The 57671-nt window shown below is 62.1% G+C and carries 49 protein-coding genes (2 of these 49 running past the window's edge); 38 read left to right on the top strand and 11 right to left on the bottom strand.

Annotation, left to right across the window (positions count from 1 at the left end):
- Positions 1-300, bottom strand: partial view of a nucleotidyltransferase family protein gene (locus AC0L2D_RS16305; protein WP_013533115.1) — the 5' end (the start) only. The gene continues 423 nt to the left of window position 1, outside the view; 300 of the gene's 723 nt are visible here — the first part of the coding sequence; the start codon lies at positions 298-300; its stop codon lies beyond the left edge, outside the window.
- Between the two features lie 480 nt (positions 301-780).
- Between AC0L2D_RS16305 and AC0L2D_RS16300 the strand changes: the two genes are divergently transcribed.
- Positions 781-1455 carry a LuxR C-terminal-related transcriptional regulator gene (locus AC0L2D_RS16300; RefSeq protein WP_013533114.1) on the top strand — a complete coding sequence of 225 codons (675 nt, stop codon included), beginning with the start codon at positions 781-783 and terminating at the stop codon, positions 1453-1455.
- On the opposite strand, the gene AC0L2D_RS16295 is transcribed toward AC0L2D_RS16300, so the two are convergent.
- A complete protein-coding gene (locus AC0L2D_RS16295; RefSeq protein WP_024502428.1) occupies positions 1448-3190 on the bottom strand; it encodes a PAS domain-containing protein in 1743 nt (580 codons plus the stop codon). The genes AC0L2D_RS16300 and AC0L2D_RS16295 overlap by 8 nt on opposite strands.
- Before the next feature lie 213 nt (positions 3191-3403).
- On the opposite strand from AC0L2D_RS16295, the gene AC0L2D_RS16290 reads away from it, so the two are divergent.
- Positions 3404-4111: a helix-turn-helix transcriptional regulator gene (locus AC0L2D_RS16290; protein WP_024502429.1), complete on the top strand. Its 708-nt coding sequence runs from the start codon at positions 3404-3406 to the stop codon at positions 4109-4111.
- Between the two features lie 81 nt (positions 4112-4192).
- On the opposite strand, the gene AC0L2D_RS16285 is transcribed toward AC0L2D_RS16290, so the two are convergent.
- The 8 genes from AC0L2D_RS16285 to AC0L2D_RS16250 form a co-directional block, all read right to left on the bottom strand.
- A complete protein-coding gene (locus tag AC0L2D_RS16285) occupies positions 4193-5233 on the bottom strand; it encodes a glycosyltransferase family 2 protein (protein ID WP_024502430.1) in 1041 nt (346 codons plus the stop codon).
- On the bottom strand, positions 5230-6597 hold the full coding sequence (locus AC0L2D_RS16280; protein WP_013533110.1) for an oligosaccharide flippase family protein: 1368 nt from the start codon (positions 6595-6597) through the stop codon (positions 5230-5232). The genes AC0L2D_RS16285 and AC0L2D_RS16280 overlap by 4 nt, the downstream gene beginning before the upstream one ends.
- A 184-nt stretch (positions 6598-6781) precedes the next feature.
- Positions 6782-9013: a GumC family protein gene (locus tag AC0L2D_RS16275; protein ID WP_473541540.1), complete on the bottom strand. Its 2232-nt coding sequence runs from the start codon at positions 9011-9013 to the stop codon at positions 6782-6784.
- Position 9014: 1 nt separating this feature from the next.
- Complete coding sequence (asnB, locus tag AC0L2D_RS16270; protein ID WP_473541539.1) at positions 9015-11012, bottom strand: asparagine synthase (glutamine-hydrolyzing); 1998 nt, start codon at positions 11010-11012, stop codon at positions 9015-9017.
- On the bottom strand, positions 11013-12272 hold the full coding sequence (locus AC0L2D_RS16265; RefSeq protein ID WP_063167494.1) for an O-antigen ligase family protein: 1260 nt from the start codon (positions 12270-12272) through the stop codon (positions 11013-11015).
- On the bottom strand, positions 12269-13477 hold the full coding sequence (locus tag AC0L2D_RS16260) for a glycosyltransferase family 4 protein (protein WP_063167495.1): 1209 nt from the start codon (positions 13475-13477) through the stop codon (positions 12269-12271). The genes AC0L2D_RS16265 and AC0L2D_RS16260 overlap by 4 nt, the downstream gene beginning before the upstream one ends.
- A 415-nt stretch (positions 13478-13892) precedes the next feature.
- On the bottom strand, positions 13893-15662 hold the full coding sequence (locus AC0L2D_RS16255) for a calcium-binding protein (RefSeq protein WP_473541538.1): 1770 nt from the start codon (positions 15660-15662) through the stop codon (positions 13893-13895).
- A gap of 326 nt (positions 15663-15988) precedes the next feature.
- Positions 15989-16972 (bottom strand): ATP-grasp fold amidoligase family protein, encoded by a 984-nt coding sequence (locus tag AC0L2D_RS16250; protein WP_473541537.1) that lies wholly within the window; start codon positions 16970-16972, stop codon positions 15989-15991.
- Between the two features lie 713 nt (positions 16973-17685).
- Here AC0L2D_RS16250 and AC0L2D_RS16245 point away from each other — a divergent pair.
- Both AC0L2D_RS16245 and AC0L2D_RS16240 read left to right on the top strand, forming a co-directional pair.
- Positions 17686-19437: a type I secretion system permease/ATPase gene (locus AC0L2D_RS16245; protein ID WP_063167497.1), complete on the top strand. Its 1752-nt coding sequence runs from the start codon at positions 17686-17688 to the stop codon at positions 19435-19437.
- Complete coding sequence (locus tag AC0L2D_RS16240; RefSeq protein ID WP_473541536.1) at positions 19430-20806, top strand: HlyD family type I secretion periplasmic adaptor subunit; 1377 nt, start codon at positions 19430-19432, stop codon at positions 20804-20806. Before AC0L2D_RS16245 ends, AC0L2D_RS16240 begins: the two co-directional genes overlap by 8 nt.
- A gap of 175 nt (positions 20807-20981) precedes the next feature.
- On the opposite strand, the gene AC0L2D_RS16235 is transcribed toward AC0L2D_RS16240, so the two are convergent.
- Positions 20982-21932 (bottom strand): LysR family transcriptional regulator, encoded by a 951-nt coding sequence (locus AC0L2D_RS16235; protein ID WP_013533101.1) that lies wholly within the window; start codon positions 21930-21932, stop codon positions 20982-20984.
- A gap of 93 nt (positions 21933-22025) precedes the next feature.
- Here AC0L2D_RS16235 and AC0L2D_RS16230 point away from each other — a divergent pair, with 93 nt between their 5' ends.
- The 34 genes from AC0L2D_RS16230 to derI all read left to right on the top strand — a co-directional run.
- Positions 22026-22931, top strand: a complete 906-nt coding sequence (locus tag AC0L2D_RS16230) for a dioxygenase family protein (RefSeq protein ID WP_473541535.1) — start codon at positions 22026-22028, stop codon at positions 22929-22931.
- A gap of 3 nt (positions 22932-22934) precedes the next feature.
- A complete protein-coding gene (locus AC0L2D_RS16225) occupies positions 22935-23894 on the top strand; it encodes a VOC family protein (RefSeq protein WP_473541534.1) in 960 nt (319 codons plus the stop codon).
- The gene (locus tag AC0L2D_RS16220; RefSeq protein ID WP_064995005.1) at positions 23891-24550 is read left to right on the top strand and encodes an alpha/beta hydrolase; all 660 of its coding nucleotides are present in this window, start codon (positions 23891-23893) and stop codon (positions 24548-24550) included. Before AC0L2D_RS16225 ends, AC0L2D_RS16220 begins: the two co-directional genes overlap by 4 nt.
- Positions 24547-25611: a maleylacetate reductase gene (locus AC0L2D_RS16215; protein ID WP_473541533.1), complete on the top strand. Its 1065-nt coding sequence runs from the start codon at positions 24547-24549 to the stop codon at positions 25609-25611. Before AC0L2D_RS16220 ends, AC0L2D_RS16215 begins: the two co-directional genes overlap by 4 nt.
- Positions 25612-25638: 27 nt before the next feature.
- Positions 25639-26913, top strand: coding sequence for an ABC transporter substrate-binding protein (locus AC0L2D_RS16210; protein WP_473541532.1), 1275 nt, complete (start codon positions 25639-25641; stop codon positions 26911-26913).
- 59 nt (positions 26914-26972) lie between these two features.
- Positions 26973-27689 carry an ABC transporter ATP-binding protein gene (locus AC0L2D_RS16205; protein WP_473541531.1) on the top strand — a complete coding sequence of 239 codons (717 nt, stop codon included), beginning with the start codon at positions 26973-26975 and terminating at the stop codon, positions 27687-27689.
- Positions 27689-28390, top strand: a complete 702-nt coding sequence (locus AC0L2D_RS16200; protein ID WP_473541530.1) for an ABC transporter ATP-binding protein — start codon at positions 27689-27691, stop codon at positions 28388-28390. Before AC0L2D_RS16205 ends, AC0L2D_RS16200 begins: the two co-directional genes overlap by 1 nt.
- A gap of 67 nt (positions 28391-28457) precedes the next feature.
- Positions 28458-29321 (top strand): branched-chain amino acid ABC transporter permease, encoded by an 864-nt coding sequence (locus AC0L2D_RS16195; protein WP_473541529.1) that lies wholly within the window; start codon positions 28458-28460, stop codon positions 29319-29321.
- 10 nt (positions 29322-29331) lie between these two features.
- Complete coding sequence (locus tag AC0L2D_RS16190; protein ID WP_473541528.1) at positions 29332-30381, top strand: branched-chain amino acid ABC transporter permease; 1050 nt, start codon at positions 29332-29334, stop codon at positions 30379-30381.
- On the top strand, positions 30381-32135 hold the full coding sequence (locus AC0L2D_RS16185) for an FAD-dependent oxidoreductase (protein WP_473541527.1): 1755 nt from the start codon (positions 30381-30383) through the stop codon (positions 32133-32135). The genes AC0L2D_RS16190 and AC0L2D_RS16185 overlap by 1 nt, the downstream gene beginning before the upstream one ends.
- Positions 32136-32145: 10 nt before the next feature.
- On the top strand, positions 32146-33036 hold the full coding sequence (locus tag AC0L2D_RS16180; RefSeq protein WP_013533090.1) for an intradiol ring-cleavage dioxygenase: 891 nt from the start codon (positions 32146-32148) through the stop codon (positions 33034-33036).
- The gene (locus AC0L2D_RS16175) at positions 33036-33854 is read left to right on the top strand and encodes an SDR family NAD(P)-dependent oxidoreductase (protein ID WP_473541526.1); all 819 of its coding nucleotides are present in this window, start codon (positions 33036-33038) and stop codon (positions 33852-33854) included. Before AC0L2D_RS16180 ends, AC0L2D_RS16175 begins: the two co-directional genes overlap by 1 nt.
- 63 nt (positions 33855-33917) lie before the next feature.
- Positions 33918-35225: an ABC transporter substrate-binding protein gene (locus tag AC0L2D_RS16170; RefSeq protein ID WP_127365425.1), complete on the top strand. Its 1308-nt coding sequence runs from the start codon at positions 33918-33920 to the stop codon at positions 35223-35225.
- 25 nt (positions 35226-35250) lie between these two features.
- Positions 35251-35979 (top strand): ABC transporter ATP-binding protein, encoded by a 729-nt coding sequence (locus tag AC0L2D_RS16165; RefSeq protein ID WP_063171523.1) that lies wholly within the window; start codon positions 35251-35253, stop codon positions 35977-35979.
- Entirely contained in the window at positions 35976-36704 is a 729-nt protein-coding gene (locus AC0L2D_RS16160) for an ABC transporter ATP-binding protein (RefSeq protein WP_013533086.1), read from the top strand. Before AC0L2D_RS16165 ends, AC0L2D_RS16160 begins: the two co-directional genes overlap by 4 nt.
- Positions 36691-37554 (top strand): branched-chain amino acid ABC transporter permease, encoded by an 864-nt coding sequence (locus AC0L2D_RS16155; RefSeq protein WP_013533085.1) that lies wholly within the window; start codon positions 36691-36693, stop codon positions 37552-37554. Before AC0L2D_RS16160 ends, AC0L2D_RS16155 begins: the two co-directional genes overlap by 14 nt.
- Complete coding sequence (locus AC0L2D_RS16150; protein WP_013533084.1) at positions 37551-38597, top strand: branched-chain amino acid ABC transporter permease; 1047 nt, start codon at positions 37551-37553, stop codon at positions 38595-38597. The genes AC0L2D_RS16155 and AC0L2D_RS16150 overlap by 4 nt, the downstream gene beginning before the upstream one ends.
- Complete coding sequence (locus AC0L2D_RS16145; RefSeq protein WP_473541525.1) at positions 38594-39610, top strand: zinc-dependent alcohol dehydrogenase; 1017 nt, start codon at positions 38594-38596, stop codon at positions 39608-39610. Before AC0L2D_RS16150 ends, AC0L2D_RS16145 begins: the two co-directional genes overlap by 4 nt.
- A 12-nt stretch (positions 39611-39622) precedes the next feature.
- Positions 39623-40411: an alpha/beta fold hydrolase gene (locus tag AC0L2D_RS16140; RefSeq protein WP_473541524.1), complete on the top strand. Its 789-nt coding sequence runs from the start codon at positions 39623-39625 to the stop codon at positions 40409-40411.
- Between the two features lie 29 nt (positions 40412-40440).
- The gene (locus tag AC0L2D_RS16135) at positions 40441-41661 is read left to right on the top strand and encodes an acyl-CoA dehydrogenase family protein (protein WP_473541523.1); all 1221 of its coding nucleotides are present in this window, start codon (positions 40441-40443) and stop codon (positions 41659-41661) included.
- 61 nt (positions 41662-41722) lie between these two features.
- On the top strand, positions 41723-42271 hold the full coding sequence (locus AC0L2D_RS16130; RefSeq protein WP_013533080.1) for a flavin reductase family protein: 549 nt from the start codon (positions 41723-41725) through the stop codon (positions 42269-42271).
- 362 nt (positions 42272-42633) lie between these two features.
- Positions 42634-44169, top strand: coding sequence for an FGGY-family carbohydrate kinase (locus AC0L2D_RS16125; protein ID WP_473541522.1), 1536 nt, complete (start codon positions 42634-42636; stop codon positions 44167-44169).
- A complete protein-coding gene (locus AC0L2D_RS16120; RefSeq protein ID WP_224675639.1) occupies positions 44166-44942 on the top strand; it encodes a DeoR/GlpR family DNA-binding transcription regulator in 777 nt (258 codons plus the stop codon). The genes AC0L2D_RS16125 and AC0L2D_RS16120 overlap by 4 nt, the downstream gene beginning before the upstream one ends.
- Positions 44939-46651 carry a glycerol-3-phosphate dehydrogenase/oxidase gene (locus AC0L2D_RS16115; RefSeq protein ID WP_473541521.1) on the top strand — a complete coding sequence of 571 codons (1713 nt, stop codon included), beginning with the start codon at positions 44939-44941 and terminating at the stop codon, positions 46649-46651. Before AC0L2D_RS16120 ends, AC0L2D_RS16115 begins: the two co-directional genes overlap by 4 nt.
- Before the next feature lie 423 nt (positions 46652-47074).
- Complete coding sequence (locus tag AC0L2D_RS16110) at positions 47075-48085, top strand: sugar-binding transcriptional regulator (RefSeq protein WP_473541520.1); 1011 nt, start codon at positions 47075-47077, stop codon at positions 48083-48085.
- A gap of 33 nt (positions 48086-48118) precedes the next feature.
- Positions 48119-48775 carry a DUF2291 family protein gene (locus AC0L2D_RS16105; protein WP_024502445.1) on the top strand — a complete coding sequence of 219 codons (657 nt, stop codon included), beginning with the start codon at positions 48119-48121 and terminating at the stop codon, positions 48773-48775.
- Complete coding sequence (locus tag AC0L2D_RS16100; RefSeq protein WP_013533074.1) at positions 48772-50313, top strand: sugar ABC transporter ATP-binding protein; 1542 nt, start codon at positions 48772-48774, stop codon at positions 50311-50313. Before AC0L2D_RS16105 ends, AC0L2D_RS16100 begins: the two co-directional genes overlap by 4 nt.
- A 26-nt stretch (positions 50314-50339) precedes the next feature.
- Complete coding sequence (locus tag AC0L2D_RS16095; protein ID WP_013533073.1) at positions 50340-51470, top strand: ABC transporter permease; 1131 nt, start codon at positions 50340-50342, stop codon at positions 51468-51470.
- A gap of 37 nt (positions 51471-51507) precedes the next feature.
- A complete protein-coding gene (locus AC0L2D_RS16090; RefSeq protein ID WP_013533072.1) occupies positions 51508-52449 on the top strand; it encodes a D-ribose ABC transporter substrate-binding protein in 942 nt (313 codons plus the stop codon).
- 96 nt (positions 52450-52545) lie between these two features.
- Positions 52546-54105, top strand: a complete 1560-nt coding sequence (locus AC0L2D_RS16085) for an FGGY family carbohydrate kinase (protein ID WP_473541519.1) — start codon at positions 52546-52548, stop codon at positions 54103-54105.
- A complete protein-coding gene (locus AC0L2D_RS16080) occupies positions 54102-55619 on the top strand; it encodes a glycerol-3-phosphate dehydrogenase (RefSeq protein WP_024502448.1) in 1518 nt (505 codons plus the stop codon). The genes AC0L2D_RS16085 and AC0L2D_RS16080 overlap by 4 nt, the downstream gene beginning before the upstream one ends.
- Positions 55619-56557 carry a sugar phosphate isomerase/epimerase family protein gene (locus AC0L2D_RS16075; RefSeq protein WP_473541518.1) on the top strand — a complete coding sequence of 313 codons (939 nt, stop codon included), beginning with the start codon at positions 55619-55621 and terminating at the stop codon, positions 56555-56557. The genes AC0L2D_RS16080 and AC0L2D_RS16075 overlap by 1 nt, the downstream gene beginning before the upstream one ends.
- Before the next feature lie 57 nt (positions 56558-56614).
- A complete protein-coding gene (locus AC0L2D_RS16070; RefSeq protein WP_013533068.1) occupies positions 56615-57382 on the top strand; it encodes a triose-phosphate isomerase in 768 nt (255 codons plus the stop codon).
- Between the two features lie 95 nt (positions 57383-57477).
- Positions 57478-57671 carry the start of a D-erythrulose-4-phosphate isomerase gene (derI, locus tag AC0L2D_RS16065; RefSeq protein WP_024502451.1) on the top strand. It continues 244 nt past the right edge of the window, so only the first 194 of its 438 coding nucleotides appear in the window; it begins with the start codon at positions 57478-57480; the stop codon falls past the right edge of the window.

Below are 57671 nucleotides of genomic sequence, written 5' to 3'. Positions count from 1 at the left end.
GAACGGCTCGTCCAGTTCCTCCCTGATCAGGGAGAGCGGGCCAATGGTGCCGAGAGGTTCCAGTTCCTGGGTGTAGCGTATCCTTAGATTCCACTGGGATCCGTCCCCGCATACGGTGCGGATCAAGTGCCCCAGATAGCCGGTCGTGACGTAGACTTCCTGAATGCCGTTCCGCCGCAGCCACTTCAAAAGCAATTCAAGAACCGGTCGAGCACCGATCGGCATGAGAGGCTTGGGCAATATGGATGTGAAAGGCCGAAGGCGTGTTCCCATTCCACCGCACTGAATGACCGCTTTCATCTCGTCCTCCTATTGATACGACTGTCGCGGTGTGATGGGTCCAACCCACCCGGCCGGAAGGTACGCCAGTGTTGGTTTTGCCTCTCCGGAGTGCAGCGATGGTAAGTGGCGCTTGAGAAGGCGTCGTCGTGCATTTGAATGGCACTTTCCCGGCCTTTTGATTCAATATTCCAGTTGGCAGCGCATGGGCGCGGCAGGGCGATCAGAGCTGGGAACTGTCCACATGTCCGGCGCCGGCAACGACCTTCTCGGAAGGGCATCGCTACCGTTCGTACGAAAAAAACACTTCAACATCTGGCCCTGAAATGTGTGCGATTGTAAGCTATATTAGAAGGTTGAAATGTGCCGATGGGCGGCGGCGAGCGTCGACATACGGGGGATCAGCGGGCGGCTGATCTGTGTTGGGTCACCGTACAGTCCATCCAAAGGGAGGTTTCGGCAGCTAGGGACACATGCGGGCTGCCAAAAGGTGGGTGGTTCATGTATCGTATTATCATCGCCGATGATCACGGCTTGTATCGTCGTGGGCTGCGACTGGCTTTGATGGCCGGCATTCCAGACTTGGAAATATTCGAAGCGGCGTGTTTTGATACCGTCATAAGCTTGCTTGAAGATCAGGCGCCTGTTGATCTCGCCATCATCGACCTGAACATGCCGGGACTGTCCGGTCAGGACGACCTTCGCGACGTCTTACCGGCTCATCCCGACACACGGTTTGCAATTGTCTCAGGGACCGATTCACGCGCCGAGATTCTAACTGCCCTCTCGATTGGACTTCATGGCTATATCGTAAAGTCCCAAACGGACGAGGAGGTGGTCCTGGCGGTGAACGAAATCCTGGCTGGCCGCATTTACGTTCCGGCACTTCTTTCACAAAGGTCCAAGGAGTCGGTGCGCCTTCCATCCGAGGCTCCCACGCAAATGCCCCACAGGACCATCAGCGTCAACAATCTGGGCAGGCTTACGTCCAGACAGAAGGAAGTCCTCAGGTTGATGGCTGAAGGTTACTCGAACAAAGAGATTGCCCGTTCTCTTGAAATTGCAGAAGCGACGACGAAGATTCATGCGGCTGCCGTCCTGCGCGAACTTGGGGCACGAAACCGGACGGAAGCCGCGGTTTTGCTGAAGACATGGGCCGCCAGGGACATCAACTAGCGCCGATTGCTTTTGGCGGCAGCCGGACCGAATATTTCAGTCCGTGATCCAGCATCTCAAGCTTGGAAGAGTGGCCCACGATAGGCTCACCGTCGGCTCCGATAATCAACGACCCAAAACCACGCCGAGCCGAGGTGGAGACCCGGCGCTCTCCCGATTCCGACCATTCAAACACTATGTCGGCGCCGGGCTCCTGGGCCACGAATTGCCACACGACCTCGATCCGTCCTGCCGGAGTGCCGAGAGCCCCATGCTTCACGGAATTGGTCGTAAGCTCGTGAACGATCATTGCGAAGCTCTCAGCCGAACCCTCAGCCATTTTTATTTCGGGTCCACTGATCGAAATGTCATGCGTCCCCATATAGGGCTGCAATTCCTGAACGATGAGGTCACGCAGGGAAGCCGACAGGCTGCCATCGCGTGAAAGAAGCAGATGCGTCGCCTGGAGTGCGCCGATCTTTTCGATCAGTGTCTGCTTATAGCTGGCGATATCATTGTCGGGGGCACCAACCATATTCACAAGCGCCGTGATCACCGGAAACAGATTGTTGAGCCTATGGCGCTGTTCAAGCATGGCCCGCTCTCGCTTCTTCGCCGCAGCCCGCAGCAGAATGGTTATGCGCCGATCGGTGAGATCCGCGGCGACTCCTATTCGCTGTGCACGACCGTCGCGCAATTCGTCCCGTCCCCGAAGAGCAATCCAGCGGATATGTCCGCCAGTTCGCCTGATGCGGATCTCAGCGTCATAGTCGGCGCCTGATGCAAGCTCTCCCGGGGCCATCAGATTAGGCAAGTCGGCCGGGTGAACGACCGCAGTCAATTCCTGCAATGGACGGCTCGGCGCGGGTGCCAGCCCCATCATTTCCCAGAACGCGGCTGAGCCCTTCACGGACCCGCTCTCGAAATCTATGCGCCATGTTCCCAACCGGCTTGACGATAGCGCCAGGTCCAACCATTCCTTCTGAGCCCGGAGTGCCTCGCGGGCGGTTCGCTCTCCCGATATGTCGTCCACCACTACAAAAATGCTTTGAGGGAGAGCATCGGCTGGCACGGCCAAAGACAGGGCCAATCTTGTCCACAAAATCGTGCCGTCTCTTCTCAGGAGACGGATCTCCGAGCCGAACGAAGTCGTGTCTTTCAGGCGAGTCAACGCTTCCGCCAAGGTGTGGTTGTCGTCGGGGTGGACGAGTGCGCTGAGCGGCAGACTTGAAAGCTCCTCCTCGACATACCCTGTCATCTCACAAAGACGCTTGTTGGACCGTTGCAACTCTCCGTTCTCATTCATGTTGGCAAAGCCAATGGCGGCACGTTCGAATGCCCAGCGATACCTGTTTTCGGTTGCTTCCAAGGCCGCGAGTCTAGCCTCCGCAACCTGCAAAAGGGTGCGGTAGTCCTGCCTCTGCCGGTGGAAAGTCAGGGCGATCATCCCCCCTGCAACCAGCAGCAGAATGGCTTGAACCCAAAGGCCGACATCGATTGGATGGTGCAGGACATCCCGCGTCAACAAGCCGACGGCAACCATCACAAATGTTGCCGCAAGAGCGATCATGCGATCTTCGAGATATGAGATGGCAATAATGGCGGGAACAAACTCAAAAAAGCCGATGTCGTATGCCACAGAGGTCGGCAGCGCTGTCTCGACTGCAAGTGTCGCTATCAGGAGCGACATCGAGGCAAGGCGGGTCAGCAACTTGCCTGAGCTGTTCGGATGCAAACTGAGCGAATGCAAACGCATGTGCCAGACTATAACCTTCTGACTAGTCCGTCGAGATTAGACCGAAAAGCGTACAGACTAGTCCGACCGCAGGATTGTTCCCCGGGATTGTAGCGCGCATTTTGTCCGATGTCGGGGGCGGATCGGACCGCTACTCTCCAAGCGACCTGACTGACATGTTTAAGGCACCTCCTTTTGACTGGGAGGCGTTGCCGTTTTGCGGGAGGTAAGAAAATGGCACTGGTTGGTAGGCAAGATGATGGAATTCTTGGTCGCCAATATGGAAGTTTCGGGGGAAAGCCTGTCTCCGCCTTGAGAACGCAAGGTGACCATGCTTCCGCTTGGCATCAAGCACCACAACGGTTCGACAGCGTTGCTGTCGAGCCACGGCAGAGCAGCCTTGCATCTGTTGTGAGAATGCTTGATCGCATCGGTTGTGGCTACCTGATCCTGAACAGCGACAGGAAGGTCATGGAGTGGAATTCAGCCGCTCAAAACACCTTGGAGCGCGAAGGCGAGGCAGCCGATACGGCCAGCAAGGTATTTGCTGCGCTGAGACGGCTGATCGCAAACGTGCCGGGCAATTTTTCTCCTGGCACGCTTTCATGGGTGGTGATCCGAGGCATGGGCGACAGGCCCCTGATATTGAACGAGAAGGGCATAGCAACGCCTGACGCGACAAGCATCGTGGCGCTGCTGGATCGTGAAAACAGGTCCGGGCCAAATCCCCAGACGCTGCAAAGAATGTTTGGTCTGACGAGTGCCGAAACGCAGCTCGCACTGCGCTTGGCGCAGGGCGATGCCCCTTTGGAAATAGCCCGCAAGCGGCGCTTGAGCCGGACCACGATAAGGTCGCAGCTGGCGTCGCTGTTCGCCAAGACCGAAACACGGCGACAGGCGGAACTGGTAGCTCTTCTTGGGCGCATATGCGTTTTGCCGTGAGGCAAACGCCTTTACCATGCGCGCGCACAACAGGCTTGTGCGCGCAATCTGTCGCTGATGTGCTTGTCGGCCAGCCTCACCTTACCGCCGTCGCGTGCGCACCCGGCCCAATCTTGGGCGGATTGCAAACACGTGATTAAGCACGTGCCAGCCCGCCACCTTCATGACGGAAGGCCGGAAGATCTGAATCCCATCCAGGAACGTAGTCAACCAGGACTGCTGGTGGAACCGCATGGGAATACGAGCAACCCGCAGCGCCCGCAGCAATGTCTCGGGAGGCGGGAGATGGTTGCGGTCTTTGATGAGATTCCAGTTAAGCTGCTTGACGGCGAGAGTCACTTCGTCGACCTCGCGGAAACTCTTTGACGTGGTAATGCTTGGATGGCTCGTTGCATCATAAAAGGTAAGCGGATCGCTTATCGCCACCATGTCCCCATGGCTGGCTAGATCGACGAAGAACAGTTGATCCACTCCGGCCGGAATCTCTTTGTGCGTGCGCATCAAGCAGCCGGCACGAATGACGTCGCTGTTGATCAGCAATGTGGATGGAATGATCCCCAGGCAGCGTGTCGCGCGCACCAGATAGAGGTCCATCAGGCACTGCTGGCTGGAATAAAGGGAGATCGCTTCCTGCTCCTTGGGGACCTGGCGAAATCTCACTCGCTTGTCCTCGATTATGTTTGCGGCAGACGTCATGAAGGCGACCGACGGGTGCTGTTTGGCAACTTCGGCGAATGTCCTGAGTGCACCTGGCGCAAGCCAGTCATCGTCGTGCAGCAACTTGATCCACCGTCCAGAGCAAGCCAGCATAGCGTTGTTGGTGTTCTCCACCTGACCGCGACCTCGGCTGTTCTCGATGATGCGGATGCGAGGTTCGCTTCGTGCATAGTCGGTCACGATAGCCCAGGTCTCGCCCTCCGGTCCCTCGTCGTCGCTCACGACCAACTCCCAATCGGAGTAATCCTGACCCAGGACGCTGTCGATCGCCCTGCGGATCGTATCGGGCCGGCGAAAGGTTGGTATCCCGACAGAGATAAAAGGGCGTGACCATGAGACATCGGCACGGTCATGCTGGGTGACCGCAACTGCCGCTTGAAGATTGTCAACCGACGACGAATTCATGGTGTTTTTTCCTCGAGACATTCATGTTGGATGCACGTTGCAGCGCCTGCTGGTTGAGGGTCGTGGGTCAACAAATACAGCGATGCTGCCATTTTCAGAGCGAAACCCGACGCGCCGCCGGCGGCCATGAAATAGATGACGGTGACTGGCTGCCAGCCCGCCTGGGCGCCGGCGAGCAGCGGGCCAAACACGAGAACTGCTCGTGCGAGGTCGATGACCAGTCTTGTTCCTTGCCGCCGTAGCAGAGCGGGAACGTCGCTAAGCGGAGTCGACAACGCTTGTGCCGCGCCCATCAGCGCCAGTGCGGTCATGATTTCCGCAGTGGGCATCCAAGGCTCGCCCAGGAGCGGAACGACCACATAGGGCGCGGCGAGTCCAAGCAGCAATATCGGCACCGCGGTAAAGCCGGCAGCCAGCAGGAGAAGCCCGCGTGCCACGCCAAGCAGGTGTCCACGATTGTTGTTCTGGTTTGCTTCGGCGACAAAAACATTGCTGAGCGGTGAAGCGATCAGCGTCACTGGACCGGTAACCAGGCGCGTTGCCACGCCCAAATATCCGGCAAATGCGGTGCCGAACAGCCCACCGACAAGAACTGCCGGAAGATTGTTGATCGCTATGCTCGCGAGTGTTGCGGGGATATCGAACAGAGGAAATTTGTATTCCCGCCGGGCCTTTTCGAACACCGCACGCCAAGGTGCCCGGGCGATGCCGCGCAAATCCTCCCAGCTCGTCACCCGATAACCGATATACCCGATAAAGACGAACTGGCTCAAAATATGGGCATGGATCATCGCTTCGCCGCCAAGGTTGGCAATGCCGAAAACCAATTGCAGTGCAGCCATGCTCGCCGGCAGGATCAGCCGCCCAAGGGCAAAGTCGCGCAAAAGCCCAGCACGCAGGCTCCAGCAGTTCATGGCTTCGACCAGACCTGCGCCTCCCATTCCGATCGGAATGAGCCAGGCAAGCGAGCCGAGGCGGTTGGGAGCAAGGTTCGACAGCATCTGTCCGGCCGAAAAGGCCAGGACGGTGGTCACGAACACAGCCAAAAGGATAAGCTTGACCGTCACATAGGCCTGGGCGCTCCCCTTAACCCCATAGAGTGACGCCTCGAAGCGCAATGCTGCGACCCCGGCGAGTATGTTCACAATCGACAGATAAATCGTAAAGATGCCGAAATCCGCAGGCGAATAGAGCCGCGCCAAGACCGGAATCGCAGCAAGAAGGGTGAGTTGGCCGACAATTGCCATCGCCGACACTTCACCAGCTGCACGAATGATCGAACCGATCGTGCTCGGCCGAACAGCGATGATGGCTGTGTCGGCCGCGGGAACCATCTTGGGTCTCAGAAGGTCGCTCAGTGCCATCGGTTCGCGCTTCCGAGGGAGGCAAATATCGGGGATTGCCGCAGCCTACGATGCACACCGAACCTTGCCATCATTCACCTGAATGACGCGCTCTGCGGACAGGCTGCACCCTGAATCGTCCGGGCCGCTCCCTGGATAAACCGCCCCCGGATCGTCCGCGGCCCAAGGACGAGCCTGTGCTTGGTCATGCTATCTGCTCGCGCAAGAGGTCGGCGCTATCCTCGAGCCGATATCCGGCATGTTTTTTCAAGTTCACTTGCGTGAGGACGCTGCCGACGGGTACCGCAAGAGAACCGTTGCCCTGAAGGAGTTCCAGCACCCCGCGAGCGAGGGTACGTGGCGTTTTCCTCCATCGGACGGCAAAAAGCACCGCATCAGCCCATCCAGCCAGAAATTTGGCTTCCGGCCGCCCGAGCGCCGACGGCAGGTTTATGATGACGATGCGATAGGTCAAGTGCAGATCCGCCATCACTTTGCCCCCATCCTCGCAGGACAACACCGCCAGCAGATCGTCCGACGGAGCAGCGGTCATCACGTCGATGCCGATTTCATGCAGATTGGCCACGGCGTTTTCCAGGTTGCTGCGATTGCAGACATAGTCAGCGAAGGAATGGCGGCTCTTGCGCTCGCTGAACTGATGCAGGAACTCGAGCGTGAGTTGAACGCCCTTGCGTTCAAGATCGATCAAGAGAACGCGACCGCCCATCCGCGTGCCGGCCAGCGCCAGACTCCATGCGAGCTCGGTCCCCCCATCCTCCGGGACGCTGGAGGTGACAAGCGCCGTGTACGACGAACGAGCCCTCAGCGCATTGGGCGCCGCAGCAATCAGCAACGACGTCACGGCGCGGCTATAGGCGGAGCTGCGCTCGCCCAGGACAAGGGTTCGCAGTCGTTTGGCATGCACCCTGCCTGCTTCGGGAATCTGCCCCATACATGGAACATTGAGCACCGCTTCCGCCTCGGTCTCACCGCGGAAAGTCCGATCGAAGTGATTGCGCATCGTGACGAAAATCGCGCCCAGTATAGCGAACACAATCATCCCGGGTGGAACAAGGAAGATGGCGGGCAAGGTCTGCGGGATGGTCGGCGGCCATGCCGCCGATAGGATGGAAATTCCAGCCGAGGGAACTCCGATACGCCGCGTCAAATCCTGTTGCCGGCCAAGAAGTTCGTTGTATCGCTGGGTCAGCAAACTGACCTGCGGCTCGAGAACCCGCAACCCGGAAAGCCGGCTGGCGGTGTCGGCCATGACCGCATCCAAAATGGCCTTCCGGCTCTCAAGAGTGGCGATCTGGGCACGGAAAATGTTTGCGTCCGCAGCAATCTTGTCGATGCCTTGTTCGACCTTGCTTTCGGTCAGGTTTCTGAGTTCTTGGTCCGCAGGCGCGCGAGCCTGTCGAGCCGCGAGATCGGCAAGTTCAGGCCCGCCAATGGCTTCGGCCACGGAGACGAAAGAAGCCCCCTGCGCTCGAAGCTCCTGAACATGTCGCAGCCGAGTTTCCACAGCGGCGAGATCTGCGTTTGACATCGACAATTGCTGGCTGAGGTCGGCCCGTTCCCTGGCTGCATTGTCCGCCGAGCCTTGGTCGATGGCTCCGTGGCTCAACCGATATTTCTCAAGGCGGTCGGCCGCTGCCTGCAGATCGTTTTGCAGCCTGGGCAGGCTGGTGGTGATCGCATCGAGTTCTTGCTGGTCGGATGCCTGCCTTCTCCTTATCAGATTGTCGACATAGACCTGAGCGAATGTGTTGGCCACGAGCGCCGCCCGCGCGGGACTGTCATCGGCGAAAGCGACGGAGACTACTCTCGATCGCAGCTCCTGCCCGACCCGCATTCCTTGCCGCAAGGCTCTCAATTCGGAGGCATCCTCGGCCTGTGAATCGCTGATTGTTTTGTCCGCTCCTGGCCACAGTCGGTCCAGTAGACCACCGGCAAGCGAGCGTGTCCTCGGGGGAGGGATGGCAGACGGCTCAAGCCGGGAATTCCCGCTAGCGGAATTGTCCTGTCCGATTTCAGCCGCACCTGTCTTGCGCAGTGCCGCCATGACGCGGCGCAGATGGTCTTGCGACGATAGCATCGTGATGTGGTCATCTATGCTTGAATCGACGAGGTCCTGCGAAGACGGGGCGCCGACGGGCAGTGAACCGCGCGATGGGGCGTCGATGATAAGCTGAGTAGTTGCTTCGTAGAGAACCGGGCGAAGACTTCCCAGCAACCCCGCCAGCAGCCCGCCCAACACAGCGAAGGCAACAATAGACCATTTTCGCCTTGCCAGAATCACGAAGAGTTGGTGCGACGCGGTGGCCGGCTCGACATATTCGCGCAATGACCGCACGTGCACTCTGCCTTCGAGAACCGGTGCTGGTGGTTGATTGATCCGTGGCAGCTGGATCGGGCTGATTGCGGAACCTACCATTTTATACTCCTGCCAGATCGGGTTCATGAATTGGGCCGGTTTGCTGTGCTTGCCGGTTGGCTCGGCTCCGCCAGGCCTGGAACATCAATGCGGACCACAATTCGCGCGAGCGGTTCTGGCCATCAATGTGATCGCGCCAGCAGGCGTCGATCTTCGCAGCGTCCAATACGTCACTGCTTTCTGCTCGCATGTCGGCGAGAAGATCGCTGGCCCAGTTGCGCAGCGGACCCCGCAGCCATGCTGCGATAGGGACATCGAAGCCCTGTTTCGGACGCTCGATCAGGTGCTGCGGGAGATAGCGGCGTAGCAATTGACGAAGGATCCATTTGCCGGCGCCATCACGAACTTTCATGTTGGATGGCAGCCGCCAGGAGAATTCGACAACGCGGTGGTCAAGCAGAGGACACCGGCCCTCAAGGCTGTTGGCCATAGTGGCACGGTCCAGCTTCACCAAGATATCGCCAGGCAAGTATCCCGCCATGTCATCGCACAAAAGACGGGAGAGCAGGTCGTCAAGCGGCGGACCGCCGTGGCAGTAGATTGGTTCGGTGGGCCGCTGACGTCCCAGGTTTTCAGCCTGTGGCCGCGCCAGCCGCTGAAACAATTCGTCTTCATTCGATGCCGCGAGCAGCCGGGCGAGACGTTCCATCCGGTCGCTCCGGATAAAATGCCTCGCGCTCGCAGAGAGTGGCAGTTTGCCGATGACATCGTCGCGTCCGGCGCGTGCGAAAAAACCTGCCCCTGCCGCCAAGGTTCGGCGCAGTTGTCGGGGCAGGCGCAGGTGTCGTTTCAACCGCTCCGCCATGAAGTGGCGGCCGTATCCTGCGAAGCATTCGTCACCGCCGTCGCCCGACAGCGCTACGGTGACGTGCTGACGGGCGAGCCTGGCAACGAGCAAGGTCGGTATCTGCGATTCATCGGCGAAGGGTTCATCCCAGACCTGCGGCAACTCGGGAATGACGTCACGTGCGGCGCTGGGCGAGAGGTGAAGTTCGGAGTGGTCGGTGCCCAGATGACGGGCAACGGCCGCTGCGTATGGAGCTTCATCAAAGCCGCCCTCTGCGAACGAGATCGTGAAACTGCGAACCGGCTTGCAGGATTGAGCCTGCATCAGGGCGATCACGGCTGAGCTGTCGATCCCGCCCGACAGGAAGCCGCCCAGAGGGACGTCGGCGATCATGCGTTCCCGCACGGCCAGCCGAAGCCGGTTGTCCAGTTCGTCAACCAGATCTTCGTCGGTGCCGTTAGCGGGGTTCCGTCGCCCATCGGCTGCAACGTCAGCCAGTGACCACCAGCGGTGAATGCGTTGGGAAAGACGGTCCGCGCTGCGGTCTTCGGCAAAATTCGCCGCGGTGACGGAAAGGACGGAACCAGGCGGCAGTTTGAACACGCTTCGCCAGATACAGAGATGGTCCGGCACCCATCCCGTTGAAAGCATTGCCGCCGCGGCATCAAGATCAAGGTCGGGAGAGAAGCCCGGAAAGGTGTTGATCGCCTTCAGCTCAGAGGCGAAGACCAATGCGTCTCGGGTCGAAGCAACATAGAGGGGCTTTTTGCCCATCCTGTCACGGGCCAGATAAAGGCTTCTTGTCTTCAGATCCCACAATGCGAACACGAACATTCCGGCAAAGCGTTTGAGGGCGGTTTCAAGCCCCCAATGCTCGATTGCGCTGAGCATCACTTCGGTGTCGCTGGCGCCTTGAAAGGTTTGGCCCGCACCCTCGAGTTCGCGACGCAAATCGCGAAAATTGTGTATCTCACCGTTGAAGGTGATCACGTACCGGCCGCTGGCAGAATGCATCGGCTGGTGCCCGGCGGCTGACAGGTCGACAATTGCCAATCGCCTGTGGCCCAATGCGATTCCAGCCTCGCGATCGGCCCAGAGCCCTTCGCCATCCGGGCCCCGGTGACGAAGCGATGCGGTCATCCGCCCGATCGCTTGGAGCGGCTTTATGTCTGTGGCATCGGAAGCCAATAGAATTCCGGCGATCCCACACATTTAGGGCACCCTGGGCTCGGCAAGTTGCCGCCGAAGTGCGGTCGGATTTCCGGCAACGAGGCAGAAAGCCAGCGAAAACCACACGATCGGATGGCGGATGATCAGGTGAGGCATGCTGAAGATTATCGTCGACGCACCGAGCACCAGCAGCGCGTCGAATCCCGCTCGCCAGGCAAGCGACATTGCGGCTCCCACGATCCAGACCAATGCCATCACCGCAAGCAATCCGCCCTGCAGGTAAAGATCAAGAACGGTATTATGGGCCTCGAAAGGTCGCTGCAGAAATTGACGGTCGGCGACGGGCGGGCGCTCGAGGTGAGGCCCAGGGCCCAATCCCAGCGACCCGGATTTCAACCCCGTTTCCACCGCGTCCTGCCACAGATAGAGCCGGAGTTCGAACGTTTCGAGTGTCGCTTCCCCACCCTGGTCCTTGGTAAGGCTCTTGGCAAAATGGGCGACGCTGGCCTCTTCGGTGAGCGCGTAGGGCGTCATCGCCAGCGCTAAAGGCAAGGAACCCGCCAACAGCACAATTGCTGCCAAGCGGGGCAGGCTGGCGCGACCGCTTGTTGCGATCCATGCACGAAGCCGCAATCCGAGAAAGACGAGGCAGCTCAGGATACTGGTGTAGAGATAGGTGTCGCTCTTCGTCAGCCGGCCGACATAAAAGGTCAGGATCAGGCTGGAGAATGCGAGCAAACGGCGCCATGGGTTGCGGGTGGTCGTGGCAAGGTGCAAAGCCAGGGGGCCAAAAAGCGCGCAATAGAGCGCAAGTTGGTTCGGGTTCTCGGACCAGCCACGGAATCTGTCCCAGAACCAGGGGTCGACGCCGGGCTGGTGGGCTACCCCAAATGCCAATCCCAGCTGAATTACGAAGCTTCCATTGGCGATGGCGATCACCCACCAGGCACTGCGGCGAAGGTGACGATCGGCGTCGGGCTCCGCGGCCGCCAGGCATGTGAAGCCGGCCAGCAGCATGTAGGCCATCAGGTCATGTACCAGCCCGGTCAAGTAAAGGACGGTGGTCAGGTAGCCGACGATCGTGCCGATTCCCAAAGCCAGCGACAAGATCAGCCAGAAGCTCGCCAGTTGGACAAAAGCGGGTGTGACCTGGAGACGACCCCCGGCGAATATTCGTCCAATCGCCAGAACGATCCAGATCGCGATGAACAATTCGCCATAGCCGAGCGGCAATCCCGGAACGGCCAGTTGCGTCGCGTAGGACATCGCAACTCCCAGGGCGAGCAAGGCGTCCCGGATCATTGACGTGCTCCGCCCCGGTGATCTGCGAGGCTGCCCTCAAGTGCGACAGCAGGGAGCGGTCGCGGAAGCCCCGCGCGGAGTGTGTTTTCGTACAGGTCGCAGTACTGATCGACCACCAACGGCAGGGCAAATCGCTCCCGCACAAGTTCAGCGGAACGGACGCCCATTGCCTTTGCCCCAGCGCGGTCGGACAGCAAGTCTATTGTTCGCGAGGCAAGGGCATCGGCGTCATGCGGTGCAACCAGGTAGCCATTCCACCCGTCTTCGACGACGTCTCTGCAGCCTGGCATCCTGGAAGCCACGATTGGCAGTCCCGAAAGCCCCGCTTCCAGCAACACACGCGGTACTCCTTCGCGATACTGGGTGGGAAAGGCGAATACATCGGCCATGCCGAGGAGATCAGCGACATCGCGTCGTGGACCCAAGGCCAGCACATGAGATGCGTGCCGGTCGATCTCGGACTTGTCGATTGCGAATGAGCCTTCGGATTCTCGCGGGCCGACAAGCACAAATCGTGCTGCTGGTCTTTCGGCCACGACGCGAGGAACCGCCTCGAGGAGGGTTCCCACACCCTTCTGACGGGTCAAGCGGCCGACAAAGATCACCACTTCGGCGGACTGGAGGCCGAGTTCCCTACGCATCTTCGTTGCCGAGGACCCGAGATGGCGCACCGTTGCGAACGCATCGACATCGATTCCGGAACTGCGTATCAGTCGCGAGCTTCCGCGACCGGTCAGCCGAAAGCGCTCGAAGAACAGTTGGTCATCACGATTTTGGAAAACGGTCGCCGCCGTCCACGAAGACGCGAGCCATTGCAGCGCGCAATAGACCGGACGCAGGGCCAAAGCGCGAGGCGCCAGAGATGAGAACGTCCAGCCCAGCCCGTTGATGGTGCGAATAACCGGAACTGTTCCCCGCATGGAAAGGGGCGTCAACAGATTTGGCTTGGTGTCGAAACTCTGGATGATGTCGGGCCGAAGCTCCCGCATCAATCGGCGCATCGTTCCGAGAGCACGCCATTCCCCGCCGCCAGATGCAAACCGGTCGAAGGAGAACCTGTGATGCGAAATGTCATGCCTTAAAAACGGTACGGGAGAACCGCTCGAGACCGCCGTAACGCGAAAGCCTTTCTCTCGCAGCGCGATGAGGAAGGGAACTCTCAAGGCGTGATCCTCGCCTCCCACGCAGACCAGATGTGGGTTCATCTGCCTCTCCCCAGCGCACACGGCGGGCAATCGAGTAACTGACGCTCTCGATGCTGCCACGGCCCGGTTTCATCACCTATGAGCGCATCCCGCCCGAGTGCACGCTATGGGGAGGCCGGGTTCCTGTCCTCGTCCGTTTGAATGACACCATGATGTTTGGAAAGGGGTAGGACCAGTGAGGCGAGATTCCCTCGCAGTGGGGAGCGCTAATGTCCCTCCTGTCTTGCCGACGCAGTCTCACCGGGACGCCCCCACGGCATTGCCTGAAGTGGGCACGATGAGTGGCTGGAGTAAGGCGTGGCGGACCTGAACTCCGCGGCTCGCTGACGGGCGCGAAGTTCGGACGCTCGGCCCAAACGACTGTCGGCGAGGCCCCAAGACCTCGCCGACCTTTAAGGCATTCGTCGCTGGAGCGTCAGGTGACCAGGAAAGACGATGCGGTAATCGACAGATGCGGAGAGAGGCTCGCGAAATGGATCTGGTTTGCGCCTCCGACGCCGTCGCTGTCGAAAGAAAGAGCTCCGGTCGAACTGTTGTAGATAATGTGATCGGAACTGTCATGCGCCGCTTTGCCGGCAAAGAAAGCGTCCGACGAGAGGCCCCCCTGGTCGAGACCGGCAAAGATGGAATGGTCGAGGTGGATCTTGTCCTGGGCTTTGTTGAAATCAGTGATCCTGTCGACGTTTCCAGAACCAAGGGCGGTACTGAACACGAAGGCATCTCTGCCCCCGTGCCCGGTCAACGTATCGGCCCCGCCGCCACCGTCGATCTTGTTGTTACCGGCATTGCCGTGAATGGTCTGTCCGAATTCGTTGCCGGTCAGATTGATGGCGGCCTTGCCGGACGCCTTGGTTGTTGCGAGTTGCTCGATGTGCGAGCCAGCCGAAAGAGCGAAGCTCACCGAGGCAAGAACCTTGTCGAGGCCGCTTCCTCTCTGCTCCACCACCTTGTCGTGGGCATTGTCGACGTAATAGGTGTCATTGCCGCCATAGCCGGTCATCTTGTCGGCGCCACCGCCGCCATTGATCTTGTTGGCACCGCCATTTCCATAGATGGCTTGACCGAATTCGTTGCCGGTCAGGTTGATGGACGCCCTGCCACCGGAATTGGCGGTGGAGAGCTGCTCGACATGTGATCCCGCCGTAAGAGCGTAACTCACCGAGGCCGCGACCTTGTCGAAGCCCCCGTTTGGCGCTTCCATAACCCTGTCATGAGCATTGTTGACGAGATATTTGTCATTGCCCCTGGTTGCGTGGAAAACGTCTGCGCCGCGCGTGCCATGGAAGACATGATCGCTGCCCGACGGGGCCGGCGCGGTGGGAGCAGGCGTGCCGACGTGAGTAGGAGGCGTGGTCGGTGTGCCGACCGGATCACTGACCGGGGGCGTGACAGGATCACTAACCGGGGGCGAGACCGGGGCATGGGTGCCCTCGAGATTGTGCTGGAGGAAAAAGGCTTTCAGGTCCGAGGCGCTTTCAAGCGCGGTGTCGCCATTCTGCGTTCCCCATTTATAGGTATAGTCAAAGGCGGGCGACGGAACCAGTGCGGCCCAACGATCAATCATGGCCTGCTCCTGGGCAGCGGTGGGCATGACAAACTTGCCGCCAGCGCTGGTTTCCCAGTTGCCACCACCGAACGCTTGGTAAAGCGGGACAATCTTGTCAATCGGGATGCCTGCTTCACCGGCAGCCGCAACCATCTTGTCGATATGGGTGTAGTCGGGAGCCGAAGTGTTGTTGATGGGGTAATAGCCGATACCGTAGAAATCGATGCCCGTATTCGCCGGATTGTAAGCGGCGTGGGCCGGGTCGTTCGGGTTCATGTAGCTCGGCGAGCCATCCGTGCCCAAGTTCATCATCGTGATGAAGGTCTTGGCGCCGGGAACATGAGAATGAATCCAGTCGGATTCCGCCTTTAGGTTTGCAGCGGTTGCGTAGCTGCCCCACTTGCCTGTCGGATCAGGCTCGTCGCTAAGGTAAAACCCGAACACATTTGGATTACCTATGAAGGGAGTGACTTTATCAATGAAAGACGAAGTTACTCCGTCGTGCTCACCGAGATAAACCAAGCCTTTCATGCCATCCGGCAAGGCATTGACTTGCGAAACGTACTGAACATCAGCCAGATTGAATCCGGCGGTTGCGATCTCGGCGGCTGATCCACCGGACGCGTAGTGGAGTGTCATCCAAAAATCCTTTGGTTGATTCGGTTATGCCCCACGTCTGCTTAGTTGACGGCGCATATTAGGCCCAAATCAAATACGACACCCGCTGGATAGAATCTTTGATCGCCGACAGGATTGCTGCACAGCAGCAGATGCTCCGCTTCGGTCAACCGAAGTCTTTTAAAACAGTGCCGCAACAACAACATAAGCCCCTCTCATCCGGCTCATTGTTGAGCCGCGTGATTGGGAAATATCCGCCTTTCCCGACCGGGTTATCCCCAACTAGGGGAAAGCCAATTGGGGTGCTTCGGCACATGAACCGAGGCTTGCGCTGACGCCCTTGCGGCTCACCCGCCAACTTGACGGTCGAAAGATCGTGCCGCTTGCGGCGTGAAGCGGCCACCTATCGCTGCTTTAGGAGCACTTTCTGCTTTGATCCTATTTAAAAAATCGATGGCCCAACTCTCGTTTGAAATATGATCCGACCCAGCGCATGGAGAAAAAGTCATCTCTCCAAAATATATGTCACCGTTAATGCTGTACAAATCAACCCTGACAAACTCAACATCCCTAGATATCGTTTCCGCGATCTCGATCATTTTTTCGAGATTTTCCGGCCTTTCTACGTTTTCTGGCAGGTCATAACCATACATGACATCAATCTGCTTAAAGTCCGGAAGAGAAAAGACAGCCCTTTTATGATCAACAAATCTACCGACGTCGATCTGAAGATAAATTGCCTTGCCGCGAACGCAAAAGAATTTGTAGTCACTTAATTCACCACCAGTAGAAATGTTGTCTTCGACAATTAATTTCTTTTCCATTTTATAATATTGTGTCTCTCGCCCAATATTGAAGTACGACCTCTTAGAGAAATTTAAGAATTCCTCTATGGTTTTCCTATTGAGCGGTTTGTCGAGGAATATAATTTTTCCAGAGGAATGGGTCGGCTTCATCACGAAATGACGTCCGAGGAAAGGCTGGATCCAAAGTAAAATGTCATCTGCCGTCGTATTTCTATCTATCTTGAATACAGAGATCGTCTTTGGGATTTTAAGGCCTGAGATTCCACTAGCTATGTATTTAGCATAATGCTTATCAACGCAAATCTTCTCCAGGTATCCCCATCTATTTCGTATCATTCTGTCAAATATAAAATCATTTATCGTAGCCGATTGACTGGAAACCCGTCTTGGGAACCTATTGTTCCCGTTAAAGAATCCCGCTGCTGCTATGGGGTAGTTCAGAACGTAGAAATTCGGGGTTATCAAGCTGACCCTATATATCGTTTCCCAGACAGCTCTTCTTAATTTCCGATACTTCTTTTCCACGCAACACCCCACTACGCGGATAACGCACCGGCTAACGCGGCGTCCGCTCTGATAACGACGATGGCGAAGGCGCGATCCGCCTCCTTGGGCAGGTTGGCAGCCGTCACAGATGGGCCGGTCGAACCCGTCGGCCAGCGCCCCGAGGTGAACGAGCCCTCCAGTCGCCATCCCTGCGCATGCGTTAAACCACAATACGTCAGGCTCGATCACCGTCCTCCTCCGTTTGAATGACGATCCGGCGTGCCGGCCTGACGGTCGTCAATTTGCCGCCTCTGGAAGTCTGGGAGACTGATGGTCTGCTCGGGTGATTGGTGTATCGGGGCGAGATCAAATACAGAATACAGAACGACAAAAGGTTTGATTGATCTAAGTTGTTGCTCCGCATCAGGTATTTTGTGTCAACGACCGTGGCGTCTTTGAAAGTGTGTGGAAGCAAGGACATAAGCCCCTTTTGCGTGTTCCATTCTGGATTGCGTTACTAGCGTGAATTGCCGTTTTTTGGGGGAGTTATCCCCAGCCTGTGCACGCTGCGGGTCGCGTTTCGTTGGTCCTGCGCCACGAATCCGCTGCATTTTCCTCAAAGTCGACGTATGTAAGCAGAGCGCAATAAGGGGGGCGACGGATAGCGGCTGCTATGCGCACCAAGAAAGGTTTGAGCCATCACAATTTACGGAAGTAACGGCGCGGCAGTGTCGCGCGAACGACCGCTGGTCATGAAAACATCGGGGGCCGGTTCTCCCGAGCTGCGTTCCGCCATTCTCGCCTGCATGCCTGGGCTGCTTGGCGTGGCGCTGTTTTCGGCAGTGATAAACATTCTCGCCCTGACCGGTTCGGTTTATATGTTGCAGATCTACGATCGCGTTCTGCCGTCGCAGAGCGTTCCCACCCTGGTGGGGTTCACGATCGGCATGCTGGGCTTGTATGCGGTCTACGGGCTCCTGGATTTCGTGCGGCTTCGCGTGCTGGTCCGCATCGGCAGTCTTCTCTATAGAAATTTGCAGCAAAAGGTGTTCTCCATCTCCCTGTCCTTGCCGCTCAAGGCAGGACGTGATGCGGGCCGTCTGCAGCCTTTGCACGATCTTGACCGACTGCGCGGCTTTCTTTCCGGAACGGGACCGACGGTCATCTTCGACGCTCCGTGGATCCCTTTTTATCTGGTGATCATTTATTTGCTCCATCCTTTGCTCGGCTTGTTGGCAACCGTCGGCGCGATCGCCGTGGTCCTCCTGACGGCGGTTGCGGAAGTCTTTAGCCGTGGTCCGGCCGCGCGCGCCTCCGAAGACTTGTCGTCGCAACGGGCGCTTGCCGACTCCGCCCGGCGCAACGCCGAGGTTGTTCATGCAATGGGGCTTTCTGGTCGACTGGCTCGACGCTGGAGCGACGTCAGCCGCGCATATCTTGGTCAGCAGGAGCGCCTCTCGGATGTCGTCGGTGGCGCCAGTTCCTTCTCGAAGGCGCTTCGCATGGGTCTGCAATCCGGCGTTCTGGGGCTCGGTGCTTACCTGGTCATCGGCGGTGAAGCTTCTCCTGGGGTGATTATCGCATCTTCCATATTGCTCGGCCGGGCCTTGGCCCCAGTTGACGCGGCGATTGCAAACTGGAGAGGTTTTCTATCGACCCGGCGCAGCTATAGCGAGCTGGCAGCTGTCATGGCTGCATTTGGCAGTCAGGACGATCCGATGGAATTGCCTCGTCCACAGGCACGATTTGCCGTCGAGCAACTGACAGTCGCGCCGCCCGGCCTGACAAGACCGACCGTTGTAAATGTAAGTTTCCACCTGTCGAGGGGGGCTGGAATGGCCGTCGTCGGCCCGAGCGGCTCCGGCAAGACGACGCTGGCCCGTTCGTTGGTCGGGGTGTGGAAGCCGCTCCATGGCTCGGTGAGATTGGACGGCGCCTCTCTCGATCAATGGAACTCGGAACATCTCGGCGCCCATATCGGCTACATGCCGCAGGATGTGGAGTTGTTTGACGGCACGGTAGCAGACAACATTTCGAGGTTCCGAGGCAAGACGGATCCAAAAGGCGTCCTTGCGGCGGCAAGAGCCGCCGGCGTCGAGAAAATGATCATGCAACTCCCTCAGGGATTTCAGACCCGCATCGGGGAGGGGGGAGCAGCCCTGTCGGCAGGGCAGAGGCAACTCGTGGGTCTCGCCCGAGCACTTTATGGCGAGCCGTTCCTTGTCGTGCTCGACGAACCGAACTCGAACCTCGACGTGGATGGGGACGCTGCCCTGGCCGGCGCCATACGGGCAGTGCGTCAGCGCGGGGGCATCGTCATTGTCGTTGCGCATCGTCCCTCGGCACTCGCCAACATCGATCAGGTGCTGGTTATGTCGAACGGGACGGTTCATGCCTTTGGCTCGCGCGAGGAGGTCTTGGCGAACGTGCTCCGACCTTCACCGCCTGTTTCACCTCGGCCATCTTCTTTGGCGCCGATACCGGGGGTTGCCGGGCATGCATGAGGCTCTGCTCGAAACATTCGTCACCTTCTCGTCCTATGCCCGGACCCTTCGTGGCAGCAAAGGGCCTGCCGTGAGCTCGCCAGATCTGCCGGACGGTATTCGGGCCAACCTGATATTCGGCTTGGTGATTACAGGTCTGCTGGTCCTTGGCGGCGGCCTGTGGCTGGGATTGACCAAGATCGCCGGCGCCGTGGTTGCACCGGCCACCGTGGTGGTAGAAAGCAACGTCAAGAAGGTCCAGCATCAAACCGGAGGCACAGTGGGCGGAATCTTCGCGCAGGACGGAGATCATGTACGAGCCGGCGACGTGCTGGTCAGGCTGGATGACACGCTGACACGCGCGAACCTGCAAATCATCAGCGAGGATCTCGATCGCGCGACCGTTCGCCTCGCCCGGCTGGAGGCCGAGCGCACGGGCTTGGCGGAAATGCAGCTGCCGGTCGACCTGAAGGCGCGAATGAACCAACCGGAGCTGGCGGCGCTCGTCAACGGCGAACGCGCTCTCTTTGAAACGCGCGCTTCGGCTTTGGCTGGACAGAAGGCGCAGCTGAGAAGCCAATCCCAGCAACTTGAACGTCAGATCGACGGTCTTAAAGCGCAACAGAGCGCGGTGGATGAATCGGTTGCTCTGCTGAGCAAGGATTTCGCCGACGTTGATTCCCTCTACGCCAAAAAACTCGTCTCCAAGGAGAGGGTAAGCAACATCAAGTTGGATGCCACCCGGGCCAGGGGAGAATCGGGGCGCCTCGCTGCAGCAGTAGCTGAAGCCCAGGCGCGCATCAGCGAAACGGGGTTGCAGATGCTGCAGCTGGATGACCAAAGGCGCACCGACGTGACGACCGAACTCCGCGAGACGGAAGCCAAGCAGACCGAACTCAACGAACGGAGGATTGTGGCGCAGGATGAACTGACCAAGACAACGATCCGCGCGCCACAGTCCGGAACGATACAGGAATCGGCTATCCATACCGTCGGCGGCGTTATCGCGCCTGGCGAGATGCTTATGACCATCGTACCTGATACCGACGATCTTGTGGTGGACGCGCTGATCCCTCCGTCGCGGGTCGACGATGTCCGGCCTGGGCAGCCGGTATCGATCCGTTTTCCGGCGTTCGACGTGGGAACCACTCCGGTCTGCCAAGGGTCAGTGAAACACATCTCGGCAGATCTGATTAAAGACCCGCAACGTCAGCTTTCCTATTTTTCGGCGCGTATCAAGGTTGAAAGCAAATCAAGCTGCCTGACCGAAGCGAAGGTGCTGAGGCCAGGTATGCCCGCCGAGGTTCATATCCGCACCGACGAACGCAATGTCTGGTCTTATCTGTTGAAACCCTTTGCGGATCAGATGTCCAAAGCGTTTACGCAGTGATGGCGAGGTGGAGGAGGGCGTGACCAATAGGATATCGGGATTTCTGGCGGCCCGACGGCTTTTGGGGGCGGGCGGCCGTCGAGCCTAACCGGCGACGCGGGGATGAAGCGCCTCCGGCTGGAGGAAACATGCGCGTTGTGTGACGCTACCGCATCATTCGAATAGCGAGGCTGGTTTACCGTCCCCAGACAACGGCATTTTCATGCCGTTTGATGATGTGCTTCAGGTTTTCGAAGGCGGTCGTGACGTGGCCGGCGAAGCGCTCTGCCGCCGGTGAGCGTGGTCCGCTGACCCGGCGAAGGATACCGAGTGAGCGGCTGGGCTGCGGGATTTCATAGGGCAGCACCGTAACCCGGCTCTCCTTGCGCTGCGCGAAGACTACGGAGAATGGCAGCACGGCCAACGCATCGGTTTCGGCAAGGAAGTTGATCACGCTCATCAGCGAGCCTCCCGAATAGCGGATGTTCAGGTCCGACATGCCGATGCTCATCAGGATCATCTGCAGGTCCGACATCAGCGGAGAGCCGGGCAGGGGAGCCACCCAGGGAAAGCTGGTCAGGTCATGCGCCCTGAGGCGGCGATTTCGCAGCAGGGGATGATCGGGCCGGCAAGCCACGACATTGCGTCCGGGCAGGATTTCGGTGAATTCGAAGCCGGGACCAAGGTCGAGCACGCCGATCGGCACGATGCCGAGGTCGATCTGGTTGCTGTCCAGCGCCGCGACCATCTCGGGCAGGTTCATATAGCTCTGCTGAACGGTGACCTCGGGTTCGAGCTTCTGGAATTCTCCGATCATCCGGCTGATCATCGCGTCCATGAAGAACGGCACGCCGCCGACACGGACGACACCTTTGGTGCCTTTCATGAAGCCCTGCACCGCATCCGACGCCTTGCGCGACGCGGTGATGATCGTGCGGCCCTGCGCCGCCAGCTGGAAGCCGAGCGGCGTCGCCTGCAGCGGCCGGCGGCCCTTGAGGAACAGCGGCTCACCCACCCGCGCCTCCAGCATGGCCAGTGATCGGCTGACCGCCGGCTGGGTCAAGCCCAGCATGGCGGCTCCTTCCGACACGCCGCCGGCATCCAGCACCGCGGCGAGCTGCATGAGGTGGCGCTCGTTCAGCTTCATAGCAAAACGCTATACAAGGGACGTCACATCTCATCAAGCATCGCGTCGGGCCGTGCTATCCCGCTTGGCAAGGGGAAGGGAGGCCCCGGCGGAATGCACGGCCAGCACGACCCGAAGCGGCATGAGTCCCCCAAGGCGATATCGACGCAGGCCGAGGAATTCTCGCGGCGCCTGACGGCAATGGGCCAGTCCCGCTTGGCGGCGGCGGCGCAGGCAGCCGTGGATGGTTTGCACGCGCTGATCGTGGAGTTGCGGCCCTCCGGCGAGGAATTCCGCCAGGCGATCGATTTTCTGACCGAGGTTGGCCACTACGCCGATGCGCGGCGCCAGGAATGGGTGCTGTTCGCCGACGTCCTGGGCGTGTCTTCGCTGATCGAGGATCAGAACAGCCCGCGCCCCGCCGGAGCGACACCAAACACCCTGGCCGGGCCCTTCTACCGGGCCGACGTGCCGGAGATGCCACCCGGCGCGAACATCTCGCGCGATCACAAGGGCGAGCCGCTGGAGGTCGCGGGCCGCATCGTCGCGCTCGACGGCGCGGGGGTCGGCGATGCGACGGTCGAGATCTGGCAGGCCAATGCCGAGGGTCTCTACGAGAACCAGGAACCCGACCGCCAGCCGGAATTCAATCTGCGCGGACGCTTCCGTACCGATCCGCAGGGACGGTTCCGCTTCACGACGGTGAAGCCGAAGGGCTACACGCTGCCGTCGGACGGACCGGTCGGTCAATTGATGTCAGCGCTGGGCCTTGGCCTCGAGCGGCCGGCCCATATCCATTTTCGCGTCTCGGCGGAGGGCTTCGAGACGCTGACGACCCACATCTTCGACCGGTCGGACCCTGCGATCGGCCGGGATGCCATCTTCGGGGTCAAACCCGAACTCATGGCCGAGTTCCGCGCGCTGCCGCCCAATGGAGGAAAACGCAAGCACGCGCTCGACCTCAACCTCGTGCTCTGCCCGCAGCGGCGGAGCGATACCGAAACCTCTGGGAGGAGATGACCGATGGCACGTATCAGCGGCTACCACCATTTGACGCTCTCGACCGACAGCGCTCAGGAAGATTTTGATTTCTATACCAAGGCGCTCGGCCTGCATTCGGTGAAGCGCACCGTCTTGTTCGACGGCGTCATCCCGGTCTACCACCTCTATTACGGCTCGCCCAATGGCGATGCGTCGACGATCATCACCACCTTCCCGTTCCGCAAGCCGGGCGTCTATGGCCGCCGCGGGTCCAACCAATCGCGCACCATCATGCAGTCGATCCCCAAGGGCGCCGCGGATTTCTGGGTCGACCGGTTGAATGCGCGCGGCATCGAGGCCATCAAGATCACCCGTTTTGGCGCCGACCGTGCGGCTTTCGCACATCCCTGCGGCATCCCGCATGAGCTGGTGGAAAGCGACAGGGATCCCCGCGCGCCCATCACCAACGAGGCGCAGGGCATCGGCAAGGCCCACGGCATCAAGGGAATCTACGGCGCCGTGGTGGCGGTGATGGACCGCACCGCCATGGACGACTTCCTGACCATCGCATTGCCGATGGAGAAAGAGGCCGACGACCACGAGGGGCTCGTGTTCCGCGTGCCGGATGCGGCCGGCGTCGCACAGCGCGTGGAGGTCATTGTCGACCGCGACAGCCCGCAGGGCACCTGGACTCTGGCGGGAGGCACGATCCACCACCTCGCCCTCAACACCGGCGACGAAGAGAACCAGTTGAAGCTGCGCGCTCATATCGAGGGCCTCGGCTTCACGGACATATCGGAGCAGAAGGACCGCAACTACTTCAAGTCCTGTTATGTCCGCTCGCCCGGCGGCGCGCTGTTCGAAATTGCCTGGACCACGCCGGAAGGCTGGGCCAAGGACGAGCCTCCGGGCCAGATCGGCAAGACGCTGGTCTTCCCGCCTTGGTTCGAGGACCGCGAGAGCGAATTGCAGGCCGGCCTGGAACAGGCGGATTTCGCGTGAGTTCAGGCAGCGGTCCGCTCCGGCTTGGGCCAAGAGGCCCCGAGGCTAAGGCGATTTGCGTCTTCGTCCACGGCCGCGGCCAATCGCCCGAAGAGATGCAGTCCCATGTGCTGTCGCGGCTTTCCGCGTCGGCCGTGGCCTTCATCCTGCCGCGCGCGCCGCACGGCATGTGGTGGGAGGCGCGTGCCGTCGACCCGTTGACGCCGGTCGCCCGCGCGCAGCTCTCTGACGCGCTCGACCACCTTGCGGCCGCAATGGTTGCGGCGCGTGCCGAACTGCCCGGACTGCCGCTGCTTCTCGCGGGCTTCTCGCAAGGGGCGTGTCTCTCGATCGAATATCTCTGTGCGGGGCTGCCGCCGCCGGACGCTTTGGCGGCCTTCACGGGCTGCCGTGTCGGCGTTCCGGCGGACGAAAGATCCGAGGCGGCGCCGGCCGGAATGCCGATCTATCTTTCCGGTGGTGATGCCGATCCCTGGATACCGGTCTCGGCGTTTGCCGATGCCGCGCAATCGCTGGGCCGGATTGGCGCGAGCCTGCGGGCCGATCTGTTCCCGGGCCGCGGCCATGAGGTCTCGGACGCCGAGATTGCCATGCTGGGCACTATCCTCGACGACCTCGCGGCCGGGCGTGGCCCGCGCATGGAGGCGGCGCGATGATGGACAGCTTCACCTTTCCGGGCCTGACGACACGGGTGGTCTTCGGTGCCGGCACCATGGCTCGCGTCGAGGAGGAAGTCCGGCGGCTCGGCCATGAAAAGGTGATGGTGCTTTCGACGCCGCATCAGAAGGGCGATGCGGAAAGGCTGGCCGCAAGCCTTGGTGGCCTCGCCGCTGGGATCTTTGCCGGCGCGGTCATGCATACCCCTGTCGAGGTCACGGAAAAGGCCATCGATACCTTCCGCCGCAGCGGCGCTTCGGTGGTCGTAAGCCTCGGCGGCGGCTCGACCACCGGGCTCGGCAAGGCCATTGCCGTGCGCACGGGCGCCGACCAGGTGGTCGTTCCCACCACATATGCCGGCTCGGAAATGACCGACATACTCGGCGAGACGGCAGCCGGCGAGAAGACCACCCGCCGCTCGCCGGACATTCGCCCAGAGACGGTGATCTACGACGTCGATCTGACACTGAGCCTGCCGGTAAACCTCACCGTAACCTCGGCGATGAACGCGATCGCTCATGCGATGGAAGCCTTGTATGCCCCCGATCGCAATCCGGTCATCGTGCTGATGTGCAGGGATGCCATGGTTGCCTTCCGGGAAGGCATTCCAAGATTGATCGGCAATCCGCAGGATCGCGCGGCGCGGACTCAGGCGCTCTATGCGGCGTGGTGCTGCTCGACCGCGTTAGGCTATGTCTCGATGGCGCTGCATCACAAGCTGGCGCATGTCTTCGGCGGCTCGTTCGACACGCCGCACGCCGAAACCCACGCCATCCTGCTGCCCTACACGACCGCCTTCAACGAAGCGGCGGTGTCCGATCTGCTGCGCCCGATCACCGAGGCATTCGGTGGTGGTTCGGCGGGCGGCGGGCTCTGGGATTTCGCACAGTCGGTCGGCTCTCCGCTGAGCCTGAAGGCGATCGGCATCAAGGAGGCCGATCTCGACCGCGCGGCGGCAATCGCGGTGAAGAATGCCTATGTGAATCCAAGGCCGATCGATCCGGGATCGATAAGGGAACTCCTTCAGGCGGCGTGGGAGGGACGCCGTCCGGGGGACTGAGAACAAAACAAGAGGGAGGAACCAAACATGATCACAAGACGCAGCCTACTGAAAGCCTCGGCGGCGACAGGCCTGGCGCTCGCCGGTTCGCGCCTGGCGACGCCGGCCATCGCGCAAGGCGCCAAGATCCGCCTGGGCTATGTTTCGCCGCAGACGGGGCCGCTCGCCGGCTTCGCGGAAAGCGATGACTACAACATCAAGGCCTTCCTCGCTTCCGAGGCGGGCAAGAACTTCGAGGTCATCGTCAAGGACAGCCAGTCGAACCCCAACCGCGCGGCCGAGGTAGCCAAGAGCCTGATCGTCGGTGACGAGATCAACCTGATGCTCGTCGGCTCGACGCCCGAGAACACCAACCCGGTGGCCACCACCTGCGAGGCGGAGGGCGTGCCGGTGATCTCGACGATGGCTCCGTGGCAGCCCTGGTTCATTGGCCAGCAGGGCAATCCGGCCGATCCGTCCTCGTGGAAGCCTTTCAACTTCGCCTATCACTATTTCTGGGGTCTCGAGGACATCATCGCCGTCTACACCGGCATGTGGAAGCAGCTTTCCACCAACGGCAAGGTGGGAGGGCTGTTCCCCAACGATGCCGACGGCAATGCCTGGGGTGATCCGAAGAACGGCTTGAAGCCGGGCCTCGATGCCGCCGGTTTCAGCCTTGCCGATCCCGGCCGCTATCAGAACCTGTCGGACGATTTCACTGCGCAGGTCAACGCCTTCAAGGCAGCCAATGCCGAGATCGTCACCGGTGTGGTCATTCCGCCGGACTTCACCACCTTCTGGAACCAGGCCCGCCAGCAGGGCTTCAAGCCCAAGGCGATAACGGTGGCCAAAGCGATCCTCTTTCCGCAATCGGTCGAGACGCTGGGCGATGCTGGCCACAACCTCTCATCCGAGGTCTGGTGGTCGGCCTCGCATCCGTTCAAATCGTCCGTGACGGGCGAGAGCTCGGCGGAAATCGCGGCGGATTTCACCGCCAAGACCGGGCGCCCCTGGACGCAGCCAATCGGTTTTGTCCATTCGCTGTTCGAGGTGGCGGCCAATGTCATGGGGCGCGTTTCGGATCCGACCAATGCCGAGGCGATCGCGGCGGCCATAGCCGCCACCGACATGACGACGGTGGTGGGGAAAGTGGCATGGAGCGGTGCGGGACTGCCGCCTTTCGCCGCGAAGAACGTCTGCAAGACGCCGCTCGTTGGCGGCCAGTGGCGGAAGAAGGCCGGTGGCGGCTTCGATCTGGTGATCGTCGAGAACGCCGGCGCTACCGAGATTCCCACCGCTGGCAAGATGGAAGCCCTGGCCTGACGCTGCCGGGGGCGGCTGATACCGCCGCCCTCGTTCGGCGCGACCCAAGGATGACTGTGATGATACTCAGGCTGGAAAACGTTTCGAAGTCCTTCGGCGCCCTGAAGGTTGCGGATTCCGTGACCGTCAGCGTGCCGCGCGGCGAAGCGCTGGGCATTATAGGCCCGAACGGCGCGGGAAAATCGACGCTCTTCAACCTGATCACCGGAAACTTGTTTGCAAATGAGGGCCGCATCGAATTCCTCGGCCGCGACGTGACCCGCGCTCCGGCCATGGAGCGGGTGCGCATGGGCGTCGGCCGCAGCTTCCAGATTCCGCAGCCTTTCGAGGGGCTGACCGTGTTCGAGAATCTCTTGACCGCCGCCGCCTTCGGCCGCGGCGGACGCGAGGCCGAGATGGTCGAGGATTGCGCTGGTATCCTCGAGGCGACGGAGCTCCTCAGGAAAGCCAATTTCGTGGCCGGCTCGTTGAGCCTTCTCGACCGCAAGCGCCTGGAACTCGCCCGCGCCTTGGCGACAGGCCCCGAACTTCTGCTTCTGGACGAGATCGCGGGCGGTCTGACGGAGGGCGAATGCAAGGCCCTGGTCGCGACGATCAGAGCCATCCACGCGAGGGGGACCACCATCATCTGGATCGAGCATGTGCTGCATGCCCTGAATTCGGTGGTCGAGCGGCTCCTCGTGCTGGATTTCGGGCGCGTGATCGGGATCGGCGCGACTGATGATATCATGGCCTCGAAGGCGGTTCGCGAAATCTATCTGGGGCTCGAGGTCTGATGCTGGAAACGCGCGGCCTCACCGCGGATTACGGCCAGTTCCGGGCACTGTTCGGTGTGGATGTCACCGTGGCCGCGGGCGAATGCGTGGCGATCATCGGCGCCAACGGCGCCGGCAAATCCACGCTGATGCGCTCGATCACCGGCGTGATCGGCAACGCGCCCGGCATGGTGCTGCACAGGGGCGAGCCGATCGGCGCGCTGTCTTCGGCCGAGATCATGAAGCGCGGCATCGCCATGGTGCCGGAGGGGCGCCGGCTGTTCCCTTCGCTGACCGTCGAGGAAAATCTGCTGGTCGGCGGGCAGGCGCGTAAGGTGCAGGGGCCGTGGAGCCTCGACGCGGTCTATGACCTTTTCCCGATCCTGGGCGAGCGGCGCAAGAGCCCCGGTACCGCGCTCTCGGGTGGCCAGCAGCAGATGGTGGCGATCGGCCGGGCGCTGATGTCGAACCCCGAATTGCTGCTTTGCGACGAGATCAGCCTCGGCCTCGCGCCCGTCGTGATCCGCGATATCTACGCAGCACTTCCCAGGATCCGCCAAGGCGGCGCCGCGATCGTGCTGGTGGAGCAGGATATCGGCAAGGCGCTGGCAGTGGCCGACCGCGTCTACTGCATGATGGAGGGTCGCGTCACGCTGGCCGCCAGGGCGGCCGAGGTCACGCGCGAAGATATCCACTCTGCCTATTTCGGAGTGGCGGCATGACGCGGGAACCAAGGCTCGGTCGTCTGCTCGCGCAGCACCCTTGTGGCCTGATCGAGGTGGCGCGGCGATGATCTGGCTGGACACCCTCGTGCAAGGGATTCTGCTGGGCGGGCTCTATGCCCTGTTTGCAGCAGGGTTGAGCCTCGTCTTCGGCATCATGCGGCTGGTGAACCTAGCCCATGGCGACCTCATCATTCTTGCCGCCTATCTGGTTTTGATGGGCGTCACGCTGCTCGGCTTGTCGCCCTGGATCGCTGCCCTGATTGCCATGCCCGTGATGTTCGGGCTCGGCTGGCTGCTGCAGGCCGCCGTCCTGAACCGCGTGCTGGGCAAGGACATCCTGCCGCCGCTTCTGGTCACGTTCGGCCTGTCGGTCGCCTTGCAGAACGGCCTGCTCGAGGTCTTCTCCGCCGACAGCCGCCGCATTCCGGTGGGCGCGTTGGAAGGGGCATCGCTCGATCTAGGGCTGGTCACGGTTGGAATCATGCCGTTGATGACCTTTGCCTCGGCGATCCTGACGATCATTGCGCTCAACGCGCTCTTTTACCACACCGCCCTCGGCCGTGCCTTCCGCGCCACCTCGGACGACGCCGTGACGGCGGGGCTGATGGGAATAGAGCCGAAACGGATTTTCGCGATCGCCACCGGGATCGCCATGGTCGTGGTGACGCTGGCGGCGCTCTATCTCGGCATGCGCGCGAACTTCGATCCTTCGATCGGACCGGCGCGGCTGATCTATGCCTTCGAGGCGGTGATCATCGGCGGCCTCGGCAGCCTGTGGGGAACGCTTGCCGGCGGGATCATCATCGGCGTGGCGCAAACGTTCGGCGCCGCGCTCAATCCGGAATGGCAGATACTGGCCGGCCACATCGCCTTCCTGGCCGTGATGCTGCTCAGGCCGCGCGGACTTTTTCCGCGCGCAGTGGATTGAGGGGGGCGGCATGTATCGACTGACAACCCGCACCCGCGCCGGAACCGTGACCGCGATCATTGTGCCGCTCTTCCTCGTCGCCGCGCTCGCGCTGCCTGCCGTGGCCTCGCGTGGTGTCATACAGGATCTGTTCTTCATCCTCACCATGCTGACGCTGGCGCAGATCTGGAACCTGCTGGCGGGCTATGGCGGCCTGGTCTCGGTGGGCCAGCAGGCTTTCGTCGGCATCGGCGCCTACGCGATGTTCGCCGGCGTGATCCTGCTCGGCTGGAATCCGGTCCTGGCGATCCCGCTGGGCGCCCTTGCGGCGCTGGTGCTGGCAGTTCCGACGGCCTTTTTCGCGTTCCGCTTGCAGGGCGCGTATTTCGCCATCGGCACCTGGGTGATCGCCGAAGTGACGCGCCTGCTGGTTGCGCAGTGGAAGGCACTCGGCGGCGGCACCGGCACGTCGCTGCCGCGCGAGGCGACGAGCAGCATCCTGGGCACCGATGCGGTCCGGGCGCTGTTGGGCGTCCGCGAGGCCGCGGCACGCGATGTCATGGCCTACTGGCTGGCTTTGGCGCTGGTCGTGGCCGTGACGGGCGGCATCTATTGGCTGCTGCGCAGCCGCCTCGGGCTGGCGCTGGCGGCAGTGCGCGACAATGTCGACGCGGCGCAATCGGTGGGCGTCGATACCGCCCGGCTCAGATGGGCGGTCTTTCTGATCGCCGCGGCTGCCACCGGGCTGACCGGCGCGCTGATTTTCCTGCAGACGGCCCGCATCTCGCCGAGCGCGGCCTTTGCCGTCACCGACTGGACCGCCAACGTCATCTTCATTGTCGTCATCGGCGGCATCGGCACCATCGAGGGGCCGATCCTCGGTGTGCTGGTCTTCTTTGCGCTGCGTTCGGCGCTGGCCGACTACGGCAGTTGGTACTTGATGACGCTCGGCCTCATCGCCGTTGTCGTGATGCTTTTTGCGCCAAAGGGGCTGTGGGGCCTGATCGCGTCCCGCAAGGGCCTGCACCTGTTTCCGGTCCGCCGCAGGCTGACCGGTCCGAAGATCGAGGGAGGAATTTGATGGCGGATATCGAAACCGACGCGCTGATCGTCGGCACTGGCCCGGCCGGCTCGGCCACCGCCGCGCTGCTGTCGAGCTACGGCGTGGCCAACATGATCGTCAATCGCTATCGCTGGTTGTCGAACACGCCGCGTGCCCACATCACCAACCAGCGCACCATGGAAGTGCTGCGGGACCTCGGTCCGGATGTCGAGGCAGAGGCCATGATGCACGCCTCGCCGCAGGAACTGATGGGCGAGAACGTGTTCTGCGAAAGCCTGGCCGGCGAGGAGATCGGCCGCATGAAGAGCTGGGGTACAGCGCCGCTCTCCAAGGCCGAACATCTGCTGTCGTCTCCCTGTTTCATGAACGATCTGCCCCAGACCTTCATGGAGCCGATCCTGTTCAAGTCGGCCTGCGCCCGCGGGACGCAGGCACGCATGAGCACGGAATATGTCGGTCATGTCCAGGATGCGGACGGCGTGATCACGACCTGCCGCGATCGGCTGTCGGGTAAGGATTTCACCGTGCGGTCGAAGTTCCTCGTCGGCGCCGACGGCGGCAACTCGCTGGTGGCCGAGCATCTGGGCCTGCCGCTCGACGGTAAGATGGGCGTCGGCGGCTCGATGAACATCTTGTTCAGGGCCGATCTGTCGAAATACGTCGCGCACCGGCCGAGCGTCCTCTACTGGGTCATGCAGCCCGGCGCCGACGTCGGCGGCATCGGCATGGGTCTGGTTCGCATGGTGCGGCCGTGGGATGAGTGGCTGATCGTCTGGGGCTACGACATCAACCAGCCGCCGCCGGAGGTAACGCCGGAACTGGCCACCGAGGTCGCGCGTCAATTGGTCGGAGATTCCGCGCTCGAGATCGAGCTCCTGGGCGCCAACACCTGGACGGTGAACAACTGCTTCGCCACGCACATGCAGAAGGGGCGGGTGTTCATCATGGGCGACGCCGCGCACCGGCATCCGCCCTCGAACGGGCTCGGCTCGAACACATCGATCCAGGATGGGTTCAATCTCGCCTGGAAGCTTGCCAAGGTCGTCAAGGGGCAGGCGGGCATCGGGCTTCTGGATAGCTACTCTGCCGAGCGCGCACCGATCGCGCGCCAGATCGTGACGCGGGCGAACCAGTCCATTGCCGAATTCGGACCGATCTTCGAGGCGCTCGGCATGGATGGCGGCGTCGATCACGACAAGATCCAGAGGAACATGGAGGCCCGCGCCGACGCGACGCCCGCGGCCGAAGCGCAGCGCGAGGCGCTCCGCAAGGCTATCGCCTTCAAGAAGTACGAGTTCGACGCCCATGGCGTCGAGATGAACCAGCGCTATGCGTCCGGCGCGGTGGTGACCGACGGCCAGCGCGAGCCGGCATTCGAGAAGGATCGCGAGCTGCACTATGCGCCAACGACGTGGCCGGGCGCGCGCTTGCCGCATGTCTGGGTGTTCGAGCGCTCGGGCAGGAAGGTCTCGACGCTCGATCTTTGCGGGCATGGCGAGTTCACGCTTTTGACCGGTATTGGCGGCGAGGCGTGGGTCGCCGCGGCGGAGACGGTGGGCGCGGAGCTCGGTCTGCCGATCCGCAGCCATGTGATCGGCCCGCGCCGCACGATCGAGGATCATACCGGCGACTGGGCCGGCGCGCGGGAGATCCGCGACACCGGCTGCCTGGTCGTCCGTCCCGACCACCACGTCGCCTGGCGTTCCGAAACGCTCGCGGCCGATCCGGCGGCCGAACTGCGCCGGGTCTTCAAATCCGTTCTGGCGCGCTGAGGAGTATCGCATGATCGACGAACACGAATCCGGCTATTTCACCGAGGCGAACTCGGCCGAGGTCGTCGTGGCGCGCAACAGGAACGCCAAAGACGAGCGGCTCAAAGAGGTGATGGAGGTCATCACCCGAAAGCTGCACGAGGCGGTGAAGGAGATCGAGCCGACGCAGGAGGAATGGTTCGGCGCGATCATGTTCCTGACGCAGACGGGCCAGATCTGCAACGAATGGCGGCAGGAGTACATCCTGCTGTCGGATGTTCTCGGCGTCTCGATGCTGGTCGATGCGATCAACAACCGCAAGCCGTCGGGTGCCTCGGAATCCACGGTGCTGGGGCCTTTCCACGTCGCCGACGCGCCCGAATTGCCAATGGGATCGAACATCTGCCTCGACCAGAAGGGCGAGCCGATGTTCGTGCATGGCCGCATCCTCAACACCGAGGGTAACCCGATCGCAGGCGCCAAGATCGATGTCTGGCAGGCCAATGACGAGGGTTTCTACGACGTGCAGCAGAAGGGCATCCAGCCCGACTTCAATCTGCGCGGGGTGTTCCGCACCGGTGCGGACGGACGTTACTGGTTCCGCGGCGTGAAGCCCAAATACTACCCGATCCCGGATGACGGTCCGGTCGGCAAGCTGCTGGGCGCGCTAGGCCGCCACCCCAATCGTCCGGCGCATCTCCACTACATTGTCGAGGCCGAGGGCTTCGACGCGCTGACCACGCACATCTTCGATCCGGACGATCCGTACATCGATTCAGATGCCGTCTTCGGCGTGAAGAAAAGCCTGCTCGCCGAATTCCGCAAGGTCGAGGACGCCGAAGCCGCGGCCAGGGTCGAGGTCGCGGCGCCGTTCTACGACGTAGAGTTCGATTTCGTGCTGTCGCGCAAGGGAGGAAACTGATGGCCGCACTTGAGAAGATGTTCGATGTCAGAGGCAAGTCGGTGATCGTCACCGGCGGCGCCAGCGGCATCGGGCAGGCCTATTCCGAGATCATGGCCGAGCACGGGGCGAAGGTCTGCATCTTCGACCTGAACCCTGCCGGGCTAGAGAAGACCGTGGCGGCGATCAGGGCGGCGGGTGGCGATGTCTGGGGCCAGGTCGTCGATGTCGGCGACCGTGCGGCCATGGCGGCCGCCTTCGACAAGGTGGCCGAGAAGGCCGGCTCGATCGACGTCGTGTTCGCCAATGCCGGGATCGACGCCGGGCCGGGCTTCAACACCCCGACGGGCGAAAGGAACCCCGACGGCGCCATCGAGAACCTGCCCGACGAGCACTGGGACAAGGTGATCGAGATAAACCTGACCTCGGTCTACACCACGATCAAACATGCCGTGCGGCACATGAAGCCGAATGGCGGCGGCCAGATCATCGTCACGTCGTCCATCGCCTCGCTGATCAACGAGAGCATCGTGGGTACACCCTACATGCCCGCCAAGGCCGCGGTGAACCATCTCGTTCGCCACATGGCGATGGAGCTCGGCGCCTACAACATCCGCATCAACGCAATCCTGCCCGGGCCGTTCATCACCAACATCGCCGGCGGCCGGCTGCGCAATCCGGCGGACCGCAAGGCCTTCGAGGCCCAGTCGCTCATCGGCCGGATCGGTGACCCTGAAGAGATCAAGGGCCTGGCGCTCTATCTGGCGTCGCCGGCCGCGTCCTACGTGACGGGCTCGCTGATCGTCATCGATGGCGGCTCGCTGCTGAGGATGACCTGAACAAGCTTTGAACTGAGACCGGTCCGGTGGGCCGGAGAAACTTAACCCAGGGAGGAACCGACAATGACCTACTACAACAAACTGGTGAAATCGGGCTTGCGGCCCAGCCGCCGAAGCGTCCTGAAGGGGATTGGAGCCGGCGTTGCCGCCAGCACGCTGGGCATGCCGACCTATCTGCGCGCCGCGACGGCGGGGAAGATCAAGCTCGGCTATCTCAGCCCCACGACCGGGCCGCTCGCCCTGTTTGGTGAAACGGATGGCTACACCTTGCAGAAAATCCGCGCCCTGCTCGGCGGCCAGCTGCAATGTGCCGACGGCAATACTTACGAGATCGAGATTCTCGATCGCGATAGCCAGTCCAATCCGAACAAGGCATCGGAAATCGCCGGCAACCTCATCCTGAACGACGAGGTGCATCTGCTCGTACCGGCCTCGACCACCGACACGATCCTGCCCGCGGCCGAGCAGGCCGAGCTTTATGAGACCCCCTGCATTTCCTCCGGTGCTCCCTGGCAAGCGGTGATCATGCCGCGCGGCGGCGGCAAGCAGACCTTCGACTGGACCTATCATTTCTTCTGGGGCCTCGACGAGGCGCTGAACACCTTCGTCGGACTCTGGAACCATCTGGAGACCAACAAGAAGGTCGGCATGCTGTTTCCGCAGAACATCGACGGCGAGACCTGGGGCAACGACGAATATGGCTTGCCAGCGCCGACCCGCAAGGCCGGCTACGAGGTCGTGGTGCCCGGCTATTTCCAGCCCCGCACCAATGATTTTTCCGCACAGATCGCCGAGTTCAAGAAGCAGGGCTGCGAGATCATCGGCGGCATTACCTATCCGGACGATCTGAAGACCTTCGTCACCCAGTGCAACCAGCAGGGCTTCAAGCCGAAGGCGGTCACGGTGGCGGCGGCACTCCTGTTCCCGGGGGGTGTCGAGGCCATGGGTCCTCTAGGCAACGGCATGTCCTCGGAGGTCTGGTGGACACCGGCCTTCCCGTTCAAGTCGTCGCTGACCGGGCAGGTCAGCAGCGACATCGCCAGCCAATGGGAAGTCGATTCGAAGCGGCAGTGGACGCAGCCGCTGGGCTATTCGCATGCCTTGCTCGAGGTCGCGCTCGACATCCTGAAGCGCTCTTCCAATCCGCTCGATCGTACAGCCAACCGAGACGCCCTGGTCGCTACCGATCTGCAGACGCTGGTCGGTCATATCAAGTTCGACGGCTCGCCCCACAAGAACATCTGCAAGACGCCGATCTTCGGCGGCCAGTGGGTGAAGGGTGAGAAATGGCCTTATGACCTGAAGATCGTCGACAACACGGTCAATCAGCTCTTCGCGCCGCAGCAGGCTATTCAGCCGATCGCCTGGTGACATGAGCGGGGACGCGGGCAGAGTCATGGGTAGGGAAATCCTGCTGAAAGCGCACGGGGTGTCGAAGTCCTTCGGCGCTGTCCGCGTCCTGCATGACGTGACTTTCGACGTGCATCGGGGCGAGGTGCTGGGCATCCTCGGCCCGAATGGGGCGGGCAAAACGACGCTGTTCAACGTGATCAGCGGCGACTTGAAGACGTCCGGCGGCGAGATACAGCTCGGCGACACGGCACTCCGCGGCGAGCCGCCCTTCCGCCGCTGCCAAATGGGGATCGGGCGGACCTATCAGATCCCGCGTCCCTATTCCGGCATGACCACCTTCGAAAACCTGCTGGTCGCCGCCGCTTTCGGCGGCGGCCGGTCCGAGAAGCAGAGCTATGCTTTCTGCGCCCAGGTCCTGCGCGAGTGCGAACTCTCCGACAAGGCCAATGTCTCGGCCGGCGCTCTCACTCTGCTCGACCGCAAGCGGCTGGAGCTGGCGCGCGCGCTGGCGTCGGATCCGAAGCTGCTGCTGCTGGACGAGATCGCGGGCGGGCTGACCGACGATGAATCGAAGGCGCTGGTGGCGCTGGTGCGCCGCATCCGCGACCGCGGCATCACCATCGTGTGGATCGAGCATGTGCTGAACGCGCTGCTGGCGGTGGCCGACCGGCTGTTGGTGCTGAATTTCGGCGAGAAGATCGCCGAAGGCGTGCCCGCCGACGTGATCGCGCTGCCCGAGGTCCAGCGCGTCTACATGGGGATCGAGGGATGACGGCCGTTCTTTCCACCCACGGGCTGTTGGCCCGCTATGGCGACTTCCAGGCGCTCTACGGCGTCGACATCGAGCTGCACCAGGGTGAGGCCGTGGCCTTGATCGGCGCCAACGGGGCCGGAAAATCCACCCTCCTGCGTTCGATCATGGGCCTGCTTCCGGTCGGGCGCGAGATGGTGCTGCTGCACGGTGAGCCGGTCGGCGGCACCGCCACCGACCGCATGGTGCAGAAGGGCGTCGCCATCGTGCCGGAGGGCCGCCGCCTCTTCACCGGCATGTCGGTTGAGGACAATCTGCGCGTCGCCATCGACCAGGCCGCCCGCATGGGCGCCAAGGGCGGATGGACGCTGCCGCGTCTGCACCAGCTGTTCCCGATCCTCAAGGAGAAGGCTCGCACCCAGGTGCAAAGCCTCTCGGGCGGGCAGCAGCAGATGGTGGCGATCGGCCGCGCGCTGCTCTGCCAGCCGCGCGTGCTGCTCTGCGATGAGATCAGCCTTGGTCTCGCGCCCAAGGTGATCCGCGAAATCTATGCCGCCTTGCCCGAAATCCGCGCCACCGGAACGGCGATGATCGTGGTCGAGCAGGATGTCGGCCTCGCCCGGACCGCCACGGACCGCCTCTACTGCATGCTGGAGGGCCGCGTGACCCTGACCGGCAGGTCCGCCGAAATCACGCGCGAGCAGATCGGCAAAGCCTATTTTGGAGCGGGCCATGGAGTGGTTTGACGCCTTGGTGCAGGGGGTCCTGCTGGGCGGCATGTATGCCCAGTATGCACTCGGCATGGCGCTGATGTTCGGCGTCATGCGGATCGTCAACATCAGCCATGGCGATCTGGTGATCCTTTTGTCGCTGATCGGCATCTCGATCGCCACGGCTTGGGGTCTGGGACCGCTGCCGGTGCTGATCGTGCTGGTGCCGCTCGCGGTGCTGATGGGCTGGGTGCTGCAGAAGGCCGTGCTGAACCGCGTGGTGGGCAGCGATCCGCTGCCCTCGCTGATCGCGACCTTCGGACTGTCGATCGCGCTGCAGAACCTGATGCTCCAGATATGGTCCGCGAACAGCCGATCGCTGCCCGGCCATGGGATCGAGAGCCAGTCCATCGAGATCGGCGGCATCTATGTCGGTCTCCTGCCGCTGATCGTGCTGGCCGTTGCCACGGGCCTGACAGGAGGCCTCGACCTGACGCTGAAGCGCACGCGCTTCGGTCGCGCGCTCCGCGCCGCGTCGGCCGATGTCGAGGCGGCGGCGATGACCGGCATCAACCCGCGCGCCGTCTATGCGATGGCGACAGCGGCGGCGGTCGGCATTCTCGGTTTTGCAGCCGTCTTCCAGGCGCTGCGGTCGACTGTTGCTCCGGCCGATGGGCCTGCCCAGCTGATCTACGCGTTCGAAGCGGTGATCATCGGCGGCATGGGGACGGTATGGGGCGCCTTCGTCGGCTCGATGGTGCTCGGCATCTCGCAGGCCATCGGCTTCCGCATCGATCCGGGCTTCGGCGTGCTTGCCGGACATATCGTCTTCCTGGTCGTGCTGGCGACCCGCCCACAGGGCCTGTTCGGAAAGGCATTGTCATGAGTGCGATTCCCTATGTGGCAACAACCGAGGTGCCCGAAGTCGTGGTCCAGCGCCAGACCCGGTCCGGTCGCATTGCGATGACGCTGGCGGTGCTGGCCATGATCGCTGTCGCTGTCATGCCGTGGTGGGCTTCGACCGGCACGATCCGGTCGGTTCTGGTGCTGTGCTGCTATATCGCCGTCGCGCAGATGTGGAACCTGCTCGCCGGCTATGCCGGCCTCGTCTCCGTGGGCCAGCACGCCTTCATGGGCGCCGCCGGCTATGCGCTTTTCGTGCTGGCGCAGACCTACGGCATCAATCCGTTTGTGGCGGTCTTCCTGTCGCTCCTGGTGCCGGCCGCGCTGGCCGTGCCGATCTACCTGCTGCTGCATCGCCTGGATGGCCCCTATTTTTCGATCGGCACATGGGTGGTGGCCGAGGTCTTCCGGCTGACCGCCTCGAACCTGCCGCTCGTCAATTCCGGCGCGGGCATGTCGCTTCGCGTGATGAAGGACTATTCGGCCTTCGAGCGGAATGTCGCTATGTCGCTGCTCTGTGCGGGGATGCTGCTCGTCACGCTGGGCGGCAGCTATTGGCTGCTTCGCTCGCGCTTCGGCCTTGCGCTGATCGCCATGCGCGACAATCCGGTTGCAGCTGCCAGCCAGGGCGTGAATGTCGTGAAGCTACGCTTCCTGATCTATGTCGCGTCGGCGGTCGGCTGCGGTCTCGCGGGCGCGATCTATTTCATGGCGCAGCTGCGCATCACCCCCGGTTCGGCCTTTGACCCGATGTGGGCGAACGTCGCGATCTTCATCGTCATGGTCGGCGGGATCGGGTCCATCGAGGGCGTTCTGATCGGATCGCTGATCTTCTTCATCGCGGACCGCTGGTTCGGCGAATATGGCGCAACCTATTTCGTCGTCCTCGGCCTGATGACGCTTCTGGTGGCGCTCTACGCCCGGACGGGCATCTGGGGCCTGATCTCGAAGCGGTGGGATGCACCATGGTTCCCGATCCGACGCAAGCTCGTCGACCCCGAACCGCTGACGAGGAGGATTTCATGAAAGCCGCCATCTTCGATAAGGTCGGCGTCCCACTGCGGATCGGCACGGTGCCGGACCCGACGCCAGCACCGGACGAGGTCGTCTTGCGTGTCGCCGCTTGCGGCATCTGCGGCAGCGATCTGCACATCACCGAGGATCCGGTGCCTTTCGGCATCGAGGCAGGCTTTGTGCTCGGCCATGAATTCTCCGGTGACATCGTCGCGGTCGGATCGGAGGCAACGGGCCTTCGGATCGGTGACCGGGTCGCTGTCGTGCCGATGCGCGGTTGCGGACACTGCGAGGCCTGCGAGCGCGGCGATCCGGCGCGCTGTCACGAGATGGAGCTGATCGGCGGCGGCTATGCGCAATACGCGACCGTGGCCGCACGCCAATGTCATATCCTGTCCGACGATGTAGCACTCGAGGATGGTGCGTTGGCCGAGCCACTGTCGGTCGCCCTGCATTGCATCGTCCGTTCGGGCATGAAGCCGGGGGATCGGGTCGCCATACTGGGTGCCGGGCCGATCGGACTGCTCGTCGCCTTCTGGGCGCGGCGCATGGGGGCATCGCGTGTCGTGGTGGCCGACATCCACGGCCATCAGCGCGAGCGTGCGCTTGCTCTCGGCGCGACCGGCTTCGCGCTTTCCGGCGAAAAGCTGAGCGAGAACCTCACCGATATCTGCGGCGGCGCGCCCGACATCGTCTTCGAATGCGTTGGCAAGCGTGGCCTCATCGGCGCGGCGGTCGAGGCGGTCCGGCTGCAGGGCACGGTGGTCGGGGTCGGCCTCTGCATTGGCGGAGACCAGTGGGACCCGTTCGTTGCGCTGACGAAGGAAGTGAACCTGCTGTTTTCGGTCTTCTTCCATCAGCGCAACGAATTCGGCGTCGCCCTCGATGCGCTTCGAGGCGGACCTTTCGCACCGCAAGCTCTGGTCACCGACCGGATCGACCTCTCGCCGGTTCCGCAGATATTCGAGAGCCTTCGCCGCCGCACCACGCAATGCAAAGTGCTGATCCAGCCGGACTTGGTTTGAGGAGAAATAAAGATGGCCGTTCAATTCGAAACGCTCGAATACGATGTCGAGGGCACGAAGACGGTGGTGAAGGCCATCGGTCGGGGCAAGCCCGTGCTGTTCCTGCACGGCGCCTCGACGCTTGAGGGCTTCGACTTTGCCGAAGGCCTCGCCGACGGCTTCCGCGTGCTCTGCCCGAGCCATCCGGGCTTCGGCTTTTCGGGCGCGGCGCCGCATGTGGCCGGGATGTCCGACATGGTTCTGCATTATCTGAACCTGCTCGATGGTCTGGATCTGCCGGAGAAGCCTCATCTCATCGGCTTTTCCATGGGCGGCTGGATGGCGACCGAGCTCGCCGGCATTGCGCGCGAGCGTTTCGACAAGGTGGTGCTGATCGCGCCGGCAGGGCTCAACGACCCCGCATATCCGGCCACTGATCTCGGCGCGGTCGCGCCGCAGGAGTTGCCGGCCTATCTGGCGCAAGACGTCTCGGTGGCGCTGCGCTACTTCCCGGATGGTTCCGACGCCGCCTTTGCCGAGGCCTTCGGCGCCGATCGCGCCCGCGAAGGCGAGACGCTCGGCCGGCTGCTGGCGCCGTTCGGCATGGGGCATCCGAACCTGCGGCGCTTTCTGGCGCGCATCGCCAATCCGACACTGGTCGTCTGGGGCACCAGGGACCGTATGCTGCCGGCGGGACAGGCTCCGCTCTTCGTCGAGGCGCTGCCCGACGCACGCCTGATCCTCGTCGAGGACGCCGGCCATTTCGTCATGCAGGAGAAACCCGAAACGCTCAGGAAGATCGGCGATTTCTTCGCCGGCTGATCGCATTTGAAAAGGAGGAGGAGAACACGATGAACAAACCCATCAAGCACAGCTCGTGGGGGACGACCACCGACTATCGCGACTTGCTCAGGAAGATCGCGGAGATCGGACCGGCCCTGGAAGCCAACGCCACCGCCGATGAGGAGAATGGCGAACTGACTGCGGCCACGTTCGAGCTGCTGAAGCCGCTGCGCATGTCGCATATCTTTGCCGCGGAGAGCCTCGGCGGTGCGCAGTTGCGACCCACCGAGGGTCTCGAACTGCTGGCGGCGATCACCTGGCACTCCGGGGCGGCCGGCTGGGTTTCCATGGTGCATTGCTGCATCGGCGCGATGTCGGCTGCCTTTCTGCCGGACAGCGCGGTCGAGCGGCTGTTCGCGCCGGGCTCCGACAACCGTTTCTCGGGACAGGGGGCGCCGCTCGGCATGCTGAAGAAGGTCGACGGTGGCTACCGGCTGAACGGCAAGTGGAGCTATGGCAGCGGCTTCAGCCACGCCACCTATAGCCACAGTGCCGCCTTCGTCGACGACGGCACCGGCAAGCCCGCCAAGGACGATAGGGGCAATGTGATCATCATGTGCGCCCATGCGCCGATCTCCCAGCACAAGCAGCTCGGCAATTGGGACGTTCTGGGCCTCGGAGGCACCGGCAGCATCGACTATGCGGCCGAGGACGTCTTCATCGCCGACGATCTCGTCTTCCCGATCCTGACCGCACCGCCGCTGCGCCAGAAGGAGTTCTTCAGTCTCGGTGTCGTCGGCCTCGCCGCCATCGGTCATACCGGCTGGGCACTCGGCACCGGGCGGCGGATGCTGGACGAGATCGCCAAGTTCGCCCGCAGCAAGTCAGGCCGCGCCGGGTTGATCGGCGAGAGCGAGAAATTCTGGCACGACTATGGCCGCGCCGAAGCCCGCTATCGCGCTGCCCGCGCCTTTGTCTTCGAAGTCTGGCGCGACATCGAGGCGACGGTCGAAGCCGGCAACAGCGTATCGACGCGGCAGATCAGCCTTGTCCATCTGGCCAAATCCGAGATTCATGAGGTTGGCGTCGATATCTGCAACTTCGCCTATCGCGCGGGCGGCGGCGCGTCGCTGCGCGCCGGTGTGATCCAGCGCACCTTCCGCGAGATGATGGTGGCGGCCAACCATTTCACGATCGCGCCATCGATCGTCACCTCGGCCGGCCGCGACATCGGCGGGCTGTGGAGCGATCGCACCTGGCAGTTCTACGATCTGATCGAGAAGAAGTAGTCGCAAGGGCCGGACGGCGGACCCATCCGGCCCCATTTCATGCTGCAGAAGAGAGACGTCGATGAGCTTCCCGCATCCGATGACCAACGCCTTCCGCGAAGCCTTTCGCCACCACCCGGCCGGTGTTGCCGTGATCACGGCCGATCCCGGCGACAGACCGGTGGCGATGACCGTGTCCTCGCTGATCTCTGTAAGTGCTGCGCCACCGGTCGTCGCCTTCTCGCTGTCGATGAAATCGACCTCGTCCGAACCCTTGCTACGGGCGCAGACCATGGTGATCCACCTGCTGCGCTACACCGATATCGACCTGGCGCAGCTCTGCGCGTCGAGCGGCGCGGAACGCTTCCCGCCGGGAGGCGCCTGGGCTCGGCTGCCCACGGGCGAACCGCGCTATACCGGCGTCTCGACCTGGTTCCGCGCCCGCCGGCTCGGCGTCCTGCCGATCGAGGGCGCGACACTGGTGGCGGCCGAACTCCTTGACGGCGAGGTGCAGCCGGACGAGATCCCCCCTGAGGCGCATTCGCTGGTCTACCTCGACCGTCGCTGGCATCGCCTGCACAAGGAACTGGACGGCGTGGCTGAACTTCTTGAGTCGTCGCGTTTTCTTTGAACGGTGCCGGCTGTCCGGCCGCTGCGCACGGAATTCGCCAAGCCAGTCAAACGCGTTTCGAGCGTCAGTCGCACCGTCCCCCCTGGCACGCCGTGCAGGGTTGAGGGCCATCCAGCCAGTTGGGCACTGGTCGGAGCTTCGTCCCGCATCGGATGCATATCTCAGCTTACGTCAGACATTTCTACAAAATATATCACATATTGACGTTAATTTAACAGAATACTATGGTCTGTTTGCCGCGTCGGATGCGGCGCTTTGGTATCACCGTTGCTCGTTGATTTTCGTCATGTCCGTCGTCCCTATCCCAACCTGCAGGATTGCCTTGCAGCGCCCTTCACCAGTTGCTGAAAACGGCGGCGCCCATGCCCAGTTTGCTCGGAATCGATAACGGTCTCACGGTCACCAAGGCGGTGATCTTCGATGCCGATGGCACGCAGTTGTCGGTGGCGCGTCGGCGGGTTCCGCAATCGATGCCCCATGCACGCTGGGTGGAGCGCGACATGGCCGGCCTCTGGCAAGCGACCGCCGACGCAATCAAGGAGGCGATCGCGCTATGTGGCCGCCCGGCGGACGACATCAGGGCGGTGGCGGCAACCGCGCATGGCGACGGTCTCTATTTGCTCGACAAGGATCGTCGGCCGCTGGGGCCTGGAATCCTGTCGCTCGATAGCCGCGCCGGCAAGATTGTCGAGCGATGGTCGGCGGACCGGGTCTTCGAAGAGGCGCTAGCGCGAACAGGCCAGGCGCCCCACGTCTCGGCGCCGTCGGCGCTGCTCGCCTGGATCAGGGAGCACGAACCGGCCCGCTATGGGCGTATCGGGCATATACTGGCCTGCAAGGACTGGCTGCGCTTTTGCCTGACCGGCACGGTCGGCACCGACCGTACCGAGGCCAGCACCTCATTCACGGATTTCAGCACGCAGGATTACGCGCCGGAAGCGATGCGCATCTTCGGGCTGGACGATCTTTTCGACGCGCTGCCGCCGATGGCGCACTCCGCCGCGATCGTCGGCCATGTCACCGCCGAGGCAGCAGAAATGACCGGCCTTGCCAAGGGAACACCGGTCGCGTGCGGACTGCATGACGTGACTGCCTCCGCACTTGGCATGGGCGGCCATGAGGAGGGCGTGCTCGCCATCGTCGCCGGAACCTATTCCATCAACGAAGTCGTCTCTTCGCAACCACGCGTCGACCCGCGTTGGCTCTGTCGCAACGCCATCGACGCAGGCCGCTGGAACAACATGGCGATCTCGCCGGCGTCGACCGCGAACTACGACTGGTTTCTCGACACGTTCTGCCGCTCGGAGCAGGAAAAGGCATCGGTCGATGGTGGCTCGATCCACGAGCTTCTGGCAACAGAGATCGACACGGCGCTGAAGAAGCCGTCGACCATCCTGTTTCATCCCTATCTGTTCGGCTCTCCTTATGGCGATGTTGCCAGCGGCGGCTTTGTCGGCCTGCACGGCTGGCACAATCGCGGCGATATGCTGAAGGCGGTTCTGGAGGGCATTGCCTTCAATCACCGCACCCATGTCGAAGCCTTGCGCGACGGCTTTGCCGTCAGCGAGATCCGCCTGACCGGCGGCGGTTCGCGCAATCCGGCCTTCGTTCAGATGTTTGCCGACGTGCTGAACGCCCCGGTCATCGTCACCTCGACCGACGAGGCCGCGGCCTTTGGCGCTGCCCTTTGCGCGGGGGCGGCGGTTGGCATCTTCGCGACGCCGCAACAGGGCGCCAGGCAGGTCGGGATGACGGCGCGCCAATACGAGCCTGACCAAGCCTCGAGTGCTGTGTTCAACGAGCGCTTTTCCCTCTATGGCCGCATAGCCGGTGCGCTCGAACCGCATTGGCCCGACATCGAGAAGCTGGGCCGGCCAGACACTGGGGGAACCGCATGATCAAGGCCGACGAACGACGCGAAGAGATCGCCGACTATGTGATCAAGCTCGGCCAGGTGCGCATCGACGATCTGGTCGAGCATTTCGGCGTGTCGCGCATGACCGTCCACCGGCATATCGACCGGCTGGCGCAGCAGGGCGTGCTGCGCAAGCTGCACGGTGCGGTGACGGTTCAGCCTTCCGGCCTCTACGAAAGCGCCTTCCGCTACCGTGTGACGGTCAACCGGGCCGAGAAGGATGCGCTGGCGCGGGCAGCACTCGATTATGTCGAAGCCGGCCAGGTGGTGATGCTGGACGATTCCTCGACGGCAAACGCCGTCGCGGCACTGCTGCTCGACGTCAAGCCGCTGACCGTCATCACCAACTCCGTAGCGACGGCATCACTGCTGATCAATGTCGACGAACTCGACTTCATCTGTCTCGGCGGCCAGTACCACGGCACCTACAACGCCTATATCGGTATCGTCTGCGAGAACGCCGTGGCGCAGCTGCGCGCCAATGTGCTGATCTGTTCGGCTTCGGCCATCACCGGAACCACGGCCTTCATCCAGGATCCCAATGTCGTGCGGGTCAAGCAGGCGATGATGGCCGCATCGGTCAAGCGTATCCTTCTGATCGACCATGCCAAGTTCGACAGGATCGCGCTGCATGTCTTCGACGATCTGACCAACTTCGATGTCGTGCTGGCGACCGAAGGCCTGGGCGATGCGCGGGCGCAAGCCCTCGAACGGGCCGGCGTGAAGCTGCGCATCGTCAAGACGAAAGCGTCATGAGCTCAAGCGAAGCAACATTTACGGAAAATCCAGCCGGGCGTCTGGCCGCCATGGCCGGAACCGGGGAGGTAGACGTCGTCATCCTTGGCGCCGGCATCAACGGGGCAGGGCTGTTTCGCGATCTGTGCGCGCAAGGCGTCAGCTGCCTGATCGTCGACAAGGCGGATTTCGGCTCGGGCACCAGTGCCGCGCCATCGCGGCTCATTCACGGTGGCCTGAAATATCTCGAAACCGGCGAGTTCGGGCTGGTCGCACAGTCGACACTTGAACGCAATCTGCTTTTGAAGAACGCGCCGCACTATGTCAGCCCGCTGCCGACCGTGATTCCGATCTTTTCCTGGAGCAAGGGCATGCTGGCGGCGCTGCGGACGCTGTTCGGCTCGACCAGCGCACCGCGCAGCCGCGGTGCCATCCTGATCAAGATCGGCCTGATGATCTATGATTTCTACGGCTCGCGAAACCAGGTCATGCCGCGCCACCGCATGGTCGGGCGGCGCCAGGCGCTCAGCGGGATGCCGGCGCTCAATCCTTCGATCGTCGCCACCGGCACCTACTACGACGCCAAGATAAGCCACCCCGAAAGGCTCGTGCTTGAACTGATCCTCGATGGGCGGCAGGCAAACGCGGCCTCGGCCAGCGCGAACTATACGGCGCTGGTCAAGTCCGCCGATGGGGTACTGACCTTCCAGCCGGAAAACGGCGCGGCCTTTTCGGTGCGGCCGAAGCTGGTGGTCAACGCCGCCGGTCCGTGGATCGACGATGTCAACGAATTGCTTGGCGCGCCGTCGAAGATGATCGGCGGCACCAAGGGCTCGCACGTCCTGCTCAAGCATGACGAACTGGTCAAAAGCCTGGCCGGGCGCATGCTCTATTTCGAAGCCGATGACGGCCGCATCTGCCTCATCTACGATTATCTCGGCCTGGCGCTGGTCGGCTCCACCGACATCAAGGCCGACAATCCCGACGCGGTGCGCTGCGAGCCCGACGAAGTCGAGTACCTGCTCGACAGCGTGCGGACTCTGCTGCCGGGAATGGCGTTCGAGCGCGACCAGATCGTCTATGCCTATAGCGGCATCAGGCCGCTGCCGGCCTCCGATGCATCGCTGCCCGGGCTGATCAGCCGTGACCACTCCGCGCCGGTCACCGAGCCGGATCGGAACAGACCTTTCGCGGTCATCTCGCTGGTCGGCGGCAAATGGACGACCTTTCGCGGCTTTGCCGAGGAAGTCGCCGACACCGTGCTCGGCCGCCTGCAGCGCAGCCGCAAGGTGACGACGCAAGCCATGCCGATCGGCGGCGGCAGGGATTTCCCGACCAATGCCGCAGCGCGAGCAGGTTGGCTGGCTCTGGCTCGCTCGAACACGGGCGCTGAGGAACGGCGTCTCGATGCGCTGCTGTCGCGATACGGCACCAGAGCCACGCAGATCGCCACGCATGGGTCGGGCGATGAGGGTCGGCTGCCGGATTCAGAAAGCTATAGCAAATCGGAAATCGACTACATCGTCCGCAACGAGTTCGTCGAACATCTGGCCGATATCGTCATGCGCCGCAGCACCTTGGCGATATCAGGCTCCCTGACAGGCCGCGACCTGCAGGCGATTGCGGCGATTGCCGGACAGGCGCTGGGCTGGAGCGCCGGGCGCCTTGCAAGGGAAGTCGAGGCCGCAATTGTGGAACTCGAGGACCGGAACCTGATGCGGCTGGGCTGATCAGTCAGTCACCGATGCTCTTCACAAGGCAATCCGGTCGGTTTGCCCATGGATGCGCCGCATCCGCAAATCGCCCAACTCACAGGCAGATTGGGATTTTGCCGATATTAGATATTATCCCTGAAAAACAGCTAGTTAGAAGAAAATCTGGATAGCCGATGGCCATGCAATTCTGCTGGCTTAGGCGTGAGGTAACATAGATTGACGTTAAATTAACACAACTGTATGATCGAGTAACATGCTCACCTCCTAATAGGTCGATGTTGCCCGCCGAATGCCGGCAGACCGGCGTTTCGGGAAGGGCGAGACCTGTGAATTCCCCGTATGTGCATGCGCCCAACCCGGCGGGGGATTGACAGCGATGCAGGGATGTGAAAATTTTTGCACACAAAGATAATAATATCATCTCAGGGAGGAGATGGCTTGAAATCCAGCGGAACCGCTAACCGCGATCATGAGTCCAGCCTCGCCACCCGCGCGGCCTGGCTTCACTATGCCGGGGGTCTGACGCAGGCCCAGGTGGCCAAGCGGCTCGGCCTGACCAGCCTCAAGGCGCATCGGCTCATCACGCGGGCCACCCAGGATGGCCTGGTCAGGGTGATCATCGACGGCGACGTCGGCGAATGCATCGACCTCGAGCAGCAGCTGATCAATGCTTACGGGCTCGATTACTGCGAGGTCGTTCCGGATCTCGATCAGGACGAGCTGCCGCTGAAGGCGCTTGGCACCGCCGGCGCTCAGTTTCTGAAGCGGGAGATCGATCGCGGCGAGGACATGCTGATCGGCGTCGGCCACGGCCGTACCCTTGCCGCAAGCGTCGAGTATCTGACGCGCACCGCCGCCGCCCATATCCGTTTCGTCTCGCTGCTTGGCGGTGTGACGCGCAAGTTCGCGGCCAACCCGCACGACGTCATGCATCGGCTGGCCGAGCGGACCGGCGCGCAGGCCTATGTGATGCCGGTGCCTTTTGTCGCCAACACCGCGGAGGACCGTGAGGTGCTGCTTGGGCAGCGCGGCATCAGCGATGTCTTCGACCTCGCAAGCCGGTCCGACCTGATGTTCGTCGGCATAGGGACCGCCGAGCGGGAAGCTTCGCTGGTCGCCACCGGCATGATCGAACATTCCGAAATCGATGAGGTCAAACGCGATGGCGGCGTCGGCGAGCTGCTCGCCCACTTCTTCGACGACCAGGGACGCCCAGTGGAAACGGCGCTGTCGGAAAGAATCCTGGCACTCCCGCGGGACCAGTTGAAGGGCCGCCGGATCGTCGCCGTCGCCGGCGGCAAAGTGAAAATACGCGCCATCAAAGCGGTGCTCGAAAGCCGCTATCTCAGCGGCCTGATCACCGACGAGTCCACCGCTCGTGCCCTTGTCGAACAGAACAAACCCAATGGCGCGAAGCGCCATATGAACGGAGGATCGCCAAATGCGTGACAAGCGCGGATCAGCCTTGCTGGCGGTTGCGTCATGAGCGCGAAAGCCGCCACCGCATCGACCAGGCCTGCCTCGCCCGCCCTGCGTCGGGCACTTGCCGGCGCCGCGGTTGTCGTCCTGCTCGGCGCCATGGCGCTCGATACCAAGGTGGTCAGGATAGGGTCGGCAGGCGACGTTCGCAGCGCCGTGTTTTCCGCCGCTGACTACGGCAAGTCGGAATTTCCCAAGGTGCAGGCCGATGTCGAGGCACGAGCCGCCGACGCGGTGACGGTGGCGACGGCGATTGCCAAGGACAGGGCAACGGCGGAAAAGGAATACGGTGTGCCTGCGGGCGTCGGACCGGTCATTTCAGTCAAGTTCACCGGCGTCGTCGGCGAAGGAAAATCTGGCATCTACAAGGTCGCCGTCGACGGCGTGCCAGATACGCTGATGATCCGCGTGCAGACGGGACCGGCGATCAACGGAACGGAACTGCGTGACGCCACGGGCAAGATCACATTCGGCCAGTTCACCAATCAGATCGAGTACCAGGACGCCGGTTCGGCGCTAAACAACGAGATGAAGAAGGAAGTCCTGGCCAAGGTCGATACGAGCACCTTGACCGGCAAGACCATATCGGTGGTCGGCGCATTCAAGCTGGTCAACCCGAAGAGCTGGCTCGTCACCCCCGTGAGGCTCGACGTCAAATGAAACCGGCCGCCGACACCGGACCCGCGACTGGCGACGCCGTGCTTTCGGCGCGCAACATCGTCATGTCGTATGGCGGCGTCCATGCGCTCAAGGGCGTCAATTTCGACATCCATCGCGGCAAGGTCACCACGCTGTTCGGAGAGAATGGCGCCGGCAAGTCGACGCTGATGAAGATCCTCTCCGGCGTGGTCACGCCGACATCCGGCGACATCGTGCTCGACGGCAATCTCGTCAGCTTTTCTTCGTCCTCGGACGCGCGCGATCGCGGCATCTCGATCATCCACCAGGAACTCAGCCTGGCGCCCAACCTCAGCGTTCGCGACAACATCTTCATGGGCCGCGAACTGCGCACCAGGACCGGCCTCGACTTCGCCGAGGAGCAACGCCAGGCGCGCGCTCTGATGGCTGATCTCGAAGAGGACATCGATCCGATGACCCTGGTCGAGGATCTGCGCCTCGGCCAACAGCAGATCGTCGAGATCGCCCGGGCACTGTCGGTCGATTCGCGCATCCTCATCATGGACGAGCCGACCTCCGCGCTCAGCGCAACCGAGGTGGAAGTTCTGTTCAAGGTGATCCGCGATCTGACCAGCCGCGGCGTCTCCATCGTCTACATATCGCATCACCTCGAAGAGGCGCTGCAGATCACCGACTATGCCGTTGTCCTGCGCGATGGCGCGATTACCGCGACGGCCGAAGCCCGGGATATCGATCTCGAATGGATCGTGCGCAACATGGTCGGCGAGAATTTCGATCTCGGCTCGCCGCCGACCGGCCATGAATTCGGCGAAGTCGCCCTATCGATCGAGGATGTCAGCGTCGTCGACACTTCGGGCTCAGGTTATTCCGTCGTCGATCACCTGTCGCTGGACGTGCGAGCAGGCGAGATCGTCTGCATCTACGGGCTGATGGGTGCCGGGCGCACGGAATTGCTGGAGGCCGTCGCCGGACGAGTGCCGATGGCGGGCGGGCGGGCGCTGCTGGAAGGCGAGGACGTCTCGGGGCTGAGCATTGCCCAGCGTATCTCCAGAGGGCTTGTGCTGGTCCCCGAGGACCGGCAGCGCGACGGGCTGGTGCAAACGATGACCGTCGGTCGTAATCTTTCGCTCGCCAGCATCGAAGCGTTCGCCAGGGGCCTGTTTCTGTCTCGTTCCAGAGAGCGAGAGCTGGTCGAAGACTCGATCCGCAAGGTGACCGTCAAGACCGCTGGCGGCAATGCCATGATCGGATCGCTGTCGGGCGGCAATCAGCAGAAGGTCGTCATTGGCAAGATGCTGACGACCAATCCCAAGGTTATCCTTCTCGACGAGCCGAGCCGCGGCATCGATGTCGGCGCCAAGGCCGAAGTCTTCCGCTTGCTGAGCGAACGCGCTGCGCAGGGCCTTGCCGTCGTCTTCTCGACCTCTGAGGTCAACGAATGCCTCAGCATTGCCCACCGCATCGTCGTCATGCGCCGCGGCAGGATTTCAGCCGAATTCGGCGCCAATGCCACCAAAGAGCAGATCATGGCCGCCTCGGGCGAAGCCGTGGTCGCCTGATCACCAGGAATTTCGGAGCCCACACCATGACCGATGTCAGCCAGGCCAGAAAACAGTCCAGTCCAAGCGCGAGCGAAGGCTTCGATCTCGCCAAGCTACTGCTCGAGGGCCGCGCTTTCTTTGCCCTGATCGTCATCATCGTCGTCTTTTCGATCCTGTCGCCCTACTACCTCTCAGTGGCGAACTTCCTGACCATGGCCTCGCATGTCGCCATCTTCGGCATCCTCGCGATCGGCATGCTGCTTGTCATCCTCAATGGCGGCATCGATCTGTCGGTGGGGTCGACGCTGGGCTTGGCCGGCGTCGTTGCCGGCTTCCTGATGCAAGGGGTGACGCTGAGCTGGCTGGGCGTCGTTCTCTATCCGCCGGTGTGGGTGGTCGCGGTGCTGGCCTGCATGCTGGGCGCCGTCGTCGGGCTGATCAACGGCGTGCTCATCGCGCGCTTCAAGGTTCCGGCGTTCGTGGCCACCCTCGGCGTCATGTACATGGCGCGCGGCCTGGCGCTGCTGATGACCAGCGGCCTGACCTACAACAATCTCGGCGGCAAGCCGGAGCTCGGAAACACCGGCTTCGATGCGCTTGGCTTCAACCGCTTGTTCGGCGTGCCGACGGGCGTCGTGGTTCTCGTGGTCATCGCGCTCATTGGCAGCATCGTCCTGAACCGAACCGCTTTCGGGCGCTGGCTCTACGCCTCGGGCGGCAATGAACGCGCGGCCGAACTCTCCGGCGTTCCGGTCAAGACAGTGCAGATTTCCGTCTATGTGCTGTCGGGCATCTGCGCCGCCATTGCCGGCCTGATCCTGTCCTCGCAGCTTACATCGGCGGGACCGACCGCCGGCACCACCTACGAACTGACGGCCATTGCGGCCGTCGTCATCGGCGGCGCGGCACTGACCGGCGGCCGCGGCAACATCCGCGGAACCCTGCTCGGGGCCTTCGTCATCGGCTTCCTGTCCGACGGTCTGGTGATCATCGGCATCTCATCCTACTGGCAGACAGTGTTCACCGGCGCGGTCATCGTGCTCGCCGTGCTCCTCAATGCCGTTCAGTATCGCCGCCGCAGCAAGCTCCCAAGCGCGACAGGTGGCCAACCGACTTCTCAGAAACGGGGGAAGGCCGAACCGGCCAATCCTGCCCAAGGGAAGACTGCCAGGTGAACTGGCAGCAACACGCGTAATCATTGGAGGAATGTACATGAAAACCATGCTGAAAAGTCTGCTCGCGGCCGCGATGGTCGTTGGGTTCACGGCCGCCGCGTCAGCCGCGGGCCTGATCTCGATCATCGTCAACGATCCGGCCAATCCCTACTGGCTGACCGAGGGCAACGTCGCCAAGGCCGAGGCCGAGAAGCTTGGCTATACGGCCAATGTCGGCGCCCACAAGGGCGATACCAATACCGAAAGCAATTTGATCGACACCGCCATCACCAACAAGTCGGTGGCGATCATTCTCGATCCGGCCAACGCCGACGGCTCTGTCGGTGCGGTGAAGAAGGCGATTGCGGCCAACATCCCGGTGTTCCTTGTCAATGCCGAGATCAACCAGGAAGGCCTCGCCAAGGGGCAGCTCGTTTCCAACAACGCGCAGGGCGCTGCTCTCGGTGCCCAGCAGTGGGTGCAGGCCGTCGGTGAAAAGGGCAAATATGTCGAACTGCTCGGCGCCCCGTCGGACAACAATGCCGCCACGCGCTCGAACGGTTACGCGACTGTGCTGAGCCAGTACCCGGATCTCGAAAAGGCTGCTTCGCAGGTCGCCAACTGGGATCGTACCCAGGGCCACGACAAGATGCAGAGCATGCTGCAAGCCAATCCCGACATCATCGCCGTGATCAGCGGCAATGACGAAATGGCTCTCGGCGCGGTTGCGGCGCTGAAGGAAGCTGGCAAGCTCGCCGGCATCAAGGTCGGTGGCTTCGACGGCTCCCCGGACGCGGTTGCGGCGATCAAGTCCGGTGAACTGCAGTACACCGTGCTTCAGCCGGTCGCCATCTTCTCGGCCAAGGCCGTGCAGCAGGCGGACTCGTTTATCAAGACGGGTGCCACCGGTGCGGCGACCGAGAAGCAGCTGTTCGATTGCCTTCTCATCACCAAGGACAATGTCGACAAGTACACCGCACCCTTCGTGCTGTCTGAGTAATATCTGTACAGGGGGTGTCCTTGCGGGCACTCCCTGCCTCTTCTACGAAATGACTGCCCTCGTGAACTGCCTTCGCAACCAATCGGAATTTGCGGCATGAAAGACCTGCTGATCGGCATCGACGCGGGAACGTCGGTGATCAAATCGATCGCTTTCGATCTGTCCGGGCGGCAGCTCGCCATGACGTCGGTGCCCAATAGCTTCGTCACGCTGGAAGGCGGCGGCGCCGAGCAGGACCTCGACCAGACCTGGCGCGACATGGCACGGACCGTTCGCGATCTCGCGGCCAAGATTCCCGACCTCGCGCAACGAACCGCGGCGGTGGCCATCACCGGGCAAGGCGACGGAACCTGGCTGATCGATAGCGACGGCTTGCCTGTCTCGCGCGCCTGGCTGTGGCTCGATGCCCGCGCCGGACATTTGGTGGACGAGATGCGCGCCGATCCCCGGGATCGCAGGCGGTTCGAACTGACCGGCACGGGGCTGAATTCCTGCCAGCAAGGCGCCCAGCTTGCCTTCATGAAAAAGAATCATCCCGACATGCTGGAGCGGGCGGCCACCGCACTGCATTGCAAGGATTGGCTCTACTTCAAGATGACGGGCGAACGCGCCACCGATCCCTCCGAGGGAACCTTCACCTTCGGCGATTTTCGGTCGCGCACCTATTCCGACGAAGCCCTCGACATCCTGGATCTGACGACGCATCGCCGCCTGTTGCCTCCCATGCTCGAAGGCACCACCGACCATCATCCGCTATCGCGATCGGCGGCGGCGGAGACCGGCCTGCTCGAAGGCACGCCGGTGGTGCTGGGCTACGTCGACATGGTCATGACGGCGCTCGGAGCCGGCCTCTATGATCCCTCGGGCAATGTCGGCTGCACGGTCATCGGCTCGACCGGCATACACACGCGCTTCGCAGCCACTCCCGACGATGTCGTGCTGAACGCAGATGGCTCCGGCTACACGATCGCCATGCCTATTCCGGGCGCCTTTGCACAATTGCAATCCAACATGGCGGCGACGCTCAACATAGACTGGGTGCTTGGCCTTGCGCGCGACGTGCTCGCCACGGCTGGCGGCAAACCTTCTCATGACGAGTTGCTGAAGGCGCTCGACGCTTGGATGGAAGCATCGGAGCCGGGATTGCTGATCTACCAGCCTTACATATCGCTAGCCGGCGAAAGAGGGCCGTTCGTCGACCCTGACGCACGCGCCGGCTTCATCGGCCTTTCGGTCAAGCATGGCTTTGGCGATCTGGCACGCGGCGTGCTCGAGGGGTTGGCCTTCGCCGCTCGCGATTGCTACCAGGCGATGGGCGCCGTGCCGAGTGAGATCCGCCTGTCGGGCGGCGCAGCGCGCAGTCCGTCTCTACGTCGCATCATCGCGGCGGCGACAAGGGCGCAGGTGCGCACCAGCAGCCGCCAGGAAGCCGGCGCGGCGGGTGCCGCGATGATGGCCGCGGTCGGGCTCGGCGTCTACGGCTCCATGGAAGACTGCGCCGCCGAATGGGTGACGCCGCTTCTCGGCGACTGCGATGCCTATGACGAGGCGCTTTCGCAAACATACGATGCGCTCTTCCCTTCCTTCGTTGCGGCGCGCCAGGCGCTTCGGCCGGTGTGGAAGGGCATGGCGCACCGCACAGGAGCAAGGCCTTGAGCAATACAACAGATGTCGTCGATCTCTTCGTGATCGGCGGCGGCGTCAATGGAGCCGGCATAGCGCGTGATGCTGCAGGTCGTGGCCTGTCCGTCATCCTGTGCGAAAAAGACGATCTCGCGCAAGGCACCAGTTCGCGCTCCGGCAAGCTGGTGCATGGCGGCCTGCGCTACCTCGAATATTATGAGTTCAGGCTGGTTCGCGAAGCGCTGATCGAACGCGAGGTGCTGCTCGAGGCGGCGCCGCACATCATCTGGCCGATGCGCTTCGTTCTACCGCACAGCCCGCAGGATAGGCCGGCATGGCTGGTCCGGCTCGGGCTGTTTCTCTACGACCACCTTGGCGGCCGCAAACGGCTGCCTGGGACAAGAACGCTGAACCTGAGGACCTCGCCTGAAGGCGCGCCGATCAAGGACGAATTCAAGCGCGGTTTCGAATATTCCGACTGCTGGGTCGACGATGCGCGCCTGGTGCTGCTCAATGCGCTCGATGCAAGGCAGCGAGGCGCCAGAGTGCTCACGCGCACCGCCTGTGTCGCGGCGCGCCGTGAAGGCGGACTGTGGTCGATCGACATGCAGGATGGCCGCACGGGCGCCGTCACGAAAGTCCGCGCGCGCGCTCTGATCAACGCAGCAGGTCCCTGGGTCAACGACATTGTCAGCCGCGTCGCCGGGCAGAATTCGACGCGCAATGTCCGGCTTGTAAAAGGCAGCCATATCGTCGTGCCCAAATTCTGGGAGGGGCGGCAGGCCTATCTCATCCAGAACAACGACAAGCGGGTGATCTTCGTCAACCCGTACGAGAACGATCTGGCGCTGATCGGCACGACCGACATTCCCTACGAAGGCAGGCCCGAGGAAGTGGTCGCCGAGGCCAGCGAAGTCGACTACCTGATCAAGGTGGTCAATCGCTATTTCAAGCGGCAGCTGACGCCACAGGACGTGGTCTACAGCTTCTCCGGTGTGCGTCCGCTCTATGACGACAATGCCGACAATCCAAGCGCGGTGACGCGCGACTATATTTTCGAACTCGACGCCTCCAACGGCAACGCACCGCTGCTTTCGGTGTTCGGCGGCAAGATCACCACCTTCCGCAAGCTGTCGGAACACGCGCTGGAAAAGATCCAGCCATTCTTTCCGACGATGAAGAAAGCCTGGACGGCCAAAATTCCCTTGCCGGGGGGCGACCTGCCCAATGCGGACTTCGAGCAGTTTCTGAGCGATCTGCATGTCGAATTTCCATGGCTCAGCCCGTCGTTGGTGAAGCACTACGCTCGAAGCTACGGCACCCGCGCCAGGCAATTGCTCGCCGGCGCGCAAAGCGAGGCTGATCTCGGCCGACGCTTCGGTCCCGATCTGTATGAACGGGAGGCAAAGTTCCTGGTCGAGACCGAATGGGCTGGCACATCAGCCGATATACTGGAACGCCGCACAAAGCATGGCCTGCATATCAATGCGGCCGAGCGGAAAGCATTCGAAGATTGGTTCGGTAACATCATGGCGACGGCGGACTGATGGCCTTCACGCTTTCCCTCAACACCAATCCTCTGGTCAATCGCTTCGCCGATCCAGACGATTTGATCGACGCGATTGCTTATGGCATCGGCATTCGCGACGTGCAGTTGACGCATGAATTCGTCAATCCGGGCTGGCCGGCGGCCACGATTGCCAAATTCCTGCGCCTGTTCAACAGCGCGCTTTCGCGGACCGGTGTCAGGATCACCTCCGGCATGACCGGACCTTATGGCCGGCTCAACCATTTCGGCCACCCGGACGCCGACGTCCGGCGCTACTATGTCGACTGGTTCAAGACCTTCGCCGACATTTCCGCCGAACTCGGCGCGCCAGGCATGGGCACGCAGTTCGCCATCTTCACCTACAAGGACTTTGACGATCCGCAACGGCGGGCAGCACTTCTCGATATCGCGCTCGAATGCTGGCGCGAGGTTGCCGAACACGCCAGGGCGGCGGGGCTGACATACCTGTTCTGGGAGCCGATGTCGGTCGGCCGCGAGTTCGGCCACACGATCGAAAGCTGCGTCACGATGCAAGGCGCCATCGACGCGGCGAAGCTGCCCATACCGATGAAGATGATGGTCGATATCGACCATGGCGACGTGACCTCACCCAACCCTGCCGACACCGATCCCTACGCCTGGGCGAAAGCGTTTCCATTGCAATCTCCGATCATCCACATCAAGCAGTCTTCCATGAACAAGGGCGGCCATTGGCCGTTCACGGCCGCCTACAACAAGGATGGCCGCATAGTGCCGCAGAAGTTGCTGGACGCGGTTCGGCAGGGTGGTGGAACCGACAATGAAATTTGCCTTGAACTTTCCTTCAGGGAGAGGGAACCAGTCGACCATCAGGTTATCGAGATGATCCGCGAGTCGGTGGATTTCTGGGCGCCTTACGTCGACAGTGGCCGCGACAGTCTCAAGCCTCGGACTTGAGCGAATACGTCGCCCGGAAGCCGGCTTCGGCCGCAAGAGTATCGAAGGAGAAAAACAATGGCCCCATATTGGGTCGGCACGAGCTGGAAGATGAACAAGACGCTTGCCGAGGCGTTGCTGTTCGCCGATGCGTTGGCCGCCTTCGTGCCTGGTTTCGATCAGGCGATACAGCCTTTCGTCATTCCGCCGTTCACCGCCGCGCGCCAGGTCAAGGCGGCACTGGCCAACACCCGCGTGAAGGTAGGTGCCCAGAACATGCATTGGGCCGATGCCGGCGCGTGGACGGGAGAGATTTCGCCAGTGATGTTGAAAGACTGCGGGCTGGATGTAATCGAACTCGGCCATAGCGAGCGCCGGGAGCATTTCGGCGAGACGGATGCGACTGTCGGACTGAAAACGGCAGCTGCCGTCAGGCACGGTTTCGTGCCACTGATCTGCGTCGGCGAGACGCTGGACGAGCGTGAATCAGGCCGCGCCGAGGCGGTGCTGACGGCACAGGTTCTCGGCGCGCTGCAGGAGCTGAGCGGCGATCAACCGAAGGCGGAAATCCTCTTTGCCTACGAGCCTGTCTGGGCGATCGGGGAGAAGGGCATTCCCGCAAGCGCCGACTATGCCGACAAGCAGCAAGCGCTGATCAAGCAGGTAGCCGCTGACCGGCTGCCGGCTGCCCCGCCTGTGCTTTACGGCGGCAGCGTCAACCCCGGCAACGCGGCCGAACTTATCGGCCAGCCGCATATTGATGGCCTGTTCATCGGCCGCTCGGCGTGGCAAGCGGAAGGCTATATCGACATTCTGAAAAAGGCGTCGGCCGCCATCGCGCGCTAACCGCGCGAGCAATTCCGGGAAAGTGTGAAGCGGTTTTCCGTCCGGAATTGCGTCAAATCAAAGAGACAGAGACAAAAGCAAAGGAGTTCATCATCATGAAGATCGCACTCGGAGCCGACAGCGCCGGCAAGCCGCTGCTCGATGTCATCGCCAAGCATCTCGCCACCAAGCCGGAGTTGCAGGTCGTCGACCTGAGCCAGGCCGGCTTCTACGCCGATATCGCCGCCTCGGTTGGCCACGAAATTCTCGACGGCAACTACGACCGGGCCATCCTGTTTTGTGGCACCGG

The organism is Mesorhizobium sp. WSM4833 (genome assembly GCF_055811095.1).
This window is presented reverse-complemented; position numbering and strand designations above follow the sequence as displayed.

Excerpts from the sequence above, each read along its gene's own strand:
- AC0L2D_RS16300 (WP_013533114.1), top strand. The coding sequence starts at position 781 with ATGTATCGTATTATCATCGCCGATGATCACGGCTTGTATCGTCGTGGG.
- AC0L2D_RS16295 (WP_024502428.1), bottom strand. The coding sequence starts at position 3,190 with ATGCGTTTGCATTCGCTCAGTTTGCATCCGAACAGCTCAGGCAAGTTG.
- AC0L2D_RS16290 (WP_024502429.1), top strand. The coding sequence starts at position 3,404 with ATGGCACTGGTTGGTAGGCAAGATGATGGAATTCTTGGTCGCCAATAT.
- AC0L2D_RS16285 (WP_024502430.1), bottom strand. The coding sequence starts at position 5,233 with ATGAATTCGTCGTCGGTTGACAATCTTCAAGCGGCAGTTGCGGTCACC.
- AC0L2D_RS16280 (WP_013533110.1), bottom strand. The coding sequence starts at position 6,597 with ATGGCACTGAGCGACCTTCTGAGACCCAAGATGGTTCCCGCGGCCGAC.
- AC0L2D_RS16275 (WP_473541540.1), bottom strand. The coding sequence starts at position 9,013 with ATGGTAGGTTCCGCAATCAGCCCGATCCAGCTGCCACGGATCAATCAA.
- asnB (WP_473541539.1), bottom strand. The coding sequence starts at position 11,012 with ATGTGTGGGATCGCCGGAATTCTATTGGCTTCCGATGCCACAGACATA.
- AC0L2D_RS16265 (WP_063167494.1), bottom strand. The coding sequence starts at position 12,272 with ATGATCCGGGACGCCTTGCTCGCCCTGGGAGTTGCGATGTCCTACGCG.
- AC0L2D_RS16260 (WP_063167495.1), bottom strand. The coding sequence starts at position 13,477 with ATGAACCCACATCTGGTCTGCGTGGGAGGCGAGGATCACGCCTTGAGA.
- AC0L2D_RS16255 (WP_473541538.1), bottom strand. The coding sequence starts at position 15,662 with ATGACACTCCACTACGCGTCCGGTGGATCAGCCGCCGAGATCGCAACC.
- AC0L2D_RS16245 (WP_063167497.1), top strand. The coding sequence starts at position 17,686 with ATGAAAACATCGGGGGCCGGTTCTCCCGAGCTGCGTTCCGCCATTCTC.
- AC0L2D_RS16240 (WP_473541536.1), top strand. The coding sequence starts at position 19,430 with ATGCATGAGGCTCTGCTCGAAACATTCGTCACCTTCTCGTCCTATGCC.
- AC0L2D_RS16235 (WP_013533101.1), bottom strand. The coding sequence starts at position 21,932 with ATGAAGCTGAACGAGCGCCACCTCATGCAGCTCGCCGCGGTGCTGGAT.
- AC0L2D_RS16230 (WP_473541535.1), top strand. The coding sequence starts at position 22,026 with ATGCACGGCCAGCACGACCCGAAGCGGCATGAGTCCCCCAAGGCGATA.
- AC0L2D_RS16225 (WP_473541534.1), top strand. The coding sequence starts at position 22,935 with ATGGCACGTATCAGCGGCTACCACCATTTGACGCTCTCGACCGACAGC.
- AC0L2D_RS16215 (WP_473541533.1), top strand. The coding sequence starts at position 24,547 with ATGATGGACAGCTTCACCTTTCCGGGCCTGACGACACGGGTGGTCTTC.
- AC0L2D_RS16210 (WP_473541532.1), top strand. The coding sequence starts at position 25,639 with ATGATCACAAGACGCAGCCTACTGAAAGCCTCGGCGGCGACAGGCCTG.
- AC0L2D_RS16205 (WP_473541531.1), top strand. The coding sequence starts at position 26,973 with ATGATACTCAGGCTGGAAAACGTTTCGAAGTCCTTCGGCGCCCTGAAG.
- AC0L2D_RS16200 (WP_473541530.1), top strand. The coding sequence starts at position 27,689 with ATGCTGGAAACGCGCGGCCTCACCGCGGATTACGGCCAGTTCCGGGCA.
- AC0L2D_RS16195 (WP_473541529.1), top strand. The coding sequence starts at position 28,458 with ATGATCTGGCTGGACACCCTCGTGCAAGGGATTCTGCTGGGCGGGCTC.
- AC0L2D_RS16190 (WP_473541528.1), top strand. The coding sequence starts at position 29,332 with ATGTATCGACTGACAACCCGCACCCGCGCCGGAACCGTGACCGCGATC.
- AC0L2D_RS16185 (WP_473541527.1), top strand. The coding sequence starts at position 30,381 with ATGGCGGATATCGAAACCGACGCGCTGATCGTCGGCACTGGCCCGGCC.
- AC0L2D_RS16180 (WP_013533090.1), top strand. The coding sequence starts at position 32,146 with ATGATCGACGAACACGAATCCGGCTATTTCACCGAGGCGAACTCGGCC.
- AC0L2D_RS16175 (WP_473541526.1), top strand. The coding sequence starts at position 33,036 with ATGGCCGCACTTGAGAAGATGTTCGATGTCAGAGGCAAGTCGGTGATC.
- AC0L2D_RS16170 (WP_127365425.1), top strand. The coding sequence starts at position 33,918 with ATGACCTACTACAACAAACTGGTGAAATCGGGCTTGCGGCCCAGCCGC.
- AC0L2D_RS16165 (WP_063171523.1), top strand. The coding sequence starts at position 35,251 with ATGGGTAGGGAAATCCTGCTGAAAGCGCACGGGGTGTCGAAGTCCTTC.
- AC0L2D_RS16160 (WP_013533086.1), top strand. The coding sequence starts at position 35,976 with ATGACGGCCGTTCTTTCCACCCACGGGCTGTTGGCCCGCTATGGCGAC.
- AC0L2D_RS16155 (WP_013533085.1), top strand. The coding sequence starts at position 36,691 with ATGGAGTGGTTTGACGCCTTGGTGCAGGGGGTCCTGCTGGGCGGCATG.
- AC0L2D_RS16150 (WP_013533084.1), top strand. The coding sequence starts at position 37,551 with ATGAGTGCGATTCCCTATGTGGCAACAACCGAGGTGCCCGAAGTCGTG.
- AC0L2D_RS16145 (WP_473541525.1), top strand. The coding sequence starts at position 38,594 with ATGAAAGCCGCCATCTTCGATAAGGTCGGCGTCCCACTGCGGATCGGC.
- AC0L2D_RS16140 (WP_473541524.1), top strand. The coding sequence starts at position 39,623 with ATGGCCGTTCAATTCGAAACGCTCGAATACGATGTCGAGGGCACGAAG.
- AC0L2D_RS16135 (WP_473541523.1), top strand. The coding sequence starts at position 40,441 with ATGAACAAACCCATCAAGCACAGCTCGTGGGGGACGACCACCGACTAT.
- AC0L2D_RS16130 (WP_013533080.1), top strand. The coding sequence starts at position 41,723 with ATGAGCTTCCCGCATCCGATGACCAACGCCTTCCGCGAAGCCTTTCGC.
- AC0L2D_RS16125 (WP_473541522.1), top strand. The coding sequence starts at position 42,634 with ATGCCCAGTTTGCTCGGAATCGATAACGGTCTCACGGTCACCAAGGCG.
- AC0L2D_RS16120 (WP_224675639.1), top strand. The coding sequence starts at position 44,166 with ATGATCAAGGCCGACGAACGACGCGAAGAGATCGCCGACTATGTGATC.
- AC0L2D_RS16115 (WP_473541521.1), top strand. The coding sequence starts at position 44,939 with ATGAGCTCAAGCGAAGCAACATTTACGGAAAATCCAGCCGGGCGTCTG.
- AC0L2D_RS16105 (WP_024502445.1), top strand. The coding sequence starts at position 48,119 with ATGAGCGCGAAAGCCGCCACCGCATCGACCAGGCCTGCCTCGCCCGCC.
- AC0L2D_RS16100 (WP_013533074.1), top strand. The coding sequence starts at position 48,772 with ATGAAACCGGCCGCCGACACCGGACCCGCGACTGGCGACGCCGTGCTT.
- AC0L2D_RS16095 (WP_013533073.1), top strand. The coding sequence starts at position 50,340 with ATGACCGATGTCAGCCAGGCCAGAAAACAGTCCAGTCCAAGCGCGAGC.
- AC0L2D_RS16090 (WP_013533072.1), top strand. The coding sequence starts at position 51,508 with ATGAAAACCATGCTGAAAAGTCTGCTCGCGGCCGCGATGGTCGTTGGG.
- AC0L2D_RS16085 (WP_473541519.1), top strand. The coding sequence starts at position 52,546 with ATGAAAGACCTGCTGATCGGCATCGACGCGGGAACGTCGGTGATCAAA.
- AC0L2D_RS16075 (WP_473541518.1), top strand. The coding sequence starts at position 55,619 with ATGGCCTTCACGCTTTCCCTCAACACCAATCCTCTGGTCAATCGCTTC.
- AC0L2D_RS16070 (WP_013533068.1), top strand. The coding sequence starts at position 56,615 with ATGGCCCCATATTGGGTCGGCACGAGCTGGAAGATGAACAAGACGCTT.